The 56423-nt window shown below is 60.7% G+C and carries 57 protein-coding genes and 1 pseudogene; 15 read left to right on the top strand and 43 right to left on the bottom strand.

Going from position 1 to position 56423, the window contains the following annotated elements; genetic code table 11:
• Positions 1 to 520 precede the first annotated feature (520 nt).
• Positions 521 to 679 (top strand): hypothetical protein, encoded by a 159-nt coding sequence (locus N2A41_RS24455; RefSeq protein WP_260111454.1) that lies wholly within the window; start codon positions 521 to 523, stop codon positions 677 to 679.
• Here the strand turns inward: N2A41_RS24455 and N2A41_RS24450 are convergent.
• The 14 genes and pseudogenes from N2A41_RS24450 to N2A41_RS24380 all read right to left on the bottom strand — a co-directional run bounded on the left by N2A41_RS24450 (position 676) and on the right by N2A41_RS24380 (position 10293).
• Positions 676 to 1401, bottom strand: a complete 726-nt coding sequence (locus N2A41_RS24450; RefSeq protein ID WP_260111305.1) for an amino acid ABC transporter ATP-binding protein — start codon at positions 1399 to 1401, stop codon at positions 676 to 678. The genes N2A41_RS24455 and N2A41_RS24450 overlap by 4 nt on opposite strands.
• Positions 1379 to 2038 (bottom strand): amino acid ABC transporter permease, encoded by a 660-nt coding sequence (locus N2A41_RS24445; protein ID WP_017967316.1) that lies wholly within the window; start codon positions 2036 to 2038, stop codon positions 1379 to 1381. Before N2A41_RS24445 ends, N2A41_RS24450 begins: the two co-directional genes overlap by 23 nt.
• Positions 2035 to 2706 (bottom strand): amino acid ABC transporter permease, encoded by a 672-nt coding sequence (locus N2A41_RS24440; RefSeq protein ID WP_017967317.1) that lies wholly within the window; start codon positions 2704 to 2706, stop codon positions 2035 to 2037. Before N2A41_RS24440 ends, N2A41_RS24445 begins: the two co-directional genes overlap by 4 nt.
• An 81-nt stretch (positions 2707 to 2787) precedes the next feature.
• Positions 2788 to 3573: a transporter substrate-binding domain-containing protein gene (locus N2A41_RS24435; protein ID WP_017967318.1), complete on the bottom strand. Its 786-nt coding sequence runs from the start codon at positions 3571 to 3573 to the stop codon at positions 2788 to 2790.
• Positions 3567 to 4319 carry a GntR family transcriptional regulator gene (locus N2A41_RS24430; protein ID WP_157386376.1) on the bottom strand — a complete coding sequence of 251 codons (753 nt, stop codon included), beginning with the start codon at positions 4317 to 4319 and terminating at the stop codon, positions 3567 to 3569. Before N2A41_RS24430 ends, N2A41_RS24435 begins: the two co-directional genes overlap by 7 nt.
• A 193-nt stretch (positions 4320 to 4512) precedes the next feature.
• Positions 4513 to 4938, bottom strand: coding sequence for a type II toxin-antitoxin system VapC family toxin (locus tag N2A41_RS24425; protein ID WP_017967319.1), 426 nt, complete (start codon positions 4936 to 4938; stop codon positions 4513 to 4515).
• The gene (locus N2A41_RS24420; RefSeq protein WP_017967320.1) at positions 4935 to 5189 is read right to left on the bottom strand and encodes a FitA-like ribbon-helix-helix domain-containing protein; all 255 of its coding nucleotides are present in this window, start codon (positions 5187 to 5189) and stop codon (positions 4935 to 4937) included. The genes N2A41_RS24425 and N2A41_RS24420 overlap by 4 nt, the downstream gene beginning before the upstream one ends.
• A 154-nt stretch (positions 5190 to 5343) precedes the next feature.
• Complete coding sequence (locus N2A41_RS24415) at positions 5344 to 6114, bottom strand: amino acid ABC transporter ATP-binding protein (RefSeq protein ID WP_017967321.1); 771 nt, start codon at positions 6112 to 6114, stop codon at positions 5344 to 5346.
• 11 nt (positions 6115 to 6125) lie between these two features.
• Entirely contained in the window at positions 6126 to 6785 is a 660-nt protein-coding gene (locus tag N2A41_RS24410) for an amino acid ABC transporter permease (protein WP_017967322.1), read from the bottom strand.
• 5 nt (positions 6786 to 6790) lie between these two features.
• Positions 6791 to 7453, bottom strand: a complete 663-nt coding sequence (locus N2A41_RS24405) for an amino acid ABC transporter permease (RefSeq protein WP_260111304.1) — start codon at positions 7451 to 7453, stop codon at positions 6791 to 6793.
• 116 nt (positions 7454 to 7569) lie between these two features.
• On the bottom strand, positions 7570 to 8409 hold the full coding sequence (locus tag N2A41_RS24400) for a transporter substrate-binding domain-containing protein (protein WP_260111303.1): 840 nt from the start codon (positions 8407 to 8409) through the stop codon (positions 7570 to 7572).
• A 445-nt stretch (positions 8410 to 8854) separates the two neighbouring features.
• Positions 8855 to 9052, bottom strand: a pseudogene (locus N2A41_RS24395) (DUF1217 domain-containing protein); the annotation flags it as partial.
• 36 nt (positions 9053 to 9088) lie between these two features.
• Positions 9089 to 9733 (bottom strand): TetR/AcrR family transcriptional regulator, encoded by a 645-nt coding sequence (locus tag N2A41_RS24390; RefSeq protein ID WP_017967326.1) that lies wholly within the window; start codon positions 9731 to 9733, stop codon positions 9089 to 9091.
• A 311-nt stretch (positions 9734 to 10044) separates the two neighbouring features.
• Positions 10045 to 10293 (bottom strand): type II toxin-antitoxin system VapB family antitoxin, encoded by a 249-nt coding sequence (locus tag N2A41_RS24380; protein ID WP_170279719.1) that lies wholly within the window; start codon positions 10291 to 10293, stop codon positions 10045 to 10047.
• Between the two features lie 202 nt (positions 10294 to 10495).
• Between N2A41_RS24380 and N2A41_RS24375 the strand changes: the two genes are divergently transcribed.
• Positions 10496 to 12313: a methyl-accepting chemotaxis protein gene (locus N2A41_RS24375; protein WP_260111302.1), complete on the top strand. Its 1818-nt coding sequence runs from the start codon at positions 10496 to 10498 to the stop codon at positions 12311 to 12313.
• A 44-nt stretch (positions 12314 to 12357) separates the two neighbouring features.
• On the opposite strand, the gene doeB is transcribed toward N2A41_RS24375, so the two are convergent.
• From doeB to N2A41_RS24325, 10 genes are all read right to left on the bottom strand, one after another.
• On the bottom strand, positions 12358 to 13365 hold the full coding sequence (gene doeB / locus N2A41_RS24370) for a N(2)-acetyl-L-2,4-diaminobutanoate deacetylase DoeB (protein WP_003550198.1): 1008 nt from the start codon (positions 13363 to 13365) through the stop codon (positions 12358 to 12360).
• A gap of 7 nt (positions 13366 to 13372) precedes the next feature.
• Entirely contained in the window at positions 13373 to 14554 is a 1182-nt protein-coding gene (gene doeA / locus N2A41_RS24365; RefSeq protein ID WP_003550197.1) for an ectoine hydrolase DoeA, read from the bottom strand.
• Between the two features lie 32 nt (positions 14555 to 14586).
• A complete protein-coding gene (eutC, locus tag N2A41_RS24360; protein ID WP_260111301.1) occupies positions 14587 to 15579 on the bottom strand; it encodes an ectoine utilization protein EutC in 993 nt (330 codons plus the stop codon).
• The gene (gene eutB / locus N2A41_RS24355) at positions 15576 to 16577 is read right to left on the bottom strand and encodes a hydroxyectoine utilization dehydratase EutB (RefSeq protein WP_260111300.1); all 1002 of its coding nucleotides are present in this window, start codon (positions 16575 to 16577) and stop codon (positions 15576 to 15578) included. Before eutB ends, eutC begins: the two co-directional genes overlap by 4 nt.
• 4 nt (positions 16578 to 16581) lie before the next feature.
• Positions 16582 to 17361: an ectoine utilization protein EutA gene (gene eutA, locus N2A41_RS24350; RefSeq protein WP_260111299.1), complete on the bottom strand. Its 780-nt coding sequence runs from the start codon at positions 17359 to 17361 to the stop codon at positions 16582 to 16584.
• Between the two features lie 2 nt (positions 17362 to 17363).
• On the bottom strand, positions 17364 to 18023 hold the full coding sequence (gene ehuD, locus N2A41_RS24345) for an ectoine/hydroxyectoine ABC transporter permease subunit EhuD (RefSeq protein ID WP_260111298.1): 660 nt from the start codon (positions 18021 to 18023) through the stop codon (positions 17364 to 17366).
• Between the two features lie 4 nt (positions 18024 to 18027).
• On the bottom strand, positions 18028 to 18687 hold the full coding sequence (gene ehuC / locus N2A41_RS24340) for an ectoine/hydroxyectoine ABC transporter permease subunit EhuC (RefSeq protein ID WP_260111297.1): 660 nt from the start codon (positions 18685 to 18687) through the stop codon (positions 18028 to 18030).
• A gap of 180 nt (positions 18688 to 18867) precedes the next feature.
• Positions 18868 to 19716 carry an ectoine/hydroxyectoine ABC transporter substrate-binding protein EhuB gene (gene ehuB / locus N2A41_RS24335; protein WP_003550190.1) on the bottom strand — a complete coding sequence of 283 codons (849 nt, stop codon included), beginning with the start codon at positions 19714 to 19716 and terminating at the stop codon, positions 18868 to 18870.
• 56 nt (positions 19717 to 19772) lie between these two features.
• On the bottom strand, positions 19773 to 20558 hold the full coding sequence (gene ehuA, locus N2A41_RS24330) for an ectoine/hydroxyectoine ABC transporter ATP-binding protein EhuA (RefSeq protein WP_003550189.1): 786 nt from the start codon (positions 20556 to 20558) through the stop codon (positions 19773 to 19775).
• A 122-nt stretch (positions 20559 to 20680) separates the two neighbouring features.
• Positions 20681 to 22066 carry a MocR-like ectoine utilization transcription factor EhuR gene (locus N2A41_RS24325; RefSeq protein WP_017991304.1) on the bottom strand — a complete coding sequence of 462 codons (1386 nt, stop codon included), beginning with the start codon at positions 22064 to 22066 and terminating at the stop codon, positions 20681 to 20683.
• A gap of 101 nt (positions 22067 to 22167) precedes the next feature.
• Here N2A41_RS24325 and N2A41_RS24320 point away from each other — a divergent pair, with 101 nt between their 5' ends.
• The 7 genes from N2A41_RS24320 to N2A41_RS24290 all read left to right on the top strand — a co-directional run bounded on the left by N2A41_RS24320 (position 22168) and on the right by N2A41_RS24290 (position 30219).
• Positions 22168 to 22665 carry an Lrp/AsnC family transcriptional regulator gene (locus N2A41_RS24320; protein WP_017991305.1) on the top strand — a complete coding sequence of 166 codons (498 nt, stop codon included), beginning with the start codon at positions 22168 to 22170 and terminating at the stop codon, positions 22663 to 22665.
• Positions 22666 to 22785: 120 nt separating this feature from the next.
• A complete protein-coding gene (locus N2A41_RS24315; protein WP_260111296.1) occupies positions 22786 to 24282 on the top strand; it encodes an NAD-dependent succinate-semialdehyde dehydrogenase in 1497 nt (498 codons plus the stop codon).
• 43 nt (positions 24283 to 24325) lie between these two features.
• The gene (locus tag N2A41_RS24310) at positions 24326 to 25705 is read left to right on the top strand and encodes an aspartate aminotransferase family protein (RefSeq protein ID WP_003550184.1); all 1380 of its coding nucleotides are present in this window, start codon (positions 24326 to 24328) and stop codon (positions 25703 to 25705) included.
• A gap of 14 nt (positions 25706 to 25719) precedes the next feature.
• Positions 25720 to 26793, top strand: coding sequence for an alcohol dehydrogenase family protein (locus N2A41_RS24305; RefSeq protein ID WP_260111295.1), 1074 nt, complete (start codon positions 25720 to 25722; stop codon positions 26791 to 26793).
• Positions 26794 to 26959: 166 nt separating this feature from the next.
• Positions 26960 to 27352 carry a DUF4112 domain-containing protein gene (locus tag N2A41_RS24300; protein WP_170275913.1) on the top strand — a complete coding sequence of 131 codons (393 nt, stop codon included), beginning with the start codon at positions 26960 to 26962 and terminating at the stop codon, positions 27350 to 27352.
• Between the two features lie 148 nt (positions 27353 to 27500).
• Positions 27501 to 28607 (top strand): HlyD family secretion protein, encoded by a 1107-nt coding sequence (locus N2A41_RS24295; protein ID WP_260111294.1) that lies wholly within the window; start codon positions 27501 to 27503, stop codon positions 28605 to 28607.
• A gap of 1 nt (position 28608) precedes the next feature.
• On the top strand, positions 28609 to 30219 hold the full coding sequence (locus N2A41_RS24290; protein WP_260111293.1) for a DHA2 family efflux MFS transporter permease subunit: 1611 nt from the start codon (positions 28609 to 28611) through the stop codon (positions 30217 to 30219).
• A 49-nt stretch (positions 30220 to 30268) separates the two neighbouring features.
• Here N2A41_RS24290 and N2A41_RS24285 read toward each other — a convergent pair whose 3' ends face one another.
• The 8 genes from N2A41_RS24285 to N2A41_RS24250 form a co-directional block, all read right to left on the bottom strand.
• Complete coding sequence (locus N2A41_RS24285) at positions 30269 to 31234, bottom strand: ROK family protein (protein ID WP_260111452.1); 966 nt, start codon at positions 31232 to 31234, stop codon at positions 30269 to 30271.
• A gap of 14 nt (positions 31235 to 31248) precedes the next feature.
• Positions 31249 to 31950 (bottom strand): ribulose-phosphate 3-epimerase, encoded by a 702-nt coding sequence (locus tag N2A41_RS24280; RefSeq protein WP_260111292.1) that lies wholly within the window; start codon positions 31948 to 31950, stop codon positions 31249 to 31251.
• Positions 31951 to 31955: 5 nt separating this feature from the next.
• Positions 31956 to 32765, bottom strand: coding sequence for an alpha/beta fold hydrolase (locus N2A41_RS24275; RefSeq protein WP_260111291.1), 810 nt, complete (start codon positions 32763 to 32765; stop codon positions 31956 to 31958).
• The gene (locus N2A41_RS24270; protein ID WP_260111290.1) at positions 32762 to 33607 is read right to left on the bottom strand and encodes a sugar phosphate isomerase/epimerase family protein; all 846 of its coding nucleotides are present in this window, start codon (positions 33605 to 33607) and stop codon (positions 32762 to 32764) included. The genes N2A41_RS24275 and N2A41_RS24270 overlap by 4 nt, the downstream gene beginning before the upstream one ends.
• The gene (locus tag N2A41_RS24265) at positions 33607 to 34683 is read right to left on the bottom strand and encodes a Gfo/Idh/MocA family protein (RefSeq protein ID WP_162115652.1); all 1077 of its coding nucleotides are present in this window, start codon (positions 34681 to 34683) and stop codon (positions 33607 to 33609) included. Before N2A41_RS24265 ends, N2A41_RS24270 begins: the two co-directional genes overlap by 1 nt.
• Before the next feature lie 133 nt (positions 34684 to 34816).
• Positions 34817 to 35962, bottom strand: a complete 1146-nt coding sequence (locus N2A41_RS24260) for an ABC transporter ATP-binding protein (protein WP_017967352.1) — start codon at positions 35960 to 35962, stop codon at positions 34817 to 34819.
• A 227-nt stretch (positions 35963 to 36189) separates the two neighbouring features.
• Positions 36190 to 37125 carry a PfkB family carbohydrate kinase gene (locus N2A41_RS24255; protein WP_260111289.1) on the bottom strand — a complete coding sequence of 312 codons (936 nt, stop codon included), beginning with the start codon at positions 37123 to 37125 and terminating at the stop codon, positions 36190 to 36192.
• A 3-nt stretch (positions 37126 to 37128) separates the two neighbouring features.
• A complete protein-coding gene (locus N2A41_RS24250; RefSeq protein WP_260059461.1) occupies positions 37129 to 37929 on the bottom strand; it encodes a class I fructose-bisphosphate aldolase in 801 nt (266 codons plus the stop codon).
• 247 nt (positions 37930 to 38176) lie between these two features.
• On the opposite strand from N2A41_RS24250, the gene N2A41_RS24245 reads away from it, so the two are divergent.
• A complete protein-coding gene (locus N2A41_RS24245) occupies positions 38177 to 38938 on the top strand; it encodes a DeoR/GlpR family DNA-binding transcription regulator (protein WP_003550157.1) in 762 nt (253 codons plus the stop codon).
• A 92-nt stretch (positions 38939 to 39030) separates the two neighbouring features.
• On the opposite strand, the gene N2A41_RS24240 is transcribed toward N2A41_RS24245, so the two are convergent.
• Entirely contained in the window at positions 39031 to 39849 is an 819-nt protein-coding gene (locus tag N2A41_RS24240; protein WP_260111288.1) for a sugar phosphate isomerase/epimerase family protein, read from the bottom strand.
• 247 nt (positions 39850 to 40096) lie between these two features.
• Here N2A41_RS24240 and N2A41_RS24235 point away from each other — a divergent pair, with 247 nt between their 5' ends.
• Together N2A41_RS24235 and N2A41_RS24230 are read left to right on the top strand one after the other, a co-directional pair.
• Positions 40097 to 41245: a Gfo/Idh/MocA family protein gene (locus N2A41_RS24235; protein ID WP_222280672.1), complete on the top strand. Its 1149-nt coding sequence runs from the start codon at positions 40097 to 40099 to the stop codon at positions 41243 to 41245.
• Entirely contained in the window at positions 41242 to 42177 is a 936-nt protein-coding gene (locus N2A41_RS24230) for an alpha/beta hydrolase (RefSeq protein ID WP_222280673.1), read from the top strand. The genes N2A41_RS24235 and N2A41_RS24230 overlap by 4 nt, the downstream gene beginning before the upstream one ends.
• A 19-nt stretch (positions 42178 to 42196) precedes the next feature.
• Here N2A41_RS24230 and N2A41_RS24225 read toward each other — a convergent pair whose 3' ends face one another.
• Positions 42197 to 43231, bottom strand: coding sequence for a LacI family DNA-binding transcriptional regulator (locus N2A41_RS24225; protein ID WP_222280674.1), 1035 nt, complete (start codon positions 43229 to 43231; stop codon positions 42197 to 42199).
• Between the two features lie 572 nt (positions 43232 to 43803).
• On the opposite strand from N2A41_RS24225, the gene N2A41_RS24220 reads away from it, so the two are divergent.
• The 3 genes from N2A41_RS24220 (at position 43804) to N2A41_RS24210 (ending at position 46929) form a co-directional block, all read left to right on the top strand.
• Complete coding sequence (locus N2A41_RS24220; protein WP_162115646.1) at positions 43804 to 45051, top strand: ABC transporter substrate-binding protein; 1248 nt, start codon at positions 43804 to 43806, stop codon at positions 45049 to 45051.
• A gap of 88 nt (positions 45052 to 45139) precedes the next feature.
• Complete coding sequence (locus N2A41_RS24215; protein WP_222280675.1) at positions 45140 to 46078, top strand: carbohydrate ABC transporter permease; 939 nt, start codon at positions 45140 to 45142, stop codon at positions 46076 to 46078.
• A 5-nt stretch (positions 46079 to 46083) separates the two neighbouring features.
• A complete protein-coding gene (locus tag N2A41_RS24210) occupies positions 46084 to 46929 on the top strand; it encodes a carbohydrate ABC transporter permease (RefSeq protein WP_017967361.1) in 846 nt (281 codons plus the stop codon).
• Positions 46930 to 46954: 25 nt separating this feature from the next.
• On the opposite strand, the gene N2A41_RS24205 is transcribed toward N2A41_RS24210, so the two are convergent.
• The 9 genes from N2A41_RS24205 to repA all read right to left on the bottom strand — a co-directional run bounded on the left by N2A41_RS24205 (position 46955) and on the right by repA (position 56423).
• Positions 46955 to 47935, bottom strand: a complete 981-nt coding sequence (locus tag N2A41_RS24205) for a sugar kinase (RefSeq protein WP_260111287.1) — start codon at positions 47933 to 47935, stop codon at positions 46955 to 46957.
• Between the two features lie 18 nt (positions 47936 to 47953).
• Entirely contained in the window at positions 47954 to 48769 is an 816-nt protein-coding gene (locus N2A41_RS24200; protein WP_222280677.1) for a carbohydrate ABC transporter permease, read from the bottom strand.
• The gene (locus N2A41_RS24195; RefSeq protein ID WP_222280678.1) at positions 48769 to 49707 is read right to left on the bottom strand and encodes a carbohydrate ABC transporter permease; all 939 of its coding nucleotides are present in this window, start codon (positions 49705 to 49707) and stop codon (positions 48769 to 48771) included. Before N2A41_RS24195 ends, N2A41_RS24200 begins: the two co-directional genes overlap by 1 nt.
• Positions 49707 to 51035, bottom strand: coding sequence for an ABC transporter substrate-binding protein (locus N2A41_RS24190; protein ID WP_260111286.1), 1329 nt, complete (start codon positions 51033 to 51035; stop codon positions 49707 to 49709). The genes N2A41_RS24195 and N2A41_RS24190 overlap by 1 nt, the downstream gene beginning before the upstream one ends.
• A gap of 55 nt (positions 51036 to 51090) precedes the next feature.
• Positions 51091 to 51768 (bottom strand): GntR family transcriptional regulator, encoded by a 678-nt coding sequence (locus tag N2A41_RS24185; RefSeq protein ID WP_017967366.1) that lies wholly within the window; start codon positions 51766 to 51768, stop codon positions 51091 to 51093.
• 7 nt (positions 51769 to 51775) lie between these two features.
• Positions 51776 to 52660, bottom strand: a complete 885-nt coding sequence (locus N2A41_RS24180; RefSeq protein WP_260111285.1) for a dihydrodipicolinate synthase family protein — start codon at positions 52658 to 52660, stop codon at positions 51776 to 51778.
• Positions 52661 to 52774: 114 nt separating this feature from the next.
• Complete coding sequence (repC, locus tag N2A41_RS24175; protein ID WP_260111284.1) at positions 52775 to 54070, bottom strand: plasmid replication protein RepC; 1296 nt, start codon at positions 54068 to 54070, stop codon at positions 52775 to 52777.
• A 154-nt stretch (positions 54071 to 54224) separates the two neighbouring features.
• On the bottom strand, positions 54225 to 55226 hold the full coding sequence (repB, locus tag N2A41_RS24170) for a plasmid partitioning protein RepB (RefSeq protein WP_260111283.1): 1002 nt from the start codon (positions 55224 to 55226) through the stop codon (positions 54225 to 54227).
• 3 nt (positions 55227 to 55229) lie between these two features.
• Entirely contained in the window at positions 55230 to 56423 is a 1194-nt protein-coding gene (gene repA / locus N2A41_RS24165) for a plasmid partitioning protein RepA (protein WP_170279700.1), read from the bottom strand.

Raw genomic sequence — 56423 nt, 5'->3', positions numbered from 1 at the left:
TTACATATCGAGGCTTACTTGAACGTCGGATTTCGCGCGGCTGCAACCTGCTGCAAGCGAGGAGGGAGGCGCTTGCCGATAATCGCGAACTCATCGCTGAGGCTGCAAGGGGTCATCTCTGCCCCGCGCATGGAGATACGTGACGGATCGGGGCAATTATTGGCGACGCTCCGTTTCTCCAATGCCCTAATCTGCGAAGACCGCTGATAAGGGCATAGAGCTCGCCGAAGTGAGTGCAAACCGGACAAAATTGGTCTTCCCTTGATGTGACGGGAAACCAGCGTCCGTCAACGGCCCCCGACGCTGTGCACTACGCGACTTGTGAACCTTCCGCAAACGGTTCGAGTGGAGGCAGCCGTATGCGTCGGTGTCGACACTATGAGGCTCCGCGCCGGCACAGTTCCATAAACTAGGTTATGCCACATGTAAGGGCTATTTAGTAATGCGACAGTTGGGCCAGTTAGAGATGCGACAGTCTCGCCTCTCGACGCACTGGTCAACGCCAACGTTGGGAGCAAGGATGACGATCTTCAGCCTGGTCGAGACCATGAGCGGTCGGAGTCGTCATATCCTTTATGATACCATGTCGCAGAAAGAGTTGCATCGCCTCGAAGTCATCCAGAAGATCCGTGACGAACGCCTGAGCGTTGTCCAGATGGAAAACGCACGGATATTCTAGCTGACGCCGAGAAACTGCTTCAGCTCCGCAGTATGAGGATTGGCGAAGACTTCCTCCGGCGGGCCTATTTCGTGAACGCGGCCCTGGTGCATGAAGACGACACGGCTGCAGACATCGCGGGCGAACTTCATCTCGTGCGTTACCATCAGGAGCGTCATTCCCTCGGCCGCAAGCTCGCGCACGACGGCGAGAACTTCGGCGACCAGTTCCGGATCGAGCGCCGAGGTGATCTCGTCGCAGAGAAGTGCTGTCGGCTGCATGGCCAGCGCGCGGGCGATAGCGACGCGCTGCTGCTGGCCGCCCGAGAGCTCGTCGGGATAGGCGTCGAACCTGTGGCCCAGCCCTACCCGCTCCAGCATCTTGCGGGCGGTAGCCTCGGCTTCGGCTTTCGGGGTCTTTCTGACCACGGTCTGCGACAGCATGACGTTGCCGCCGACGGTCAGGTGCGGGAAGAGGTTGAACTGCTGAAAGATCATGCCGACCTTGAGGCGCAGTGCCTTCAGATGCACTTCGTCATCAAGGAGCTGCGCGCCGGCCACGGAGATGGAGCCATCGGTGATGGTCTCCAGGCCGTTGATGCAGCGAAGCAGGGTCGATTTGCCTGAACCGCTCTTGCCGATAATAGCGATGACTTCACCAGCCTTCACGTCGAGATTGATGCCTTTCAGCACCTCGGTGGTGCCGAAGCTCTTGCGGACTTCAGTGATTTCGATGAGCGACATTGAGCTTCCTTTCCAGGATCTGGCTGCTTTTCGACAAAGGCCAGCAAAGGGCGAAGTAGATGAGGGCGACGAGCCCGTAGACGGTGAAGGGCTGGAAGGTGGCATTGGTGACCACCGTGCCGGCTTTCGACAATTCAACGAAACCGATGATCGAGGTCAGCGCCGTACCCTTGACGATTTGAACGGAGAAGCCGACCGTGGGTGGTATCGCGACCCTCAGCGCCTGCGGAAGGATGACATAGCGCATCTGCTGCAACCGGCCCATGCCGAGGCTGGCGGAAGCTTCCCATTGACCCCTCACGACCGCTTCGACGCAGCCTCGCCATATTTCGGCGAGGAAGGCGGCGCTCCACAGGGTGAGCGCCAATCCCGCAGCAAGCCAGGCCGGCACATCTATCCCGAAGAGGCCGAGACCGAAAAACGCAATGAAGAGCTGCATCAGCAGCGGTGTGCCTTGGAAGAGCTCGATATAGTATTTTGCGACCGTCCTGAATGACTTGCGCTTGCTGATGCGCAAGAAGAGCAACCCCAGTCCGACCGCGCCGCCGCCGATGAAGGAGACGAGCGAAAGCAGGATCGTCCAGCGGGTGGCGAGCAGCAGGTTGCGCAGGATGTCCCAGAGTGTGAACTCGATCATCGCGCCGCTCTCCTTGGGAAAATGAACCCGCCGACTACCGCCAGCACCTGCCGGAGCAGGATCGCCAGCACGAGATAGATTGATGTCGAGACGATGTAGGCCTCGAAGGCGCGGAAGGTTCGCGATTGTATGAAGTTCGCAGCAAAGGTCAGATCCTCTGCGGCGATCTGCGACACCACCGATGAGCCGAGCATGACGATGACGACTTGCGACGACAGCGCCGGCCAGATGCGCTGCAGCGACGGCACGAGAACGACATGCCGGAAGGTTTCGAAGCGCGTCATGGCAAGGCTCTCGCCCGCTTCGAACTGACCCTTCGGAGTTGCCTGGATGCCGGCGCGGATAATCTCGCAGCTATAGGCGCCGAGGTTGACGACCATCGCGAGGTTAGCGGCCGTCAGTTCGGAAAGCTTGAGACCGAGCGACGGCAGACCGAAAAAGATGAAAAAGAGCTGGATCAGGAACGGCGTGTTGCGGATCAGCTCGACATAAGTCGCAATGACAGGCTTCAGCCAGGCCGGGCCGAGTGCACGCACCCAGGCACAGAAGATGCCGAGCGAAATGCCGAGCACTCCGCCGATAGCGATAAGCTCCAGGGTGATCAGTATGCCCTTGACGATCTCAGGATAATATTCAAGCAGCCAGCCGAATTCGAAATGGTAACTCAAGGAATTGTCCCCTCTTGCGGTGACGGATCGTCACGTCATCCCGCGCGCAGGCGCGGGATGACGTCCGTGAGACCGAGTCCCTTAGAGATCCGACGGGAGACCGGCGCCAAGCCACTTCTGTGATATGGCGTCCAGCGCGCCATCGGTTTTGGCCGCAGCGATAATGCCGTTCACCTTCTCCAGAAGAGCTGCCTGTTCCTTGTTGAGACCGATATAGCAGGGCGAGTTCTTGATGAGGAACTTCATCTCAGGCCGCTTCGGGGGATTTTTGGCGAGGATCGCAGCAGCCACAACGTTGCCGGTCGCGATGGTGTCGACCTGGCCGGAGAGGAAGGCCGAGATGGTGCCGTTGTTGTCCTCGTAGCGCTTGATCGTCGCGTCGGCCGGCGCGATCTTCGTCAACTCGAGATCTTCGACAGCGCCGCGCGTAACGCCGATGCTCTTTCCCGCGAGATCTTCCACCTTGGCGATCGAAAGATCGGCGGGCGCGAACACGCCATTGAAGAAGGGGGCATAGGCCGTGGTGAAATCGATCACCTTTTCGCGATCCGCATTCTTGCCGAGGCTTGATATGACCAGATCGACCTTATTCGTCTGCAGATAAGGAACGCGGTTGGCGCTGGTGACCGGCACGAGTTCGGTCTTGACGCCCAGTTTTTCGGCAATGAGATTGGCCACATCGATATCGTAACCCATAGGCGCCATATCGGTACCGACGCTGCCAAAGGGCGGGAAATCCTGCGGGACGGCGACACGCAGAGTGCCGCGCGCCGTGATGTCGGCGAGAGCATCGGCGTAAGACGCGGAGCTGAAACCGAAGGTTGCAGCCAGGGTCGCGATGGCGAAGATGACTCGTCTTGTCAGCATGTTTTAATTGCTCCTTTGAAGTTGTGGTTTTTTGGGTCCGGGGGTTGGGGCACGGTCTTGGGAGGAAGTGACAGGGAACTGCGCAGTTCCGAGAGCGGGTCCGGGCGTGTGGTGAGGTCGAGCCCCGTTTCCACTTCGTCCAGATGTTCGACAGAGAGCTCCGCAGCCCTGACGAAATCGCCCGCTTGCATGGCCTCGAAGATGCGGCAATGCCCGTCATGAGACTGTGCTGCATGAAATTCAGACTGATAGAGCATCGAGATGAGGATCGTCCTCGCGGTGAGATCGCGGAGGATATCGACGATGATGGCGTTCCCACTCGATTCGGCGATGCGGATGTGGAAATCACCCATCAAATAGGTCAGGCGCTGTCGATCGCCCGCAGCCATTGCGCTTTTCTCCTCGTTCAAATGCAGGTCGAGAGCTTTGCGCCCCTCGTCTGTCAGAGCCCGCATGCTGCGCAGCAATCCGGCCTCGATGACGCGCCGTGCCTCATAGACCGCGATCGCCTCTTCTGCGGACGGCTCGACAACAAACCAGCCTCGTCTTGGACTGACATGCACGATGCCGCGTGTTTCCAGGCGCATCATGGCTTCACGAACGCGGGTTCGAGACACGCTGAAGAGCGTTGCCAACTGGTTTTCACCAAGACGCGTCCCAGGCCGAATTTTGGCTGAAAGAATCCCGGAGACGATCGTCTCCTCAATGGTCTTCTGCGTGCTCTCAGATGTGTGGCTATCTTGCATACAAGACAGGAAAGCAAAGCGCGTGCCAAAATTCTGCGTTCAGGATTTCCAAGATGTCTCGGATCCCTCCCCTTGGAATTTGCACGCTGCGAATGCAGACTGAGCGTAAATTGAGCGCGTGCCTGCAACGCCTTGCAAACGCAGACCAGCGTCGAACCACTCGTGGCGGCTTGTTCTTACTGGCCGAACGACCTTATGCGGTCGAAGCCGCCCAGGGATTGATCACTTCAACACCTGCAGCGTCGAAAGCACTTGTATCGCGCGTGGCTACGGCGAACCCTTTCGATGCCGCGATAGCGGCGATATAGCCGTCCGGAGTGGGAAATCCTCTGCCAGCAGCTCGGGCCTTGACCGCGAGATCGGCATAGCGCCGTGCCGCTGTAATGTCGAAAGCCAAAATACGGCGTTCGAAGAGTTCCATCAGACCGTCCAACGCGTCGGAGAGCCTTTCCTTGCGTTTGCCAGCCGGGAGGGCGCCGATTCCAAACATCAGCTCGGCGATCGTGACGCTAGAAAGGAAGAGGGTTTCGGCTGCCTGCTCATCGAGCCAGAATTTCACGGTTTCGTCGGGCGCGGGTTTCATCGCCTCGGAAACGACGTTCGTATCAAGGATAATCATTCAAAGCTCAACGGCTTTGCAGGCAACGCGTCGCGAGCTTGGTCCAGAACGGCAAGGTCCTCATTTGTCAACCCGAGGCGACGACTCCGTTCGGCGAGCGCGCTGCCAAGATGCAGCCGCGTTTCCGGACGGACGGCAGCCTCGAGGATTTCGCGCATTTCCGCTTCGGCGCTGCGCCCGTGATGAGCCGCACGCACCTTGAGAGCACGGTGCGTCGCCTCGGACAGGTTTCTGATTGTGACTGCGGGCATGATGGCAACCTTGTGGAACATGATAGCGATGCTAGCAATATAATGGATTTGCCATCACATTCAATGTGCGCTTGCCATGCGATCGTAAGCCAAACAGTGGTTAGGGGAGCTGCGCCCACCGTAACTTGTGATCGTCATGGATTTCTTTTTTCGCCTAATTGAAACTCGAGGTTTTGAGGAATTCCGCCAGCCGCTCGGTCTTCGGATGCACGAACATGTCCTTCGGATCGCCCTCTTCGCAGATGACGCCTTGGTTCATGAAGATGACTCGTGACGAAACGTCGTAGGCAAATCGCATCTCGTGCGTAACCAGCAGCATGGTCATGCCGTCGGCCGCAAGCCCCTTGATGACCTGGAGCACTTCGCCCACCAGTTCCGGGTCGAGCGCAGAGGTCACTTCGTCGAACAGCATCAGCCTCGGCGACATGGCGATGGCGCGGGCAATCGCGACGCGCTGCTGCTGGCCGCCGGAAAGCTGTCCTGGATAATGGTTCGAGCGGGCGGAAAGGCCGACACGATCGAGCCATTTTTCCGCAATGGCGCGGGCGTCCGGCTTGGTCATCTTCTTCACCTTGACGAGGCCGAGCATGACGTTTTCAGCGGCACTCATATGCGGAAAAAGATTGAACTGCTGAAACGCCATGCCGGTCAACGCGCGTTGGCGTGCAATCTCTTTCTCGCTCTTGCGGCGCCGCGCTGTCCCTTCGACGCGATAGCCGATCTCCTCGCCGTCAAGGCTGATCGTGCCGCCCTGGAATTCCTCAAGCATGTTGATGCAGCGCAGCAAGGTGGTCTTCCCGGAACCGGACGAGCCGATGATGGAAATGACTTCGCCTTCCTGCACGGCGCAATCGACGCCCTTGAGGACTTCGTGAATGCCGTAAGTCTTGCGCAGACCCTGGATGTCGAGAATGGTCTTGGCCATTGGATGTCTCCTCAGGACGGCAGGGCGGTCTTGCGCTCGACATATTTGCCGAAGTGCTCGATGCCGTAGTTGACGATGAAGTAGAGACCGCCGGCCAAGAAATAGAACTGGAGGCTCATGAAATTGCGGGAGATGATTTCTTGCGTGCGCAGGAGAAGCTCCGCGACGCCGATAACGGAGAGCAGCGTCGAGGCTTTGACCATCTCGGCCGCCGTATTCACCCAGGCCGGCAGGCACTGGCGCATGGCCTGTGGCCACAGCACCGAGGTGAAGGTCTGGGTAAAGGTCAGGCCGATCGCCTTGGCGGCTTCGGTCTGCCCCTTCGGGATCGCCTGAAGTGCTCCGCGCACGATTTCGCCGACATGGGAAGAGCAGAAGATGGCAAGGGCAAGCACGCCGGCCGAGAACGGCCCGAGATTAAGGCCGACGGCGGCGGAGACGTAGTAGCTCGCCAGCACCAGCACGAGCACCGGCGTGCCGCGGATGATATCGGTGTAGGCGCGCACGGCCAGACGCAAAACAGCGCCGCCATAGACGAGCGCCAGGCCGACGAAAACGCCGAGTATGGAACCCGCGAGGATGGCGAGCAGAGAGATCGACACGGTCACGCCGATGCCGTTCATGATGACGTATCGGGCGATCCAGAGTTGTTCGAGAAAAGTGTGGGACATCAGGTCTATCTCGGCAGGGCCAGGCGGCGCTCGACGAAGCGCATCACGGCGGCGATGAGGAAACAGGTCGCGACATAGAGGGCTGATGTGACCATCCAGGTTTCTATAACGCGGAAGCTCTCGACATTGATCTTGCGAGCCGCGAAGGTCAGTTCCGGCACCGCGATGGCGGCGGCGAGCGAGGTGTCCTTGAAGAGCGAAATGATCGTCGAAGACAGCGACGGCAGCACGTTGCGCAGCATCAGCGGAGCGATGATGGAACTGCGGATCTGCATCCCCGTCAGGCCGATGGCAAGACCCGCTTCCGTCAGCCCTCTCGGAATTGACAGCAGCCCGGCGCGGAACACCTCGGCCAGATAGGCGCCGGAGTAAAGGGATAGAACCAGGACGAAGCTTTTTATCTTGTCGAGCCGCAAGCCCATCTGCGGCAACGCGAAAAAGGCAAAAAGCACCAGAACGAGAATTGGCAGGTTGCGAATGACAGTGACATAGACCCGCGCCGGCACGATCGCAAAGCGGCTTTTGGACGTCAGCGCGAAGGCGACGGCAAGGCCGATCGCCGCCCCGATCAGGATCGAGATCACCGCCAGGCCGAGGCTGAGCGCGAGCCCGCTCAAAAGAGAATCGAAATTGCGCCAGACGGCAGCGAAATTCAACGTGTAACCCATGCGGGCCGCCTTTCAGACCAGAGCATGATACCGAAAACTGTGAGCGGTTTCCGGACGGCATCATGCTCTCACTCTTTAAATGTGGAGCGGGAAACATGTCCCGCTCCACATGGCTGTTACTTGAACTCGACCGGGAAGCCGATCTGCGGCGGCGTCAGATCTTTGCCGAACCAGGTTTTGAAGGACTTGGCGTAGAAGTCGAACTCAACGCCGGTCATGGCCTCGTGCAGAGCGGTGTCGACGAAGTTCAGCCAATCCTGATCGCCGCGCTTGACGGCGCAGGCGTAAGTCTGCGGATTCCAGCCATAGCCGGCGTCTTTGTAACGGCCGGGATTCTGCGTCATGTACCAGGCGAGCGACGACTGGTCCGTGGCGACAGCATCGGCGCGTCCCGATTCTAGCGCCTGATAGATCAGGTCGACGGAATCGTACTGGTCGACGGTCGCCTCCGGCAGCGCCGCATGCACCATCGCCTCGGCATAGACGTTCTGGAGAACCGAGATGGTGACGGAGGAACCGACCGCCTTCAGGGCGGCGTAGTCGGCATATTTTCCGTCCGCCTTGAGCATCAGGCCGACACCCTCGCGATAATAGGGAATGGTGAAGGCAACCTGCTGGGCGCGCTCGCCGGTAACGGTCATGAACTGGCAGGTGATGTCGACTTTGTCGGTGGTAATGTTCGGGATGCGGGCATCGGAGGACTGGTTCACATATTCGATCTTCTCAGGGTCGCCGAAGAGCGCCTTGGCGATGATATGGCCCATGTCGACGTCGAATCCCTGAAGCTTGTCGTCGGCGCTCTTGAAGTGCCAAGGCGCATTGGTGCTGCCCGTGCCGAGGACGAGATGGCCGCGGGCCAACACTTCATCGAGCTTGCTGCCTTCGGCCAGCACAGGCGTGGACAACAGAGCGGCGGCGACCAACGACATCACGCCGGTGCGAAAGGAAATGGTCATGGCGTTCCCCTTATGGATTGTTCCTATATTCCAGTATAATGGACGCATGTCTGTTTTACTGGAATAACGTTATCAAGTGCCATCAAGGATGAATTGTCAATGGGGTATGCCGAAAAAACGCGCAGTGGCGCGCGTGGCGATTTTTTCGGCAGCGCAGCATTTTCATCCCACTTCCGGACCGCCCGGCTGCGCTAGCCTTGGTAAATGGAATATGCAAGCGAGGCGTTGGCGCAGGCGGCGAATTAGGATCTCGGGAAACTGCCAACCTCAAGCCAACGGCCAACTTTCGCCAACCGGAAGCTTCCCGCTTCGTCCAGAGCATTTCAGCAAAAATGCGCGGTGGATTTGCAGGGAATGTGTGAAAACGAAAATACAGCGCATTTCGGTAAGAGAAATCTAGGTATGCGCTGGGGGAGGCTTGTAGACTTCATGGATTCTAATGAACTTCCCGCTGCACGTCCGATCGCGCCGTCTTCGTCTCGCCGGCGAATTTGAAGGCGGCAGCCAACTCTGCATAGCGGGTGTCGCTCAAGCTGTGGGCGAAGCGCACTCTCCAGCACCTTCTTCATGAAGGCCTTGGCATAGCCATGTCTTCACGCCCGCAGGCCTGCATGGCATAAGATTAGAGCTTGTAATCGCTCATCGACGTCAAAAGCCGAGGGATCGCCGTCTTTCGGGGTCACGCGGCGCCGACGCCTGCGGCAAAGACTGCAATGCAGCGCTGGAGATGGGCAAGCAGTGTTGCCCGATTAGGCCAAGCCTTTGCTCGTCCTTCCGGCGGACCCATGGCGCCAAAGATCATATCCATCAGCATCCGGGCCCCGCTGTCCGGATCATCAAGCGACAACTTGCCTTCCACCCTGCGGTCCCTCAGCCAGTCTGCCAGATGCTGCCGGCTGGCAAGCATGCCTTCACGCTGCAGTATGTCGATAAGTTCGGGAAACTGCCCCGCTTCGCGAAAGACGAGCTGCAGGAAACCGGCACGATCCGCATCCTTGTCGTCATCCATATCGATCATGAAGATGCGTTCGAGGCTCTCGGCGATCGAGAGATCTTCAGCAGGCCGCGGAAGGTCGAGCATCAGGCGCCGATGTGCTCCGACCACCGCGGCAAACAGCTCTTCCTTGCTCTGAAACAGCTTGTAAAGCGTCTGTTTTGAAACACTCGCCTCGGTAGCGACGACTGCGGTCGTGCTGCCAGCATAACCGTATTTTACAAAAACGCGGCGGGCGATTTCAACGATATGCGCCCGCTTGTCATCGTCACTGGAGACTTTCGGCCGGCCGCGCTTGCGCGGCTCATCTGCGGGCTCGACAACATCCATTATGGCCTAGACCCCCATCGAGGCACAAGCCGAAGGCCGCAGAAAGGAGACAAGGACTTCTGAGAGGCGATTCTTCAGCTGTGGCATTGGCAATTTCAATTTAGAGAACTCATCAGCTCTGCAATGCGTTGCATCTCTCACCGTCTACCGATGGAGCGCCTGTGACCGCCATTTCCGCCGCAACCTCTATCTTTTCCTATTCCTATTCCTATAGCAAGAGTTCGACCGCAGCATCCCAGGGTATCCCATCCTCTAACGCAGTTTCGGCAACAAAATCAACCGCAAGCCTGTTTTTACTGGAACGAGAAAGATCAAAGTTCGATGCCCTTGTGTGCCTGTCTGTCCTCTTTGAGGACTGACTCAAGGTCGATATCCGTGCCACTTTGTTGCGAAAGCTGAGCATAAAAGGTCGTGGCCGCCTCGCGGCCGGTCTCCCGTATTTCATACGATTCGAGGGCCCGCTCAACGATGTCAGCTATTGATCGATTTTCGCGCCGAGCAAGCCGATGTGCAAGATCGCGTGCCTTCGCACTGCGCACGGAAAGTTGAGGTTCGGCCATGTCGGTCTCCTTTCATCTGCATGTAGCAGCAGTCGCTAACATCAAGATTGCAGATGATGGCTGGATACTTCAAGTAGTCTCGGTCCTGATTTTGTTCCGATGTCAAAAAGAATTAACCATATTTCAGTGTTCTATCGACATAGTACTTCACGAGGGATCAGGCATCTCAAGCAGAGAAGCCATATCATGTGGGAGACAGTCCTTGGCATTCACCATTGCCCGCAGTCTGGTTGCGTTCGGTGTCGCCGTTTCGGCCGGCCTTTTCATGTCGATCGGTTTGCAGCAATCGGCGCTCGAACGGCTGAAAGTCAACGGGCCGGTTTATGAGCAGGTCGTCTACGGCAAAGATTTGATTGCCGATATTCTGCCGCCGCCACTGTTTGTGGTCGAATCCTACATGCTCTCCTTCGAGGCAAGCAAATTTCCCGAACTCACAGAAACCAATCTTGCCAAGATCGCAAATCTAAAGGCCGCTTACGATGACCGCCGCGCCTATTGGAAAACCACCCGGCTGCCGCAAGCCTTAAAAGACGAGCTTGAAAGCGATGTCATCGCCAAGGGCGACGCATTCTGGCGGGTGATGAACCGTGAGATCATCCCGGCCCTGAATGCCAGGGATGAAGACAAGGCGCATGGTGCGATCGAGCAGCTGCGCGTCGCCTTTCATTCGCACCAGGATGCGGTCGAGAAACTCGTTGCCAATTCCGACGCCTTCCTGAAGGGCGAGGAGCGCAATGCAGCCTCGGAGATCGTCACCTGGACGATCTATGCGGGTGCTGCGGGTCTCGGTTCGTTCGGGCTGTTGCTGGTGGGGCTCTATCTCCTGCGCCGCCGAGCAATCGTGCCGCTCGATGGCATGAAGGCCTATATGGGCAACCTTGCCGAAGGCGACTTTTCGACCGACGTTCCCTATGCCAACCGGTCCGACGAGATCGGAGCCATGTCCAAGGCCGTGGCGATATTCCGCCGCAACGCGCTTGAGCGGCAGGACGCGCAGAAGCGCGAGACCGCACTACGCGATGCGGAATTCGAGCGCGAACGCAGCCAGCTGGCCGAAAGGGCCGCCGAGGAGCAGATCCGCGAAACGGTGATCGATCGGCTGACATACGGCCTGGAACAACTGTCGACCGGCAATCTCGATTGCCGGATCAAGACACCCTTCGCCGCCGCCTACGAGACTTTGCGCGCGAAGTTCAACGACAGTATGGACGCGCTTTGCGCTTCGATGGCGGAGATCGCCCAGACCTCCAAGCAAGTGGGCAGCTCCTCGGCCGGCATCACCGATGCAGCCGACAGTCTTGCGTCGCGCACGGAACAGCAGGCCGCAATGCTCGAAGAGGCGACAGCCGCGCTCGATGAAATGAATATCAAAGCCAAAGATGCCTCCGACCATGCCGGCAGAGCGACAGGCATGATGGCTCAGACCCGCACCAGCGCCGAACATTCGGCGGCCGTCGTTCGCGAAGCAATCGCCGCCATGGAAAGGATCGAAGGTTCGTCCTCCCAGATCGGCGAGATCGTCAATGTCATCGATGAAATCGCCTTCCAGACCAATCTTCTGGCGCTCAATGCCGGGGTTGAAGCAGCGCGGGCGGGCGAAGCAGGCAAGGGTTTTGCCGTCGTGGCGCAGGAAGTGCGTGAACTTGCCATGCGCTCGGCCAACGCCGCCAAGGAGATCAGAGCTCTGATCTCCACCTCCTCGGCCCAGGTCTCCACCGGTGTGGAGCTCGTCAACCGAACCGGCAAGGCGCTCCTGGAAATCGAAGGGCAAGTCGAGCAGGTTGCCGGCCTGATCGCCCGCATCGTTTCGGTGTCCTCCGAACAGGCGGTGGCGATCGGCGAGATCAACGCCTCCGTCAACGCGCTCGATCAGGTAACGCAACGCAACGCAGCCATGGCCGTCGAAACCGCCTCAGCCTGCCGGGCGCTCGGCAGCCAGACACAGACGCTGGAGGGGGTCGTCAACCGCTTTCAGGTCGATGCGGGAGCCAGCACGTCCAGACCACAGAAAGCTGCTTGAGGTGTGATCAGCAGTTTGATCCCGCCTCTGCCTGTCCGACCACCTCAGCCCGTAACGATCGCCACAACGGCAACGCAGTCTCCAGCCTTGACCAGCCCCAAGAAATGCCGGGCGCAAAGAATGCCGTTCATGCTGGCGCGGATCTCGCGGGGCGCCACCCCGGTCCGCCCAGTCGGGTAGATGCGAGCGATGACGGCATCGGCTGTGACGGCTTCACCGAGATCAATGACAGGTTCGATCAGCCCGCCCTCCTCTGCGAAGGAGAAGCAGCGGCCGTCCGGCATGTCGAGCCAGGTCGTCGGACCGGTATCGACGGCACCTGCGACGATCCCTGCGTGGCGCAGCACGTTCATGGTGCCGCGCTTGGCAATCGCCGCACTTTTGGCCGTGGCGGTGCCGCCGCCGCCGAGTTCCGTGGTGATGAAGATCTTGCCCATCTCCTCGGCCGCGGTGTCGTACATGCCGACCGCATCGATCTCCAGCATCTTCATCGAATAGGGAGCGGCAAAGGCCGTCACGAATTCGAAGGCTTTTTCCTGCTGTTGCTTATTCGGCAGGATGTGGGCCGCGCAGAATGGCAGAAAATCGAGCGTCTTGCCGCCGGAATGGAAGTCGAGGACGAGATCGGCCATCGGCAGAAGCACACGGCTGAAATAGTCGGCGATCTTCTCCGTCACCGTGCCGTCCGGCCGGCCCGGAAAGCTGCGGTTCATGTTGCCCCTGTCGATCGGCGAGGTCCTGGTTCCTGCCAGGAATGCCGGATAATTCATGGCCGGCACGATGATGACAGTGCCCCTCACCTCTTCGGCCTTCAGCGAACGGGCAAGTTCGAAAAGCGCGATCGGTCCCTCATACTCGTCGCCGTGATTGCCGCCGGTCAAAAGGGCCGTTGGCCCCTTGCCGTTCCGGACGACCGTCATCGGCACCATCACCGATCCCCAAGCAGAATCGTCGCGGCTGTAAGGCAGGCGCAGAAAGCCGTGCTGGACGCCCTCGGCGGCAAAATTGACCGTCGCGCTGATCGGCGACGGCCGCAAGCCAATCTCTGTCATGACAGCCTCAATCCTTGACCATCAGTCTGCGCGGCACGTTCGCGAAGCACTCGACACCGCTGTCGGTGATGAGGATGCTCTCGGTCGTCTCGAAGCCCATGTCTTCGAGCCAGAGGCCGGTCATGAAGTGGAAGGTCATGCCGGGCTTCAGCTCCGTCCGGTCGCCCGGCCGCAGGCTCATGGTGCGCTCGCCCCAGTCCGGCGGATAGGAAAGGCCGATCGGGTAACCCGTGCGGTTGTCCTTGACGATGCCGTATTTCTTCAGCACCGCGAAGAAAGCGTTGGCGATATCCTCACAGCTATTGCCGGGTCTGGCGACCGCAAGACCGGCTTCCATGCCCTCCAGCGTCGCTTTTTCGGCATCGAGAAAGGCCTGCGTCGGCTTGCCGAGGAAGACGGTTCGCGACAGCGGCAGGTGATAGCGGTTGTAGCAGCCGGCGATCTCGAAGAAGGTGCCCTCGCCCTTCTTCATCGGCCGGTCGTCCCAGGTCAGATGCGGTGCGGACGCTTCGACGCCGGACGGCAGCAGCGGCACGATCGCCGGATAATCGCCGCCGATGCCGTCGACGCCGCGGGTGCCGGCATCGTAAATTTCCGCGACCAGATCGCACTTGCGCATGCCGACCTCGATCTTGTCGAAGATGCGGGCGTGCATCGCCTCGACGATACGGGCGGCATTGCGCATGTAGCCGATCTCGGTCTCGCTCTTGACGGCTCGCTGCCAGTTGACGAGCGCGGTCGCGTCGACGAAACGCGCATTCGGCAAGTGCTTCTGCAGCGCCGCAAAGGCCGCCGCCGAAAACCAGTAATTGTCCATCTCGACGCCGATCGTCAGCTTGCCGAAGCCGCGCTCGGTCAGGATGCCCGAGAGGTAGTCCATGGGGTGGCGCTCGGTCGACTGCACATAGTGATCGGGATAGCCGACGATGTTGTCGTGTTTCAGATAGGCGGTGAACTTGGCGCCATTGGCATCCTGGCCGCGGCCGAACCAGATCGGCTCGCCCTGCGGCGGCACGATCACCGCCTGGTGCACATAGAAGGACCAGCCGTCATAGCCGGTCAGCCAGGCCATGTTCGACGGGTCGCTGACAACAAGCAGGTCAACACCCTTCGTCTCCATGGCACGCCGTGTCTTTTCCAGCCGCGCGGCATATTCGCCGAGCGAGAATTTGAGCTTGGACTGGGTCATGTTTCTTCCCTTCTCTTCCGGCGCCGCGCCGGTCAGCTTTCGAACGTGGTCCCGGCTTTCGCCGCGCCGGCGCGGGCAAAGGCGAGCGTGGCTATGGCGGTGTCCTGGATGCCGGTTCCAGTCAGGTCCGCGATGGTGATCTGGTCGTTGCGCGTCCGCCCTGGCGTCCGGCCGGCGACGATCTGGCCGAGCTCGGCAAAGACCGCATCGCCTGCGACCAGGCCGGCGTCGATTGCGTGATGCAACTCGCCGAGACGCCGCGTCTGCTTCAAGCTGTCGGCGACGTAGAGGTCGGCAGCTGCGATGGCGGCCGGGTCGATCTCGTTCTTGTGTTCGGCATCCGAGCCCATGGCCGTCAGATGCTGTCCGGGTTCGAGCCACCCGGCCTCGATGATCGGGATTTCCGACGGCGTGGTGGTGACGATGAGATCAGCGCCGATCACCGCACCTCTGGCGTCCGATGTGGCGGTGATGGGAAACCCGAGCTTTCCGGCCAATTCCGCTGCCACGCTTTGCGCCTTGGCAGCATCGCGCGCCCATATCCTCGCTTCGCGGATCGGCCGGACCAGCGTCAGTGCTTCAAGCTGTAGCCGCGCCTGCATGCCGGCGCCGAAGACCGCAGCCACGGATGCACTTTCTCGCGACAAATGTTTTGCCGCGACGGCGCCCGCTGCTGCGGTGCGCACGTCGGTGAGATAGCCATTGTCCAGCAATAAGGCCTGCACCAGTCCGGTTCGGCTCGACAGCAGCACCATCATGCCGTTGGTGCTCGGCAGGCCGATTTTGGGATTGTCGAAGAAGCCGGGGCTGATCTTGATTGCGAAGCCCTCGATGCCGGGCACATAGGCCGTCTTCACATCGACTTCGCCCCGATATTCCGCAATGTCGAGCCGCAAGATCGGCGGCATCACGACGGCATTGGTTGCAAGGGCTGCGAAAGCCTCCTCGATGCAGGCGACCGTATCTCGGTCAAGCCCGATGACTTTCCTCAGTTCCGCTTCCGTCAGAATGAGCATCCGGCTCATGGTCTCTCCTCGCCGTAGAGCGGCTGCGTAGCGCTGATCACCCGCCGGTGCTGCTCCATGTCGACATTCGCCCCGGACAGGATCGCGACGATGGGACCTCCGCCCCTGATTTTTCCAGCAAGCAGTGCGGCGATGCCGACCGCGCCAGCGCCTTCGACGACCTGGCGTTCGCAGGCATAGGCATGGCGCATGCCGGCGGCGATTTCCGCTTCCGTCAGCAGGATGACCTCGTCGAGAAGGTCGCGGCACATGGAAAACGTCACGCGATTGTCGAGGCCGATGCCGCCGCCGAGCGAGTCGGCAAGGCTCGATACCTCCTCGACCTGCACCGGCCGCCCGGCATCGAGGCTTGCCTTCATCGCAGCACCCTTCTCCATCGTCAGGCCGATCACCTTGGAGTTCGGACTGATGCCTTTGACAGCGGCGGCAACGCCGGCCGCAAGGCCGCCGCCCGAGAGCGGCACCAGCACGATTGCCGCCTCCGGCACGGTGTCGATGATTTCGAGCCCCAGCGTCCCCTGCCCGGCCACGACATCAGGATGGTCGAAGGGCGGGACCATCACCAGCCCCTCCTCGCGAACCAGCCGGTCGACCTCCTGCTGCGCCTCGTCCTGCGATACGCCGACGATCCGGACATGGGCCCCGAGGCGGCGGATCTCCGAAACCTTGTTCTCCGGCACCAGCCGCGACATGCAGATGGTCGCGACGGCGCCTTCCGCCTTTGCCGTATAGGCAAGCGCACGGCCGTGATTTCCGGTCGAGGCCGCGACGACACCACGCGAGCGCTCGGCCGGCGACAAGGAGAGCACCGCATTGGTCGCGCCGCGCAGCTTGAAGCTGCCGGTCGTCTGCTGATGCTCGAGCTTGAGATGGACAGGCACGCCGGCCAATTCGCCGAGGGAAGCGGACTGCACCATCGGCGTGCCGATCACGCGGCCGGCAATCCGGCGCGCCGCGGCGCGGATATCCTCCAGCGAAACGGGCAAGGCGCTCACCATGATCTCAGCCTTCCCGATAGGGCTTGGTCATCAATTGACCGAGTTCGGGCCGCGCCCGATCATCGCCGCAAAGCCGCAGGCAAGCCCAGGCGGTCGCGAGATTGCTGGTGACGACCGGCTTGCCAATTTCAGCCTCGATCCGGGCCGCGACCTCTGCTGCCCGCACCGCCGTACAGGAGATAAACAGCGCGTCCGACTGCGGCGCCAGCGCCTGGTGCGCGAAGGCAAGGATCTCGTCCGGCGCGATCCGCGCCATCTCGCGGTCATCGGTCAGGCCGAGACAGGTGAAGCGGTCGATCGCAAAACCAAGCTCCGCGAAATAGTCCGCCATCGGCCGGCTGGTCTCGATCGTATAGGGCGTCAGCACCGAAATCCGTCTGGCGCCCAGCGCCTTCAGGCCGGTCACGGCGGCAGCCGTTGGCGTCACGACGGGCACGCCGGGCTTGGCCGCATGGATCGCCGCCTCGATGTTGCGGTCGCCGATCACCACTGAGGCGGAGGTGCAGGAATAGACGATGGCATCGAGCGTCTCGCCCGGCAGGATCAGTGCCGCGCCTTCGGTCAACGACGGCTGCATCTTCAGGAGATTTTCCGGGGTGACCGGATTGGCATAATGGATGCGGCTGACATAGACGCCGAGGCGATCGCTGGCGACCATGCGCTGGAAGTCGACTTCCGTCGTGTGGTCGGTCGCGAGGATGACCAGGCCGATGCGCTTTTCCAGCGGCCGGTCCTCCAGCCGCGGCGGCCGGCCGGCAGCGATGATCTCGATCTCTACGGTCATGGTCAGTCATCCATCCTGGCGTAGCGTTCCTCGAGCCAGCGTAATCCCACCACCGAGATCAGGCTGATGACGAGGAAGAAGACGCCGACCAGCGTCATCGGCTCGATGTAGCGGTAATTGCTGTTGGCGATGCTCTTTGCCTGGTTCATGAGTTCGAGCACGGTGATCGCCGAAAGCAGCGGCGTCTCCTTGAACATGGCGATGAAATAATTGGCGAGCGCCGGGATCATCGGCGGGATCGCCTGCGGCAGGACCACATGGATCCAGGCCTGGCGCGTCGACAGATTGGTGGCCTTGGCCGCCTCCCATTGTCCGCGCGGCACGTTCTCGATGCCGGCGCGATAGACTTCGGCGGTATAGGTCGCATAGTGAATGCCCATGCCGATGACGCCGGCGACCAGCGGCGCCAGCCGGATGCCGATATCCGGCAGCACGTAGAAGATAAAGTAGAGCTGCACCAGCAATGGCGTGCCGCGGATGAATTCCGAGACGAAAGCGACGGTCCTGGAAATGCCGGCGACCGGTGATCGCCGCGCAATGGCGAGCCCCAGGCCGACGATCATGGCGACGGCAGCGCCGAGGATGGTCGCGAGAAGAGTGATCTTGAACCCTTCGAGAAGGGTCGGCATGATCTGCCAGACGAAGTCCCAATCCCATTCCATCCGATCAGGTCCTTATGCCGTCGAGGCTGCGCGCCATCCGCCGCTCCAGCCAGCGCATCGTCGCGGAGATCGCCGAGGCCATGAGAAAATAGAGGATGAGGATCGTCGCGAAGGGCACCAGCGTATTGCCGGTCTGAGCCCGCACCACCTGCGCCTGGAAGGTCATATCCGTCAGCGAGATCAGCGACACGACAGCCGTGCCCTTCAGGAGTTCGATCGCATTGTTGCAGAAGGTCGGCAGCATCAGCGGCAGCGCCTGCGGCAGGATGACGTGGCGCATGCGCTGGTATCGCGAAAGGTTGAGGGCGATGCAGGCTTCCGACTGTTCGCGCCCGACGGCCTTCACGGCGCCGCGCACCACTTCCGCCGCATAGGCTCCGACATTCAGCCCGAGCGCCAGCACGCCTGCCTGCAGCGGCGTCAGGGTCAAGCCCGCAAACGGCAACACGAAATAGACCCAGAAGAGCTGGACGAAGATCGAGGTGCCGCGGAAGAACTCGATATAGGCCGTCGCCAGAGCGCGCACGGCGAAGAAGCGCGACAGACGGCCGAGGCCGGCCAGGAAGGCCATCACCAGCGCCAGTGCAGACCCCATGATCGTCAATTCGAGCGTCACCAGGGCGCCCTCAAGGATCAGTGTCAGATAGCCGGACCATGCCGACATCGGCAGCTCACTTCCTAGAGCATGTCGCGCAAAACTGTGCAGCGGTTTTGCGATAACGACATGCGTAAAAACAAGGACCTAAAGCGCGAGGAGCGAATCTGAAATATCGCGACGCGCTTTAGAAGATCGTTCGAGGACGATCCGGCCATGCCTGGGGCATGGCCGGCTGCTTACCCTTTGTTACTTCGCCGCAGCGCAGAGCTTTTCGCGGCTCGTCGACATCGCCGCCTTGGCCGAGAAGCCGTAGGGCTCGATGATCTTGGCGAATTCGCCGGATTCCTTCAGCTTCTTCAGCTCGACGTCGAAGGCGTCGCGGAGCGCAACGTCCTGCTTGCGGAAGGCAGCGCCATCGCAATAGACCGGCGCATTGACGACGGGAGCGACGGTTTCGAGGTTCGGGTCGTTTGCCTTGGCCATCAGATCATGGATCGAAAGGACCGGCAGCGAGTAGACGTCGATGCGACCGTCCTGCAGCATCTTGATGCCGCTCTGGCCATCCGGAACGACGATGACGCGGTCGCGCGGCACGCCCGCCTCGAGCGCCAGCTTCTCCTCGGTGCCGCCGCCCGGCGCGCCGATCTTGGCGTCCGGATTGTCGGCGATGTCTTTGTAGCTCGTCAGCTTCAGCGGGTTGCCCTTCTTGAGAGCGAAAGCTTCGGCGTCGCAAAGGATCGGTTCAGAATAGGCAACGGCGTTGCAGCGCTCGGGCTTCATGAAGAGGCCTGCGGTGATCGCGTCGTGGCGGCCGGCCTGCAGGCCGGGGATCATTGCGCCATATTCCGAGATCGAGGCGACCACTTCCTTGATGCCCAGCTTTTCGAAGATTGCGCGGGCCACATCGGGTGCAGCGCCGGACACCTTGCCGTCGGCGCCGACGGCGGTGAACGGCGGCTCGTTGGCGATGGCGATACGCGCAAAGCCTTGCTCCTTCAGCTGCTCGAGCTTGTCATCGGCGGCAGAGGCCGGGGCGGCCGCTGTGATCAGAAGCACCGACAGGCTGGCGGCGCTCAAAAGATATCCTGTTTTCATCGTTCCCAACTCCTCTGATTTTCCTTGAGTTTTGTTCTTGCAGGCAATGTCTGAGGTCAGACGCGGTGCCCCGCCGCAATGATCTTGCGCAGGAAGGTCTGCGTCCTCTCCTGCGTTGGATTGCGGAAGATGTCGCCCGGCTTGCCTTCCTCGACGATCTTGCCGCGGTCGAAGAACAGCACACGGTCGGCGAAATCATGCGCAAAGCCCATTTCATGCGTGACGAGAAGCATGGTCATGTCGGTCTCGGAGGCGAGCCGCCGCATGACGTTCAGCACCTCCTCGACCAGTTCCGGGTCAAGCGCCGAGGTCACCTCGTCGAACAGCATGATCTTCGGCGACAGCGCCAGCGCCCTAGCAATGGCGACGCGCTGCTTCTGCCCGCCGGAAAGCTGCGCCGGGACACTTTTAGCCTTGTCGGCCAGGCCGACCATATCGAGAAGCTCCATCGCCCGCTTTTCGGCCACGGGCCTCTTGATGCCCTTGGTCAGCATCGGCGCCAGCGTCACGTTGTCGAGCACGCATTTATGCGGGAACAGATTGAAATGCTGAAAGACCATGCCGATCTTTTCGCGCATGCGATGCAGATGCCGTTCATCGGCCGGCACCAGCCCGCCGCCATTTGGCATATGGTAGAGCTGTTCGCCGTCGACCTCGATATGGCCGCCGCTGATCGTCTCCAGAGTCATCAGAATGCGCAGGATCGTCGTCTTGCCGGAGCCGGACGGCCCGATCAGCGCCAGCTTCTCGCCTGGCATGACATTCATCGACAAGCCGTCGAGCACGGTCAGCGGGCCGTATTTCTTGACGATGTTGTCGATGCGGATGATGGGCGGAAGCATTCATGTCTCTCCCTGTTGAGACAAGTAATGTCCTAACGATGACGGTCCATCAAAATCATGTCAATTCGTAAAATAATATCATGACAATTATTCTGACTATGCTCAAACGCAAGGCAGCGGCATCAAATCGCAAGCAGCAGCTCTTCCGGATTTCCTTGCGCCAATGAGGCGACGATGCCGAGCCCGGTCCGCAGCTCGCCTTCGGTTGTCGAACCAAGCGAGATGCGCACGGCCGGCGTCCAGCCCTGATCGGTGGTGTGGAACGATTTGCCTGGCGCGATCGCCACGCCGCGCAGCCTTGCCTGCGATACGAAACCGTCCTCCGTATGGTTGCCTGAGAGCGGCAGCCAGACGTGCAGGCTTTGCGGGTGCGCCCGGTACGGCAGGCCGGCCAGCATCTCCGCCGCGATCGCGTGCCGGCTCAAAAGCGCACGGCGCTGCCAGTGGACGAGTTCCATCGCCGTGCCGTCGCTGACCCAGCGGGTGGCGATCTCGGCCATGGCAGGCGTCGCCATCCAGTTGGAGACGAGATGCCGGTTGGCGACGGCGGCGACATAGCGGTCAGGCGCGGTGAGATAGCCGATCCGCAAACCAGGAGCGGTAATCTTCGTGAAGCTCGTCACGTAGAGTGTCCGCTCCGGCGCAAACGCGGCCATCGGCGGCGCACGACCCTCGACCATCGGGCCGAGAATATCGTTTTCGATGATCGCGATATCATGTTTCGCAGCGACGCTGGCAAGCGCCTGCCTGCGCTCCGCGCTCATCAGCGCCGCCATCGGATTGATCACCGAGGGCTGCAGGAAAATGGCCCGGATCGGTCCCTTTCGGCAGGCTTCGTCCAGCGCTTCGGGGATCATGCCCTCCTCGTCGATCGCCAGCCCTTCCAGATGCAGACCGAGATAGGTCGAGAGCGGCACCAGCGTATGATGGCTGATCGCTTCGGTCGCAACCGTCGAACCGGGCGGGGCAACGCTCATCAACGCCACCGTCATGCCCGATGTCGCACCGTTCGTCACGCTGATGTTCAGCGGCGATACCTCCAGCCCGCAGCGCGCCAGCCATTCAGTGGCGACGGCGCGGTGGCGCGGAAACACCATGTTCGGCCTGAACGAAAGCGCCGAGCTGGAAGGCAGGTTTTCCGAAAGCCAGCCGAAGGCCTGCCGCAGCCTTTCCAAATGGATCTGCTCGCAGACCGGCTTCAGGATCGACAGATCGATCACCTCGCCCAGCCTTTCCGGCAGATAGGGTGGCTCCGGCTCGCGCGGCCTGGTCTGGACAAAGCTGCCGCGTCCGATCTCGCCTGATATCAGCCCCCGGCGGATCAGCTCGTCATAGGCGCGGCTGACCGTTTGCACGGAAAGATGCAGATCATCCGCCATCTTGCGATGCGGCGGCAATTGTGTGCCGTCGGAGAGCTTGCCATCCGTGATCGCGCTTGCGATCTGTTCGGCAAGCGAGAGATAGGCCGGCCGGCGGAGTTGAGAGGGATCGGGGCGCCACTTTGTCATGATTTTAACACTGCTGAAAATCAGTTCAATTGACAATGCCAAAATGCGCTCCCATTGTCTTTTCCCTGCGTTTGAAATGATTTCTTTCTAAAGAAAGCACCATGAAGCTCGACGCCATCGACCTGCGCATTCTCGACGCCGTCCAGCGCGACGGCCGCATCACCAAACTGGCGCTGGCCGAAAAGGCTGGGCTGTCGCCGACGCCGTGCTGGATGCGGCTACGCAAGCTCGAAAAGGCCGGGATCATCACCGGTTACCACGCGCGTATCGCGCCGCGGCGCATCGCGCCGGTCGCCAGCGTGATGATGGAAGTGACACTCGCCAATCATCGCCAGGCGGATTTCGAACGCTTCGAGCGCGCCGTGACCGCAATCCCGGAGATTGTCGCCTGCTGGTCGGTCGGCGGCGGCGTCGATTACATTCTGAAGATCATCGCGCCCGATATCGACGCCTATCAGCGGCTGGTCGACGGGCTTCTCGACCGTGAACTCGGCATCGACCGTTACTTCACCTACATCGTCACCAAGACGGTCAAGGAGGACACAGTCCTTCCGGTCTCTTCCTTCACTGCCATCGGTGAAGAACAGAGTGCGTCGTAGACAATCTCTCTGCCAGGCCGCCGTTCTTTAGACCATCTCTCTCTTTTCGCATCCGCCAACAGACAATCTCTCGCCCGCTCCCGTGGAAGACTGACGTCAACCGCCACGAGGAGACTGGATATGACCGCCGTTTTTGCCCGCCCCGCCTATCATGACGCGCTGTCGCGGCTCGCCGACCGGCATCTCCTGCGCGATCTGGCCTATGTCGGCGGCCGGTGGATCGCCGGCAAATCAGGGAAAAGTTTCGAGGTCACCGATCCCGCCTCTTCGGCGACGCTGGCCTGGGTTGCTAGCCTTGGCGCGGATGAGACGGCAGTGGCGATCGATGCTGCGTCGGAGGCTTTTGCCGGCTGGCGCGCAATGCTGCCGCAGAGCCGCGCGGCGATCCTGCGCAAATGGTTTGAGCTGATGCTTGCGGCCAAAGAGGATCTGGCGCTGATCATGACGCTCGAACAGGGCAAGCCGCTGGCGGAATCGCGTGGCGAGATCGATTATGCCGCCTCCTTCGTCGAATGGTATGCCGAGGAAGGCAAGCGGCTGAACGCAGAAAGCGTCACCAGCCATCTGCCCGGCGCGGAAATGATCGTTCGGCGCGAGGCGCTCGGCGTCGTCGGCATCGTCACGCCCTGGAATTTCCCTTCTGCAATGCTCACCCGAAAGGTTGCCGCAGCGCTGGCCGCCGGCTGCACGGTCGTTGCCCACCCCTCCTCCGAGACGCCGCTTTCGGCACTTGCCCTTGCCGAGCTCGGCGAGCGTGCCGGCATTCCCGCCGGCGTCTTCAACGTTGTCACTGGCAACGCCGCAACGATCGTCGGACGGATGTGCGCCGACAATCGCGTGCGCGCCATGAGCTTTACCGGCTCCACCGGGATCGGACGGCTGATCGCCGCCCAATGCGCTCCGACACTGAAGCGGCTGGTGATGGAACTCGGCGGCCACGCTCCGCTGATCATCTTCGACGACGCCGATATCGAAAAGGCGGTCGAAATCGCCGTCAACGCCAAGTTTGCCACGTCAGGCCAGGATTGCCTCGCCGCCAATCGCATTTTCGTCCAGTGCCGGATCGCCGATGCCTTTGCCAAGGCCTTCGCAGACCGCATTGCCGAACTGAAGGTCGGCCCGGGGCTCGAGGATGGCGCCGAGATCGGGCCGCTGATGCACGAACGCGCCGTCAGCAAGGTCGAGGAGCACGTCTCCGACGCGCTGGCGCGTGGCGCGCGGCTCGTTACCGGCGGCAAGCGCCACAGGGCCGGCCGGCTTTTCTACGAGCCGACGCTGCTGACCGATGTGCCGGCGGATGCGCTGATCATGCGTGAGGAGACCTTCGGGCCCGTTGCGGCGGTTACCACTTTCGACACCGAAGACGAGGTCATCGCCCGCGCCAACGATACCGAATACGGCCTCGTCGCCTATATCGTCACGGAGAACGGCGCCCGCCAGATGCGGCTTGGCCGTGCGCTGGAATACGGCATGGTGGCCGTCAACCGGGTGAAGATCACCGGCGCTCCCATTCCCTTCGGCGGCTGGAAGCAATCCGGTCTCGGCCGCGAGGGGTCGCGCCATGGGCTCGAGGCCTTCACCGAGCTCAAATATCTCTGCATCGACACGGCCGCCTGACCCATTTCAAGTGAGACCCCATTTTCAAGAAAGAGGCTACGACATGCTCGACAGAAGCAACGAACTCACCGCCTGGGACCGTGATCACTTCTTCCACCCCTCGACCCATATGGGCGGGCATGCCCGCGGCGAGACGCCGACCCGTGTCGTCGCCGGCGGCGAAGGTGTCTACATCACCGACACGACAGGCCGCAAAAGCCTCGACGCCTTTGCCGGCCTCTATTGCGTCAATGTCGGCTACGGCCGCCAGAAGATCGCCGACGCGATCGCCGAGCAGGCAAAGAACCTCGCCTATTACCACGCCTATGTCGGCCACGGCACGGAAGCCTCGATTACGCTGTCGAAGATGATCATCGACCGCGCCCCCACCGGCATGAGCCGCGTCTATTTCGGCCTCTCCGGCTCGGATGCCAACGAGACCAACATCAAGCTCATCTGGTATTACAACAACATCCTCGGCCGTCCGGAAAAGAAGAAGATCATCTCCCGCTGGCGGGGTTATCACGGCTCCGGCGTCATGACCGGCAGCCTCACCGGCCTTGCCCTCTTTCACAACGCTTTCGATCTGCCGCGGGCGCCGGTGCTGCACACCGAAGCACCCTATTATTTCCGCCGCCCCGACCGGTCGATGAGTGAGGAGCAGTTCTCGCAATATTGCGCCGACAAGCTCGAGGAGATGATCATCGCCGAAGGCCCGGAAACGGTCGCCGCCTTCATCGGCGAACCCATCCTCGGCACCGGCGGCATCGTGCCGCCGCCGAAAACCTACTGGCAGAAGATCCAGGCCGTGCTCGACAAATATGACATCCTGCTCGTGGCCGATGAAGTCGTCACCGGCTTCGGCCGCCTCGGCACGATGTTCGGCTCGGATCATTACGGCATGAAACCGGACCTGATCACCATCGCCAAGGGACTGACCTCGGCCTACGCTCCCCTTTCCGGCACAATCGTTTCGAACAAGATGTGGCAAGTCCTGGTGCAGGGTTCCGATCAGATGGGAGCGATCGGTCACGGCTGGACCTATTCCGCCCATCCGATCTGTGCTGCCGCAGGCATTGCCAATCTCGAACTGATCGATGAACTCGGCATTGTCGAGAATGCCGGCGCGACTGGCGCCTATTTCCGCTCGGAACTCGCAAAGGCCGTCGGCGGCCACCGAAACGTCGGCGAAGTTCGCGGCGACGGGCTGATGGCGGCCGTCGAATTCGTCGAGGACAAGGACGACCGAAGGTTCTTCGATGCCGGCCGCAAGATCGGCCCGCAGGTCGCCTCTGCCCTCCTCGAACGCGGCGTCATCGGCCGCGCCATGCCGCAGGGCGACATCCTCGGCTTCGCCCCACCGCTCTGCCTGACACGCGAGGAGGCCGACATCGTGGTCAAGGCCGCGGCGGATGCGATCGAAACCGTCTTCAAGAACATCTGAGGGAGAAGAGCGGCATGACGATCCCGGAAAAGATGGCGGCCGTATTGCTCACCGGCCATGGCGGTCTGGACAAGCTCGTCTATGACAGCGACGTGCCCGTCCCGAGACCCGCGGACGGCGAGGTTCTGATCCGCGTCACGGCCTGCGGCATGAACAATACCGACGTCTGGGTCCGCCAAGGCGCCTATGGCACCGAGGACGATCCGTCGGCTGTCTCCACATGGCGCAGGCAAGGCAATACGCTGACATTCCCGCGCATTCAGGGCACCGATACGGTCGGCCATATTGTCGGCGTCGGCCCCGGCGTTGATCCGGCACGCATCGGCGAACGTGTCATGGTCGACTTCTCGATCTATAACCGCGACGACGACAGCCTCGCCGACATCGATTACATGGGCCATGGCCGCGACGGCGGTTATGCAGAATATATGGCACTGCCGGCCGAGAATGCCCATGTCGTCGCAACCGATCTGACCGACGTCGAACTCGCCACCTTCTGCTGTGCCTATCTGACCGGCGAGCGCATGCTGGAACGGGCAAGGCTTGTCGCCGGTGAACGCGTCCTGGTGACCGGCGCCTCGGGTGGCGTCGGTTCGGCGATCATCCAGCTCGCGCGGGCCCGCGGCGCCATCCCGATCGCGGTCGCCGGCCCCGGAAAGGAGGCGGCGATGCTCGACATCGGCGCCGAGGCGGTAGTAACCCGCGGCAAGGGCGATCTGGTCGAAGCCGTCCATGCCGCCAGCCGTGGCCAGCCGATCGATGTCGTCGCGGATCTCGTCGGCGGACCGCTGTTCAACGATCTCCTGAAGATCCTGCGCCCCGAAGGCCGCTACACGACAGCCGGCGCCATCGCCGGCCCGGTCGTCCAGCTCGATTTGCGAACCCTGTACCTGAAGCAGTTGGAACTGCACGGCTCGAGCCAGGGAAGCCGCGCCGACTTTCGTCGGATCGTCGGCTATATCGAAAGCCGGAAAATCCGGCCTCTCGTCGGCGGCATCTATCCGCTGTCGGAATTCCACCGCGCGCAGACCGACTTCATGGCGAAGAACTTCGTGGGCAAATTGGTCGTGGTTCCCGGCCAACGATAAGACCCGATCGCTGATCACGCCGCAGGCGAACTTTATGAGCCTTGCGGCGTTTCACGGCCATGGAAAATCATTGCAATGACATCGAGCGTTCGCTGCTGCGGAAGATCCAAGGCTTCCTTCTATCCATGAAGGAGACCGAACTGTCGTTCGCGCCACGCGGCCGCTGATGCCAACCGGCAGCACGACATACCTCACCCCTGCCGAACTCGCAAGAATTCGGCGCGCCGTCGGCCTAGCGCGCCTGATGGACACCGCGGTCAGATTGCCCGTCATCGGCGTGCGGATCGGCGCGGACTCGGTTCTCGGCCTCATCCCGGCGGTCGGCGACATTGCCGGATCCCTCATCGGTCTTTTCATCATCGATGAGGCAAGACGTCTCGGCATTCCCACCCACAAGCTCGCCCGCATGGCTGTCAATCTCGGGATCGACGCCGCCGGCGGAACGGTTCCCCTCCTCGGCGATCTTTTCGACGTCTATTTCAAATCTCATCGCCGAAACGTCGGCATCATCCTCGACCACTTTGGGATCAACGAAGACGAGCTGAACCGGCGCATTTGACGAAGCCGATTGTTTCGCTCAGCGATCACAATCCTTTGCAGTTCTTCCACATCAGGAACCTATGCGGGGTTTTGGCGTTCGCCCTGTTTCAATCACCAAGTGCGAGACCGGCCCGTTGGATCAGAGCTCTCCCCCCAAAAGCGATGAAATGAAACGCCTGCAGGATCAATCCGCGGAAGATGATGCACGGCAGAATGACGGTAAGGAGGAAAAGCGCCCTTCGCTGCTTCGCCGTCATCCATTCATGGTCCTCTCCGGCATCGCTGCCCTGTTGCTGCTGGCTGTCGCCGGCTATTTCATCTGGCTGGTCTATTTCCACCCCTACGAGACGACGGACGATGCCTTCGTCGATTCCCGCAGCTTCTCGGTTGCCGCAAAGGTTTCAGGTTATGTGTCGGACGTATCCGTGACGGATAATCAGCACGTGACGTCGGGCGATCCGATCCTGAGGATCGATCCTCGCGATTATCAGATTGCGCTTGATGCGGCGAAAGGCCAGGTTGGGGTCGCCGAGGCGGCCATTTCAAGCGCCGAGGCGCAGATCGCAGCGGGCGATGCCGCTATCGACGAAGCCAAGGCGCAGCAGAATTCGGCAGCAGCCGCACTTCAGTACGCGCAGGACGAGGCCGATCGGCAGCAGCAGCTGGTCAAATCGGGCGCCGGTTCCGAACAGGCTGCGCAGCAGGCGACCTCCACGCTCAGGCAAAGCCAGGCAAGCCTGGCGCAGGCGCAGGCAAGTGTCACCTCGGCGCTGAAGAACAAGACAGCCGCCGAAGCGCAGAAGGCGAGCGCGATTGCCAGCCTGCGTCAGGCCCAAGCCCAGGTCGAGGCCGCCGAACAGAACCTCGCCGACACGACCATCACCGCAGCGCAGCCCGGTCGCATCGTCCGCCTTTCCGGTTCCAGAGGGCAATATATCCAAGCGGGCCAGGCCGTGTCGATGTTCGTTCCCGACGAGATCTGGGTGACTGCCAATTTCAAGGAGACGCAACTGACGGATATGCGCCCCGGCCAGCCGGTCGAGCTGACGATCGACGCCTATCCGAACAGACCGCTGAAGGGCCACGTCGATTCGGTCCAGCCGGGATCGGGCACCGCCTTTTCGCTGCTTCCCGCCGAGAACGCGACCGGCAACTACGTCAAGGTCATCCAGCGCGTTCCCGTCAAGATCGCCGTCGACGACTGGCCTCAGGACGTGGCGATCGGACCTGGAATGTCGGTGGTTCCGACGGTAACGGTCCGCCCGAGGGATTGACGTGAGCGGCGCTGCGACCACCGCTGGCAGCCAGGCATCGCCGACACAAGCGGCAAACCCGTGGCTGATCGCTCTCGTCGTCTCGCTCGCCACCTTCATGGAGGTGCTCGACACGACGATCGCCAACGTTGCTCTTCGCTATATATCTGGTGGCCTCGCCGTAAGCGCCGACGAAGCCTCATGGGTCGTCACCACCTATCTCGTCTCGAATGCCATCATCCTCGTCGCCAGCAGCTTCATCGCGAAACGCTACGGCCGGCGGCGCTTCTATCTGCTTTGTCTTGCGACCTTCACCATTGCCTCGATCCTTTGCGGCATGGCCTGGAACCTGGAATCGCTGCTGATCTTCCGGATGATCCAGGGGTTTGCCGGCGGCGGCATGGTGCCAATCTCGCAATCGATCCTCGCCGATTCATTCCCACCCGAAAAGCGCGGGCAGGGATTTGCGCTGTTCGGCGTTGCCGTCGTGGTTGCGCCGGTGATCGGCCCGACGCTCGGCGGTTATCTCTCCGACAATTTCTCATGGCACTGGTGCTTCCTGATCAATGGCCCTGTCGGGCTCTTCGCCTTCGCGCTCGTCTATATGCTGGTGAAGGAGCCGGACTCGCTGAAGCGGGAGCGGGCGGAAATGCGCCGCACCGGTATTCGCATCGACATCGTCGGGTTCCTGCTCGTCGCCACCTTTCTCGGCGCCCTGGAAGTGGTGCTCGACCGGGGACAGATCGAGGATTGGCTCGATTCGAATTTCATCGTCGTCACGATTGCAATCTGCATCCTCGCCCTTGCGGCCGCCATTCCCTGGCTGATGACGAAATCGAATCCGATCATCGACATCCACCTGCTGGCAAGCCGGCAGTTCGGATCGTGCTTCATCGTCATGCTGGCAACGGGCGCGATCCTGATCGCAACGACACAATTCGTCCCTGAGGTTCTGCAGCAGAACTTCGGCTACACGGCCACCTGGGCCGGCCTCGCGCTATCGCCCGGCGGCCTCATGGCGATGGTCATGATGTTCGTGTCGGGCCGGCTCTCCGCCCGCATCCAGCCGAAATATCTGATCGCCATCGGTACGGCGATCATCGCGGCGGCCATGTGGGACATGACGAGGATCCATGCCGATCTCAACTTCGGCTTCTTCGTCTGGTCGCGCATCTTTCTCGGCCTCGGTCTGCCGCTGATCTTCATTCCGATCACCTCGGCATCCTATGACGGCCTGCGCCCCGACCAGACTGACCAGGCATCGGCGCTGATCAATGCCTCCCGCAACACCGGCGGCTCGATCGGCGTGTCGATCGCCTCGAACGTACTTGCCCATCGCGAGCAATGGCACCAGAGCCGGCTCGTCGAAAGCGTGGTGCCGCCCGATCCCGCCTACCAACAGACACTGCAAACCGCCACGCAGCATTTCATCGACAGGGGTTTGCCGATGGCGGACGCCCAAACGCAGGCAACTGCCTGGATCGCAGAACAGGTTCAAACGCAGGCGAGCTATCTTGCCTATATCGACGTCTTCCACACGCTCATGCTGATCTCGCTCTGCCTCATCCCCCTCGCCCTGATCCTGCGAAATATCGATCTGAAACAGGGAGGCGGCGGCTCCGGTCATGGTTGATAGCCAGATCGGAGCATCTGTTCCATTAGCCGACATGGGCACCCCGATTTTATTGATGATCGACCGCAGGGACCTTGTCGGTCAGAAACGCCAGAGCCGCTGCGCCGACGAGGCCCGAGTTCTGGTCCAATGCCGCCAGTACCACTTTGACATCCTTGAATGCCGGCATTGCCCATTGCGTGATGTAGCCTCGAATGCCGGGTTGCAGCCGATCGAACTCGTGGGAAAGCCCGCCTCCCATCACGACGATATCGGGGCTGAAGATATGGATCAGGCTGGTGAAGCCACGACCGAGAATTTCCGCTTCCTCGTCGATCAGTTGATTTGCGAGAGGATCGCCATTTCTTGCCGCCGCAAAAACGCTGCGGCTGTCGATGGCGCCGCCATCGTTGCCTATTATCGTCCCGCTGGATTCCATCGACCTCATCTGGGCGCGGCGCGCAAAAGCCGTTCCGGATCCGTAGGCCTCGAAACAGCCTCTGTTGCCGCAGGGGCAAAGCTCTCCATTCGGCGCGACCGACATGTGGCCGACATGGGCTGCCATGCCTTTGCGACCGCGCACGACGCGGCCATCCGACACAACGCCACCGCCGATACCGGTGCTCACGGTGACATAGACCAGATTATCGAGCCCCTTGCCGGCTCCGAACTGCCACTCGCCGATGGCAGCGGCAATCGCGTCGTTCTCGAGGTCTACCGGAAACGGAAACCGCTTCTGCAATTCCGCCTTCAGTGGAAAATCGACAAAGCCGGAGAGGGTCGGGATATTCGAGGCGACCCCCGCGACCGTATCGAGCGGGCCCGGAGCAGATACGCCGACGCCCACCACCGAAGCAGGGTTCAATGCTGCAAGCAGTCCATCGGTCAGGCCGCAGATTTGGGCGAGCACGCGGTCGGGGCCTGCCAGCGCATCCGTTGGTTCGGCTGCGCGCGCCAGGATCCTGCCCTGCTCGTCGACGAGGGCAGCGCGCACCTGCGTCCCGCCGAGGTCGATTCCAATGGCAACCTGCTGCATGTGAAGACCATGAGTTAGAGTGCGCGCAGCCATGCCATCCGCCCGTCGAGCGATGGCGCATTGAAAGCCAGGGAACCGAGAACGACGGTTTCCGCGCCCGACTGGCGCAGAAGCGGCACGGTGTGCTCGCGAATGCCGCCGTCGGCCGCCAGCACGATCCGATGCGCCGCGCCGCAGCCGGCAATGATTTGCTTTGCCTGCTGAAGCCGCGCTCCGGCCTTCTCATCGAGACCCTGGCCCTTCACGCCGATCGCCGTACCGAGCAGCGTCACAAAGCGCAGCCGGGAAACATATTTCTCGACGCGTTCGACAGGCGTCTCGACCTTCAGCACCATGCCGGCTGCGACACCGCGGCGATCGAGAAGATCGAGAGCCTGGTCGGCGACGCTGTCGTTTTCGACGTGAAGACTGATCAGATCGCTGCCCGCATCGGCGAACTGCTCGATTTGCGACAGGAGGATGCTGTCGGCGACCATCAGGTGAACGTGGATCGGGCGCGAGGACGCTTTGCGCACGCCGGCAACAAGATCAGGGAAAAACAACATGGCCGGCGCGAAATGGCCATCGGCGACATCGATGTGGAGCATGTCGACGTGAGGATCGACACGCGCCAGATCATCCGCCAGACGGACGAGATCGGCCGACCAGACCGAGAATTCGGCAATCAGGCGATCCTTCGGGAGATCGGCGATCCAGGTCTTGGAGGGGGTCGTCATTGCTTTCAGAGCTCCTTCAGAAAATTGCCCATGGCAAGCCGGAAGTCGGCGACGTATTGCCGGCGGCTCTCAGTCTTCGATGTGATCTGCACCAAACACGCGCCGGCAATCCGCTCGGCAAGAGCACGCGCAAGGCTGAGAGGATGAATGCTGTCCCGATCATGGCCGATGATGAGCGTCGGCACGGTGAGATTGCGGACCTCCTCGTCGGTCACACCAGGACCGTCATTGGAAATCCTGGTGAGCAGTTCGGCGGTCACATCCAGAGGCGTGCGGGAGAAAAAACCAACAAGCGAGGCCAGATTGTCCGGCGCCTCGGCGGCGAGCCGCACACCCACCGGCCCGGCAAGGAATGCGGTCTTTGCCTCGCCCTGCGGCAGAGTTTTCAAAAGATGCCCGACTTCGGCGTTGGGTGACATATTCTCCGGCGCGGATGCCGTCAGCCAGGCCGGCCTTGCGATGATCAGAGCCTTGACAAGATCGGGCCGCTTGACCGCGAGACGCAAGGCGATCACAGCACCCATCGAGATGCCGCCGATCACGATCGGCGGCATAAGGTTCTTTTCCATATAGGCGGCGATATCATCGCAGAAGGTCGCGATCGACAACTGCTCCAGATTGCCGGCTTGGGAATGGCCGTGGCCGCGCGCTTCGATCGTTACCCGGCGAAAACCCGCGTCGAGCGGAAAGACTTCGTCGGTCTGCGCCGCGTCGCCGCATAGGCCATGCTGGAAGATTATGGACGCGCCCTCGCCCGCCACATCGACATTGAGAATGGTCCCGTCGCTGGTTTCGAACGGTTGCGCTCGTCTCATCTTCCTGCCCCCGCAGAATTACCGTCGAGGCTATTCTTCAGGAAGGCCGCCGCATCGGCCGCCTCCGAAGCCGAAAGGCCATGTGTGACGAGACTGCCGTTGAAGCCAATCGCCTTGAGACGGCCGAGATAATGCGCGTAGTCGAGCACACCCTTGCCGGCGGTCGCGAAACTGCCGTCCGGATTGCGATCTTTCGCATGCGCCATGACGATCCGATCGGCCAGAATATCGATGGCGGAAGAGACAATGCTCCGCTGCTTATCAAGCGTCGCGACCTCGAAGAGATTGGCCGGATCGAGCACGATCTTAATGCGGGGGCTCTTCAGTGCCGCGATCAGCCGACGGGCTTTCTCAGCCGAGTTGACGACATTGGCAAGCTCGGGCTCGATGCCGAGATCCACATCGTAGCGCTCGGCGGTCTCGATGGCCGCGCCCATGGCCTTGAGGAGATCCCGCCAGGCCTCCGGCGTGTCGTTGTCGGCATGCGCCTTCCACTGATCGATGGGGTCGCGTGTGCCGGTGCAGAGCGTGATCAGCGCCGTCGACATGCCGGCGCAGCGTTCGGCCAGTGTCGCCAGTCTGCGAAGGCCGGCCTCGCGTATGGCGGGATCCGGATGGATCATGTTGAAGGTGCCGGAAACAGCAACGATTTCGACGCCGCTGCTACGCGCCGCTTCGCCGACTGCGCGGGCCTGGGCTTCCGTAATCGTCTCCGGCATCGGCGCGAGGCCCGAACAGGCCATATTGTATTGTGCGCAGGTGAACCCGGCTGCGGCGACCGCATTGAGAACTGTTGCGGGTTCCGTTCCCTCGAAGGTCTTTGCGAAGATACCGAGCTTCATCACACGCCACCTGTGACGTCGGACAGCGCAACCGCCTTGCCGCTTTCGGCGGAACGCGCGACGGCGACCATGGCCCGAACGGATGCCAGGCCATCATCGATGTCGGCGCCTTCCGTCGCGGTGCCGTCCAGAATGGTGCGGGCGAAGCCCTCGACCTGACGGCGATAGAAATGGCCGTCGGCACCGAGCACGCGATGGGTGGCACCGTCCGCTTCCCGGAAAATGTCCACCTCGCTGGTCTTGTAGTACCACGGGTTATAGGTCTTGCCCAAAATGCTGCCGTTCTCGCCGTAGATCTGAAAGCCTTCGTGCCAGTCCATGCGCACCTGGACGGTAAGATCGAGATGGCCGAGCGTGCCGGAGGCAAATTCCACGTCCACGAACCAGCACCAGATGCCGGCGCGCTCGGACAGACGAGCGTTGACGGAGACGATGTCGCCGGCGAAATACCGTGCCGTGTCGATCAGATGGCAACCGTGGGCAAGCATGTAGTAGCGCCGCAGGTCGGCCTTCGGATTGGTGGAGGGTTTCTTCGCATTGGCGCTGGTGACGATCAGCGGCTGGACCGCATCGGTCATCGGATAGCGATGCGTGCTGTCGCAATACCATGCTTTCAGAGCAACCATTTCGCCCATTTCATCGCGGATGAAGGACTTGGCGGCCTGGAGCCCCGCGTCGAAACGCTTCATATGCCCGACCTGAAACACCTTTCCCGACGTGTCGACTGCAGCCTTCAGTTCAAGGCATTCCTCGATGGTGACACCGACGGGTTTTTCGCAGAGGACATGCTTGCCTGCCTGAAGGGCGCGAATGGAAGCCGGGACGTGAAAGGCATCGGCGGTCGCGATGATCACCGCATCGAGGTCGGGATCGGCCAGCATCCTGTCGAAGTCGCCATAGGTTTTTTCCGCCTGGTGGGTGATGGCCATCCGTTCGCGGAGATCCTCGGCAACGTCGCAAATCGCATAGAGGTCGGCATTGGCTGCCTTGGTGCAGCTCTCGAAATGCGCGGCCTGGGCAATCTGGCCCGCTCCCAATACGCCGATGCGGAGACGTCTTTCCTGTTTTGCTGGCATCGATAAGCCCTTCGGGTCGGGTAGTGAAAATGAACGCTGGTTTCGGCGTCGGGTGGAATGATTTCAAGACATCGAACGTTGCCGACGTCTTCTGGCCGGACCGCCACCGGCGTGTCGGCTCTCCCTCCTCACTTCATAGCGCCATATGTGTTTGAGGATTGAAAAAGTGCAGTTTCGCCGGGTCGATGGCCAGATCGATCGATTGGCCCGTCTCGACCGCGCTGACCGCTTCGAACCGCGCGACGGCATTGGCGGCCCCGCTCAGGTCTTCGACGGCATCGGGGTCGCCCGAATCGATCCGGACCGCATCGATCTTCAAATGCACGATCAACTCGGAGCCGAGCTCCTCGATCGACTTCACGACAACCGGGATCGTCGGATGGGAGGCGCCTGACGGCAACCGGCTGTCGTAGAGGTCCTCGGGCCTGACCCCAAAGATCACGTCCTTTCCCTCAAAGGCGGACAGGCCGGGAGCGCGCTCGGTGGCGCCGTCGGACAAGGGAATGGAGAAGCCCGGCAGATGGATCCGCCCGCCCGCCAGACGCCCTTCGAAAAGGTTCATCGACGGCGAGCCGATAAAGCCGGCGACAAACGCATTGACCGGCCGGTGATAGAGAGCCCTGGGCGTATCCACCTGCTGAAGCACGCCGCCCTTCAGCACCGCGACCCGATCGCCCATGGTCAGCGCTTCGGTCTGGTCGTGCGTCACGTAGATCGTCGTCACGCCCAGCTGTCTCTGCAGGCTTGCGATCTCTGCCCGCATCTGAACCCGCAGCTTCGCATCGAGGTTCGAGAGCGGTTCGTCCATGAGGAATGCCGCGGGCTCGCGGACCATGGCGCGGCCCATCGCGACACGCTGGCGCTGGCCGCCGGAAAGCTGTGCGGGCTTATTGCCCAGCAAGGGCTCCAGCTGCAGGATCTTGGCGATCTCATGCACGCGCTTGGTGCGTTCCGCCTTGTTCTTTCCGGCCAGCTTCATCGAAAAGGCAATGTTGTCGAAGACGGTCATGTGCGGATAAAGCGCATAGCTTTGAAAGACCATGGCAATGTCCCGGTCCTTAGGCGCGAGATCCACGACGTCCTGACCGCCGATGCTCAACGTTCCGCTGCTGATTTCCTCGAGCCCGGCAATCATGCGCAGAGCGGTCGACTTTCCGCATCCGGACGGCCCGACTAGAATCAGAAACTCGCCATCATGGATCGTCAGGCTCAGATCCTTGATCGCATGGTAGCTGTTTCCATAGGTCTTGCAGATTTTGTCGAGTACAACCACAGCCACGTCTCGTCCTCCCGTACCGGTCCGGATCGCACCTTCAGACAGCGCTCCCTGCCATCTCCGATCGTTTCGACAAGAAGGCTCAGGACTGAGCTTCAAAGTCAACAAAAGAATCGAGGAAAACTCGCCGTAATCGGTCAGACGATCTGCATATCTCTTTGAAAGAAAGAGATATTTTACAGAAAATTAAAAATTATTTGCGGAACTATATTTTTTATCGCGCGTAACTTTTATGATTGGCGCATCGGGAGCGGCATGGGCGCATTCTCCGCCGCCATCCATGCCAGACACGTCCGGTGATCCGGCAGGCCTCTGCGCCCTCCCCGTGCGGTCACGGAAATGGCGGCCGCCGCCGTGGCATAGGCAGTGCAATCAAGCGGGCTTTTACCCCTAGCAAGGGCAAGGGCGTAGGCACCGTGAAAACAATCACCGGCGCCGGTCGTATCGACCGCCTGAACCTGATAGGCCGGCACATGCCACCAGGTGGCATCGCTTTTCTGGCGGAGGTAGGTCCCTCGTTCGCCATCGGTGAGGACAACCGCGGACCGATCCTTTGACCAAAGCTTGTCCAGGATCATCGTTGGATCATCCTCGCCGGTGTACTCCCGCCCGAAGGCAAGCGGCAGCACTAGGTGATCGGCAAAAGCCAGGATTCGGTCGGTCGCGGCACCGACCGTCCATTCGATATCGGCAATCACGGCCAGGCCCAAGGCGCGTGCGCGCGCCACGACCCGTTCCGAGTGCGTGGCGTAGCCATCGATCAGCAGCACCGGAGCCTGCATCAGAACATCGTCGGGCAGCGTATCCGACGTGCCGTGCAGCACATCGTCGTCATAAGCGATGAACCGGTCGCCGTCGGGACCGACGGTGATCACCGAGCGGATCGGCGCGGCATCAGCGTGGCGGGGAGCCAGCGATATGTCGACGCCGTCGCGCTCGAGCTCGCTGGCCGCCACATCGGCCGCCCGCTCATCGCCGAGCCAGCCGATGAAGCCGGCGCGCCCGCCAAGCCGGGCGACGGCAACAAGGGCCGTCGCCACGTTGCCGCCATGGTCCGTGGCACGCTTCGTCACCTTCCCCTTGCCGGCCGTCAGCCCCCGATCGACATAGATGATGTCATCGATGGCCAGGGCGCCGAAGCCCAGAACCTGGAAAGGGCGCGACACGTCTCAAGCACCGGCCGCCGCCAGCGCATCCTCCGGCGTCATCCCCTTATGAATGACGAGCTTGAAGGCGCGTGCGGCCATGGTCGTATCGCCGTGACCCCAGAGGTTGCGACCGACGACCGCGCCTTTGGCCCCGGCGCGCAATGCTTCCGACGTTTGGACGAGCGCTCCAAGCAGCGTATCGGTCTTCGGGCCGCCGGCGATGACGACCGGAATCGGGCAGGTCGCAACGGTCTCGCGGAAGGACTCGAAATCGCCGGTGTAGCCGACCTTGATCACATCGACGCCGGCCTCGAAGCCGATGCGCACCGCATAGGCAATCTCATCCGGGGTGAACACGATCTTGCCGCCGTCGGAAAAATCGCGGGGATAGACATGGGCGACAACCGGCATCTCGAAGCGGGCGGCGGCGTTGACCGTATCGGTGAGCCAGCGGATATACTCTCCTTCGGTGGCGCCGCGCACGGGAATGGCGACAGCCAGAGCGTCCGCACCATAACGCACCGCGTCTTCCGGGGTCGCAATGAGCTGGCGAATGCGGTCGTCGGCGGTGAAGCAACCGCCCTGAATGACGAGCGCTGCCTTTCCGGCATATTCCGACCAGAGGTGGCGCGCCGCGCCGGGCTGGATACTGATATAGTCGGGGCCTCCCGCCATGACGCGTCTCAGCGCACCCGGCAGGTCGGCAAGCCCGCCCTCACGCACATTGCCATAACCGACAAAATGATCGACGGCGCCTCCGAACAGATGACCCGATGGGTTCGAGAACAGGCGTGCAAGGCGGACTTTGGTTCCGAGCCCCATGGCGATACTTCCTTTGTGATTGCCGGCTTTACGATTGCTGGCGCCGATGCTGAGAAAACTCTAACTCGAAAACAAACAAATATTCAATATTTCGATTTCTTTCGTTTTTACATGGATGATGAATATTTGACGTGCATTTTCGTCGTCATGCGGCTATTTTTGTAGCACGAGCCGTAGGATAAGGCGGGGCGAACTTTCGTTTTTCAAAAGTCATATGGTCACAAAACGCGACAGGTCGGGATCACATATGCTTGCAGAACAGAGGCGGCAGCAGATCATGCTGGAACTTCAACGGGTGGGTCAGGCACGCACCCGCCAGCTCGCGGAATTTTTCGAGGTCTCGGAAGTGACGATCCGCTCCGATCTTGAAATCATGGACGCTAAGAAGCAGCTGATCAAAACGCATGGCGGGGCAATCGCCCTGCCGTCCGACTCGCCGGCAGCGGCCTTCGAGGAACGCATGCAACGCAATTTCGATGCGAAGCGACGCATCGCCCAGATGGCTGCGCGACAGATCATCGATAACCAGTCGATCGTCTTCGACAGCGGTTCGACGCTGCTGCAGGTGGCCATGCAGATGCCACCGGTCAACAACGTCGTGGTTGCGACAACGGCAATGAACATCGCCCAGCATCTGATGTACCGGCCAGGGCTCGACGTGCACATGATCGGCGGCCGCGTGTTTCCCAGCACCGTGAGCACGATCGTACAGGACTCCGACAAAGCGGTCGGCGGCCTCGTCGCCCACCAGGCTTTTGTCGGCGCCCACGCGATCGATCAGGCCTTCGATGTCGTCGATGTCTCCGAGGACGTGGCGCGGACCAAGCGTAACCTGGTTCGCATGGCCCGGCGTGTCGTCCTCGTGGCGGATTCGAGCAAATTCGACATCGGCGCTTCCTCCAAAGCCTTCTCGCTATCGCGCGTCGATCTGATCATCACGGACAGCAACATGCCGCACAGCATTCGCCATAGGCTGGACAAGCTGGGCGTGGAGGTTCGCTACGCGTGACCTGCAGTCCACTTCTCCAATTTACAAGAGAGACAGGAGAGGCTTTGGCGTCGACGGATGGCTTTGGCCGACGCCACGGACTACGAGATGGGCTAAAACCCCAGACGTCGAAGCGTCTCGCGGTTCGCGCGAACGGCGCCGGCGGGATCGGTTCCGGCATGGTCCGATTCTTCTTCCACCACGATCCAGCCGATAAAGTTCGGCGCATCCCGAACGGCCGAAATCACCGTAGGCACGTCGCAGACGCCTTCGCCGAGCATCGCCCAGGTCCCGTCGGCGTCCACATCCTTCAGATGCACGTAGCGGATCCGGTCCCGGTGGGCCGCCAGCGTATCGCCGATCTGCTGGCCGCCACGCAGGATATGGCCTGTGTCCGGCACCCAACCCACTTGTGGATCCAAGAGAGCAAACAGCTGATCATAGTCGTTCCGCGTGAACAGCAGCGTGTTGTGGTGCGAGGAAGGGTGGACAGCTATAGCGACGCCAGCCGACTGTCCAATCTCAGTCACACGATTGTAGCACTCGGCCGCAATGGCGAATTTCTCATCGCGCGGGCCGTCCGAGACGACCGTCGCCGATCCCATCGATATCATCGCGCCGGGAAAATTCGCCGCGAAATCGACCCATCGCCGCGCCGTGTCGAGATCGGAGGCAATCTTTTCCGCCATCGTGAAGCCGCTGGCGGAGCCGAAAGCAAAGGAAACCAGCGCCAAGCCGGCATCCGTCAGGATGCGGGCAAAGTCGGCAGGCTTGAGCGCGTAGTGACCGATCATCGTGTCGGTGATTTCGATACCGGCATATCCGCCGTCGGCAATGGCGCGCACCAGATCGTCCGGACCGCCGCCCCAACCGGTACCCAGCATCTCCCAGGTGAATGTCTGGCAGCCGATCTGCAGCTCAGCATTTTTCATATCTCGGTCCTGAACTATTCGTTGATGACAGCCGATGCCGAAGGCCTCGCCAGCCTTGCCGAAATCCCCTTCCGCCGGGAGCGGCGACTGAACAAACGGCGGGCTCTTCAGCGGGGATTGCGACGCCAGCGTCTTGCCATTACGTACGGTCAAATGTTATCGTACGTCAATATATTTTATTCCTTGCGATTAAAATGTAGTGCACCCCTCGACTCTTCGCACCACAACGACAAAATCAGGTTCTTAGATGGCACAGACCAATGGTATGAAACTCAGGATCGGCGTTGTGGGATGCGGCAATATTTCGCTCGCCTATATGCGCAACGCACCGCTGTTTTCCGGCGTCGAAATCATCGCCTGTGCAGATCTCAACGCAGACGCCGCCAAGCGCCGCGCGGCGGAGTTCGATCTGCGGGCGGCTGACGTCGATAGCCTCATTGACGATAAGAGCATCGACCTCATCCTCAATCTGACGATCCCGGCTGCGCATTTTGACGTTTCGATGCGGGCGCTGTCGGCAGGCAAGCATGTCTTCACGGAGAAGCCGCTCGGTGTCACGGCCGCCGAAGGACGTAGCTTGGTGGATGCCGCCGCCGTAAAGGGCCTCATGCTCGGCTCGGCGCCAGACACGTTCCTCGGGGCGGCCGGACGCCATGCCCGGCGGCAGATGGAAGCCGGCGCCATCGGCAAGCCGGTGACTGGAACAGCCTTCATGATGGGGCGCGGTATGGAGCACTGGCATCCGGATCCCAGCTTTTATTACCAGGCCGGCGCAGGCCCGCTGATGGATATGGGGCCTTATTATCTGACGATGATGGTCAATCTGATGGGGCCGATCCGCCGTGTGCAGGCCGTCGCCACAAGCGGGCAGGTAGAGCGGCTCATCACGGCGGAGGGACCGAAGCAGGGCACCACGTTCAAGGTCGGCACGCCGACCAGCGTGCTATCGCTGCTGGAATTCGATTGCGGTGCCACGATCACCTTCGGCACCTCCTGGGACGTCTTCCGCCACTCCAACCATCCCATCGAGCTCCACGGAACCGAAGGCTCGTTACGCCTGCCCGACCCGGATAATTTCGGCGGCTCCGTCGCGCTCTCCAGCCGCGGCGCGCCGTGGCAGGAAACGGATACATCCGGCGAACTTTTCGGCGCCGTCAATTGGCCGATCGCAGCACCGGATCGCGCCAACTACCGCATGCTGGGTCTTGCCGATCTCGCGCGCGCAATCATCGAAGGCCGTGCGCCACGCGCTTCGGGCGATCTCGCACTCCATGTGCTCGAAGTCATGGAAGCGATCCTGCGTGCAGGTGAAACCGGTACGGCGCAGACCATTTCGGGTATCGTCGCGCAGCCAAAAGAATTGCGGGAAGACGAAGCGAGGAGTTTGCTGGCATGACAGAACTGGACGAATCCGCCAAACGCGCCCTAGCGTGGCCTGGCGACCCGCAAACGCCGGTCGAAAGCTGCACCCCGGCGCTGGCGCGGCAGCAGTATCTCGATAGTTTCGCAGACATCCAGCGGCCGCTCGAAGACGTGGCCGAGATCCTGGAAAGGCATGTAGGCGCCATCCGGTTGAAGATATGGCGCGGCCGCGCTGCGCCGCGCCAGGGCGCACCGGCCTTGCTTTATCTCCATGGCGGCGGCTTTGTCATCGGCGCGCCCGAAACTCATGAGGATATCTGCCGGACGCTGGCCAATATGGCGGGTGCCGTCGTGGTTTCGCCCGACTATCGCCTGGCTCCGGAACATCCTTTTCCGGCTGCCATCGACGACTGCGCCGCCGCACTCGTCTGGATGACGGAGCATGCGGATGCGCTCGGCATCGATCCCTTGCGGATTATCGTTGCCGGCGATAGCGCCGGCGGCAATTTGGCCGCCGTCGTCGCCCTGCTGGCGCGGGACGGACAGGTGCCTGATATCATCGGACAGGTGTTGATCTATCCAGTGACCGACCAGTTGCAGACAAGCGACAGCTACTCACGTTACGAAGAGGGTTTCGGCTTGACGGCCGCAGCGATGAAATGGTTCCGAGACCACTACTTGCCGGACGCCGAAAGCCGGTCGGATTGGCGCGCCTCGCCGCTGAGCGTGGCGTCGCTGACGGGCGTGGCGCCGGCCCTGGTGATCCTTGCCGGATATGACGTGCTGTTCGACGAAGGGGCCGCTTATGCCGAGCGGCTCAGCTCGGAAGCGCAGGCCACAAGCCGCACCTGGCCCGGACAGATCCATGGATTCGTGTCGAAGCGAGGGGCCATTCCGGAAGGGCAGGAGGCCCTCGAAGCCATTGCAATGGCATGGCGCACCATGGACCCTGGGCTTGCCCGTTGAAACGGGAACCCGCCCAGTCTCAAGCCGAATCGCGCATAATAAGCGTTGCCTCGAGGATCACCCTGTTCGTCACAGGGGTCGTTCCATCATCTTCGCTTTCGATGTGTGCCAACAAAAGCTCCACGGATTTCGCGGCGATCTCCGGCGCGTTCTGGGCCATGGTCGTCAGCGACGGACAGGTATATCGGCTTAGCGGGTGATCGTCGTGTCCGGCGATGCGCACGTCGCAGGTGTCGCTACGGCCTATTTTTAGCCCCGACGCAAAGGCGGCTGCCATCGCGCCGAAAGCGAAGCGGTCGTTGGCGCATAGCAGCGTTTTGCCGGGAAGACCGCCAGTGCCAAGAATTCTCTGCATCTGCTCGTATCCGAGACGCTCGAATTCCCAGGAAGGTGGCGCGTCGCAATCGATGACCAGCGGGGAATGCCCTTCCCTTGCCATGGTCGCGCGGTAGCTCTCCTGCCGCTCGCCGGCATTTTCGGTCATATGCGGAATTTCCAGGAAGATCGGCGGCTCACCGGACCGGCAGAGATATTGCACAATGGCTGCCATGCTTTGCGCGTTATCGTTGCCGACATAGGGAAGGTCGGCATCGGCAGGATTGTCGAAGCAGACGACGGGTATGGCATCCCTCAGCCTTTCCAGCGCGGAACGGCGCGAACCAGCTCCGAGCGGCGCCACGATCGCACCCGCGACCTTCAGCGAGAGTAAGGTCCGCACGGCCTCCGCCTCCAGCTCCGGCCGCGTGTGCGAAGAGATTTGGACGGGCCAGAATCCTCTTTCACGCAACTCCAACTCAATCAGCGACACCACCTGCACATAAAAGGGATCCGACATGGTCGGGACCAGAATGCCGATATTCCTGGTCCGCTTGCGATTGAGATGCCGCGCGAAAAGGTTCGGCTCGAAATGCGACTTCTTCAGAGCCGCCTCGATCCGCTTGCGGGTCACCTCCTTGATCTGCGAGGGGTCATCGAAATATTTCGACAAGGTCGGACGCGAAACGCCGGCGGCGCTCGCGAAGTCGTCCATCGATTTATAGTTTTTCTTGGCCATTCAATTCCTTACTGGCGGGACGACGACAACCAATCGGCAATGATTCACGCAACGGCCGATCCTCTGGCGCGCCAAATCACGCATTGGCAATTTGTACAGGTGATCTTCGGATCCTGAATCGTCGAAAATCACCGCGTAAGCCGGCGTGATCCGTCGTTTTTGGTGCAGGCTCTGCCCTCCCTTTCGAAAATCGAAATATTCCCTTCACTGCGAATTGCACCGTCTGCGCCGCGTGGTTGCAAAAAGTGCTTGTTTCAGCACCCCAAATTCCCAAATTTGCCGTGAAGACGCCAGGTTCCACGCTTTTCATTCTGTTGGGTAAACTTTCATTTGTTTACGAAAGTAAAGAAAAAATGCATCACAAGCAACACAAATGCTGTAGAAAATTACTGCCGATGTCAATCACCTTTATTATTTCTTATCAATGATTTAACTCAACACGCACCGTGCATGCCGGCCTCCCATCTTTTCCCGATCGCAGTTCTTCATTGACAGCAAGGGGCTCCAGGGAACCTACTTTGCCTACGATCTTGAGGAGGATCGATTAACGGGACAATCTTTGGGAGGCACAGATGAATATCAGAAAATTCGGCGTGACCATGCGGGCGGCCGTAGCGGTATGGGCGCTCTGCGCCACATCCGCGTTTGCCGACACCACCATCGAGTTCATTCAATGGTGGGAACCCGAAATGCCGTCCGGTGCCCTGCGCGGCATTATGAACGATTTCGAGGCCAAAAATCCCGGCATTAAGGTGACGCTGGTTAGCGGTCCCTATGCCACGACGCGTGACCAGATCGTCGTCGGCGCAGCCTCCGGAACGCTGAGCGACGTGGTAGGGCTGGATGGTGCCTGGGTAAACGGGCTCTCCAAGCAGGGCGCGATCGCCTCGATGGACGAACTGATGGAGAAGGCGAAATACGACAAGAGCCAGATCACCGATATCGTCAAGGTCGATGGCAAGAGCGTGATGTTCCCGCTGGCATCCTTCGTCTACCCGGTCTTCGTCAATCTGGATATCTCCAAGGCAGCCGGCGTCGACAAGCTGCCGACCACGCGCACGGAATTCGCCGAAGCCGCGAAGAAGATGACCGACGCCTCGAAGAACCAGTACGGCTGGGTTCTGCCGCTGTCGCTGCAGTCTCCGAGTGGAATCCAGAACGACGTGATGTCCTGGGTCTGGGCCTCCGGCGCCTCGATGATGAAGGACGGCAAGCCTGACCTCGAAAATGCCGCCGTCGTCGGCACGCTCGACTATATCGCCTCCCTCAACAAGGAAGGCGTTATTTCTCCCGGCATCTTCGCCAAGAAGGAACAGGACAAGGTCGAGGAATTCGTCAACGGCCGCGTCGGCATGATGGTGGATTCCCTCGCCCATGTGAACCTCATCCGCGAGCGCAATCCGAAGCTCAATTTCGGCATCTCCGCCTTGCCGGCCACTGACGGCTACACAGGCAAGCGCGGCATGCCCTATGCGTCCTGGGGCATCGGCATCAGCGAGGGCAGCCAGCACAAGGAAGAGGCCTGGAAGCTCGTCGAATACCTGATGAGCCCTGACGTCAACGGCCGTCTGGTCTCGATTGCCAACGCCTTCCCCGGCAACGTCCATGCCAAGCCGGACTTCGTGGCCTCGGACCCGATCTTCGCGGAAGCCTTCAAAATCTTCCAGAGCGGTTATCCGGCGAACGAATTCGTCGGCCTTCCGGTTGCCGAAGAGCTGATGCGCGACATGAATGTCGAAGTTCAGAAGATGTTCGACGGCGGGCAGTCAGCCAAGGAGGCAGCTGCCAACACCGAGAAGGCTTGGCTGGCGAAGTTCTAAGCACGTCGCTTTCACGGATCACCGGCAGCGCAAACAGGCGCTGCCGGTGCAAGTCGTCAAATTTCGGCAGAATAGAAAGTCACAGCTCATGAACCATTCGGCTACGGCTCTGGTCGTTGCGCAATCCAAAGCGCGGAGAAAAGGATGGCTTCGTTACAGCACCTTGAGGAAGCTGGTGCCGTATTTCTACGTTTCGCCGGCGAGCCTGCTGCTTGTGCTGCTGATGCTGTTCCCCATGGTGATGGTCTTCAGATATTCGCTGATGGATGGCGCCATCATGAAAAAGGACGCTGCCTTCGCGGGCGTCCAGAATTATATGACCATCTTCGAAAATCCGGTCTTCTGGCAGTCGGTGGTACAGACGCTTTACTTCACGATCATGAGCGTCGTCTTCCACTTCATCATCGGCCTGGCATTCGCGCTGCTGTTGAACACCAACCGCGTCGATCCGCTTATTCGCAGCATCCTGCGTGTACTCTTCATCCTGCCCTGGCTGTTCACCGCCGTCATCATCGCCATCATCTGGCGCCTGCTGCTCGACCCGAACGGCGTCATCAACAGCGTGCTGATGGCGCTCCATATCATCAACTTCAAGGTCGAGTGGTTTTCGTCGACACGCACCGCCATTCACGCTTTGACCTTCGCAAACATCTGGGCAGGCTATCCGCTCTACATGGTCAGCCTGCTCGCCGGCCTCCAGGGCATTTCGAAGGAGCTTTACGAGGCAGCCGGTATCGACGGCGCGAACGAAGTGCAAAAGTTCTGGTACATCACCATTCCGCAGCTGATGCCGATCATCATCAGCATCGCGCTCCTCGATTTCATCTGGACGATGCAGGTTTTTCCGCTGGTGTGGATGACGACGGGCGGCGGCCCGATCTATTCGACGGAAGTGCTTTCCACCTTCACCTATAAGCTCGCCTTCTCCCAGTACGAATTCTCACTGGCTTCGGCGAGTGCGATGATCATCCTGATTATCTCGATGAGCGTTACCTATTTCTATATCAAACACCAGCAGCGCAGGTAACCGCCATGGCAAAGCGTTCCTTCAAGAGTTCGGCATTGCCGACCATCCTGACCTATCTCGGCCTGGCGATCGGTCTTGTCTTCTCCACCTTTCCGATCGTCTGGATGTTTTTCAGCTCACTGAAATCGAATACGGAAATCTTCGCGCTTCCGCCGCGGCTGTTGCCGGATGATTTTACGGTGGCCGCCTATCTGACGATCTTTAACGATCCGGTGAAAGTCCGGTTCTTCATTAACAGCTACTTTGTCGCCGGCGTCGTCACCTGCCTGACTCTGGTCGTCGCGATCGTGACCGCCTACGGCTTCAGCCGCTATCAGTTCCGGTTCAAGAACACCTTGAACATCTTCATCATCAGCACCCAGACCGTTCCGCCGATCACCCTTCTCATCCCCTATTTCGGAATGGTGGTCGCCTTCAGGATCTTCGATACCTATCTGGCGCTGATCCTCACCTACATGGTCTTCACCCTGCCTTACGCCGTCCTGTTGATGACAGGCTATCTCAACACGCTGCCGAAAGAACTGGACGAGGCCGTCCTTGTCGACGGCGGCTCAAGCTGGACGGCGCTTTGGCGCGTCATCGTTCCCGTCTCCATCCCCGGGATCGTCGCCACGGCGGTCTACACGTTTCTGCTAGCCTGGAACGAATTCCTCTTTGCGCTGACGCTGACGAAATCGATGAACCTCAGGACGGTTCCGATCGGCATCCAGCTTCTGATGGGCCAGCACGCCTTCGAATGGAACGAGATGATGGCGATGAGCGTGCTCGGTTCCCTGCCCCTCCTGGTCCTTTATCTCGTTGCTCAACGCTACTTCCTGGCGGGCATGACCGCCGGCTCAGTCAAAAGCTGATGGGGCGCTGATCGCGTTTCGAATTTCATAACGGGAGCAAAGCGCTGCGGCTAACGCCGACGTCCCAATCGCGCAGGGCATCGCCGACCTCGGCTCTGTTAGGTGCCCCGGTTCGACCGCCAAACACTTGGCACTTGAGCGCCGCCGCCATGGATGCAAAGCGCATCGTCTCTTCGATTGGCATGCCTTCAGCAGTAGCCAGCGCAAAAGCGCCATGGAAGATATCGCCGGCTGCGAGCGTATCGACGGCCCTCACCTTCGGAGCGGCAAAATGGAAGACTTCGCCGGTCAGGGTATCGAACCAGAAGCAGCCGTTTTCGCCAGCGGTGACGCTGATGAAAGCATGCTCGAACTTTCGTTTCAAAAGGCCGACGACCTTCACCAGCTCGGCTGCTCCAGAAAGCCGTTCGGCCGCCGGCTGCGAGAACACGATGTGGCTGGCTGCCGGCGCCAGCATCTCGATCACGCCATCGCTTGCGACATCGCCATCGAGAATGGCCGGCTTGCCTGCCTCTCGGGCCCCCAACAGCGTCCGCAGTGCGACCTTCGGCCACCGGACGTCAACCAGAACCGCGTCGAAAGAAGAAATGTCCTCTGCTGTGACCGGCTTGACCGTCTCGTGCAGGCCCGCATCGTAGAAAGGCACAATGAGGCGCTCGCCCTGATCATCGACAAGGATGGTAGAGATCGCCGAGCGGGCGCCTTCCACACGCAGCATGCCGCTCGTATCTATACCGCTCTCGCTGAGATCGGCAATGATGCGATCGCCGGTGGCGTCATTGCCGACAGCACCCCAGAGGCTGGCATGGCCGCCCAGCCGGGCGACCGCAAAGGCGGCGCTCGACGCCATGCCTTCGGCGATCTGCAGCATGTCGTAGGGCAGAATTTTGCCCTGGCCGGTGGGTAGCGAGCGGACGCGAAACAGGGTGTCCATAACCGCCGCGCCGACACACAAAACGCGGCGCGCCAGACCTGGAGGCTGCTCGAAGGCAGTAGAAGTCGTCAAAACCGTTGTCTCACCCGCTCACTTGACGGCTCCGGCCGTCAGGCCCGCCACGATCTGCCGTTGCGCAAACACCGTCAAGATCAGCACGGGCAAGGTGACGATCAACGCGGCAGCCGCGAGCGGTCCCCAACTGACCTGTTCGAACGAGAGCATGTTGTAAACCGCAACAGGAAGCGTGCGCGTCTCGCGGCTGGCAAGCACGATGCCGAAGACGAAGTTGTTCCACGAGAAGATGACCGACAGGATGAAGGCGACGACGATGCCCGGCCTGGCGATGGGCAAGGCGACCAGGCGGAAAACCTGCCAGGGTGTTGCGCCGTCGATGCTTGCAGCCTCTTCCAGCTCCATCGGCGTCGTCTCGAAATAGCCGATCATGATCCACACGACGATCGGCACGGTGACGACGAGATGGATGATGATCTGCGGCATGAGCGTGCCAAGCAGGTTCAGCCACTGGAACAGCAGGAAGAGCGGGATCAGGAAGGAAAGGCCGGGCGTCATGCGCGCTATCATGATGACCATAGCGGACTTCTCCGCCTTCAGCCGTGCGATGCCATATCCGGCCGGTACGCCTATCAGCAGCGCCAGAAGCGTGGCCGCACCCGTCACCAGCACCGAATTCCAGAGATAGAGGAAGAAGTTGTTCTCTTCGAAGACCTTCAGATAATTCGACCAGGCCAAGCGCTCCGGAATGAAGATCGGCGGATAGGCGCCGCTGTCGATCTCATATTTCAGCGACAGCGAGATCATCCAGAGGAAGAACAGGACGACCGGCGAGATCATCACCAGGGCAACAAACAGCAGTGCGATGCGATCGAGTGTTTTGCGCTTCATCAGCGTGCCTCCCCGTCGGACCAGTTCACGCGCTGCCGGAGCATCATAAGGACGAAGGAGAGCAGGACGATCAGGATGAAGAAGACAACCGCCATCGCCGAGCCATAGCCGATATCGTAATAGGCGAAAGCGGTGTTGTAGAGATAGATGTTGATCGTCTCCGACGCCGTGCCGGGACCGCCTTGGGTCATGGCATAGATGATGTCGAAACTTTTCACCGCATCGATGCTGCGGATGATCACGGCAATCATCAGGAACGGCGCGATCATCGGCAGCGTCAGATAGCGGAATTTCTGCCAGACATTGGCGCCGTCGATTTCAGCACTTTCATAGGGCTCGCGCGGAACCGCCGCCAGACCGCCGAGCACGATTAGCATGATAAGCGGCGTCCACTGCCAGGTCTCGACCAGCACAAGCGACGGGATGACGCTGCTCTGATTATAGATCCACTCCTGCGGGCCGATGCCGATGAAGGAGAGGAGATAGTTGAGGACGCCGAGCTGCGGATGGAACATCATCGTCCAGACGAGTGCAATGGCGACGGGTGTGGCCATCATCGGCATCACGAATATGCCGCGTATAAGACCGCGCAACGGAAATTGAGCATCGAAGATCAGCGCCGCGAGCGTCCCCAGAAACAGGGGAACCACCACGGAGAGCGTCGTGTAAACCACCGTATGCCACAGCGACTCCCAAAAACGCACGTCGGTGGCGAGGCGTACGTAATTGTCCAGCCCCGCAAAGACCTGGGACTGACCGAGCGTCCAGCTGTTGACGCTCATCCATACCGTAAACACCCACGGAAAGACGATGACGGCGGCGATGACGATGAGCGCCGGGATGACGAAGGGCCAGTAGTTGGGAGCAAACCGATCCGGTTTGCTCCTTCCTTTCAACGTCTTGGCCACGGCAGCCGTTTCGATGCTTGTCGAGGCCATTATCCCTCGCTTTTTGCCAGGACGGGTTCGAACTGTGCCGTCGCTGCCTTCAGTTCTGTTTCGGGATCGGCGCCGCCGATCATGTTGGTGAGACCGACGCCATAGACGTCGCGGAACTCGGTGACCGGTATGATGACCGGCAGCGCGAGCTGCGAGATCTTGCCGGAACCGACGACGGCATCAAGCCATGCGCCCGGCATCTTGACGCCTTCGCGGACCTTCGCATCCTCGAGGACGGACTGGCGGAAAGGAACGCCGGCACCGGCCTGCAGCAGACGTGCGCCCATTTCATGCGAAATCGCCCATTGGCAGAAGAGATAGCCGGCTTCCTTTTTCTGGCTTGCCGCGACGACGCCAAGCCCGTCGCCGAAAGTGCCCGCGGCCTGTGCCTTCGGACCTTTCGGCATGATGCCGTAACCGACCTGGCCGACGACGCGCGACTTTTCCGGATTCTCGATCGGCGGCGCAAAACCAACGCCATCCAGCCACATGCCGATCTTGCCCTGCAGAAAGGCAGACTGCGCCTCGGCCCAGTTGAAGCCGGAGACGCCGGGAGGGGCTGTCTTGGTCATCAGCCTTTGATAGAGCTTGGCCGCATCGATCGCTTCCTGCGATGTCGTGCGCAGCTTGCCATCAGGGCCGAGCGGGCTCGAGCCATAGCCGAGCAGCAGCGACGTCCAGACCGGCGTATTGGCGTTCTTCAGGCCGCGGGCGACGAAGCCGTAGGTGTTGCTCGAAGGATCGGTGAGCGCCTCCGCAGCACTGGCGAGTTCTTCGAACGTCGTCGGGTAGGAAAGCCCCTTCTTCTCAAACAGCGCCTTGTTCCAATAGATGATCCAGTAATCGACCGAGAATGGAAGCGAACGCAGAACGCCGTCCGGATCTTTGGCAAAAGTCAGGCCGGCTTCGGCAAAGTCGGTTTCAACCAGAGACGGGCCGGTCAGAGAGGGGTCCTTGAGAAAACCGCCGATATCCGCAAGCCAGCCGCCCTTTTCGAACTGCCGCTTCTGGACATGATAGCTCATGTGCACGACGTCGAAGCTCGGCTTGCCGGAGCTCAGCTCGATGGTCGTCTTCTGACGCTGCTGTTGTTCGGGCGTCGCTTCGGCATTGACCTTGATGCCGGTAAGCTCCTCGAATTCGGACAGGTACTTCAGAAGTATTTCGCTGCGCGGGCTCTTGACCAGGTTCACTTCGAGCGTCGTGCCGGCAAAGCGCTTCCAATCGACAGCAGCCGACGCCAACCGCACTCCGAGCATGCTGCTGGCGCCAAAAGCGGCCGTACCCGCCAGAAAGCCGCGCCTCGTCGGGTTCAAAAACGATGACATGTGGTACCTCCTCCTTTTGCCGGCGATCTCCTCACCCCCGGCTGTTTATTTCCAATTATATCCTGAGCGCACGATCTCTTGCGTGATTGATGTGTGCGACAAGGCTGTTGACGGCGTCCTCCGCCGATCGTCTTTCGATCGCCTCGAGCACTTTCAGATGCTCGCCCATGACAGGTCCGACGTGACCATCGATGCGAAAACGGTCCTGACTGATCAGGCGCATCTTGATCGAGTTCACCCGGTAGGCATTCGAGATGATGGTATTTCCAAGCGCATCGATAAAGGCATCGTGCATGCCCCAATCGACAGCTTGCGCGTGCACCTCCAACTCGTGCGATCCATCGCCGTTTCGAATGGCGTCGGCGATATCTCGATGCTGCTTCAGCAGCCCGGCGATCGTCTCGTCCGACGCAGAGCGGGTGAAAAGCGCGACCGCCTCCTTCTCCAGGAACACGCGCAGCTGGAACGCCTCGCGAATAAGGTTCAGGTCGATATGCGCAATCTGCAACCCCCGCTGGGGCACCGTCTTGATCAGGCCTTCGGCTTCGAGCCTCGGGATGAGTTCGCGGATGGCGCCAAGCGTCAGCCCGGTCAGCTCGACGAGGCGGCGCTGCGAAACGAACTGGCCGGGGCGCACGTCACGCGCAAGAAGGTGGCGTGTGAAGCTCTCATACGCCTTTTCCCGCAGTGTCGGCTGCTCGTCCGTTCCGTCCATCGCCTCTCCCAGAAACATGTCCGCCCTATGCCGCTTTCGAGCGGAAAAGATTGTCGAACGCAAGAGCGAGTTGCGCCTGCCCTTCGCCGGATATTGAAACGAGTGGCGGGCGAACCGCAAGCCAGATTTCATCCGACGTGAGGTGAGCGACCATCGCTTTCACAGCAGCGGTCACCGGAAATTTCAGCAGTTCGTCAACGAAATCCTCGATGCGGGAATCGTCCTTGCCGTCTTCTGCCATCAGCTTGACTTCGTGGGGTACGAAATTCGCCATGCCGGAGATCGCACCCTGGCCGCCAAGCCGCACGCCCTTCGCCAGATGACGTTCGTCCCCCACCAGGATGACAAGATCGCCATGCGCCTTCAACAGCGCTTCCGTGAAAGGCCAGTCGCCGGAGGAATCCTTGACGCCCGTGACGATATTGGGAAAGGCGGTCCGCAGCCGGCCGATCAGCGATACGCTCAGCGGGACCATGGTGACCGAGGGAATGTTGTAGACGATAATATCTCGCGCCTTCTCGCCCAGGATAGCGAAAACAGCCGAAAACCACTGGAAGACGCCGTCGTCACTGACGTTTTTGAAGTAGGAAGGGGGAGCAAGAAGGATATTGCGGGCTCCCTCGGAAAGCGCATGCCCGGCCTGCATCGCCGCATCCTCGGCCGCGTCGACCAGCACGCCGACGATGATTTGCTTTGCTGCTATCCCATTATCAAGCATGGAAGTGAGAACACGTTCACGTTCCTTGGTTCCGATGGAAGAACCTTCACCCGTGGTCCCGAACAGCGTCACGCTCGAACATCCGGCCGCGAGGCTTCGCCGTGCCTGCTCGATCATCGCCTCGATCATGATGCCGCGGTGGCTGTCGAATGGTGTGGCGAGAGCGACTGAGAGCCCGAATTTTTGTGTCAAATATGCCTCCTCCCAATTACCGGCTCAGATGTAGCAGACTAACATGTTAGATGTAAAGAGGTGATTGCACACCGTCTCGTTACATGATTTGTCGCGGCCGCGGCTTCCCTCCGGTCAACTGGCACGCCTTGCTGTTGGCCCGTTCGCCCGCACGAGCGCCATCAGCATCGGGCCGATCGCAAACTCACCCCTCTCGGTCCTGCGGGTCAGATCTCTGAGATAGCCGCCGGGCGAGTTGATGTGGCCTCCCCTTTCCAGAATGCAGGCAATCACGGTGGCGGCATTTTCCGGCCCCATGCCGGAGCAGGCTTCCTCATAGGCCGAGGGACTGACGCCGAGCATCGAGCGCACGACGACAGCAGCCGACATCAAATCTCGCCAGTTGCCGATGGTTCCGCCAGGCCCGTAGTCGAGAATACCGGGGCAGGCTTGGAGGACGAGGCCGAGCGGGAAGGATTTCAGGTTATGCCCAGCCCCTGGATCGGCGGACCCCCCCGCCCTGTTGCCGGAAAGCTTCGGTTGTTTCAGTCTTTGCTCGTCCGGCGGTCCGGCATTCGGTTCAAGATCGGCAACTGCCCATTCGCCCTGCTTCGTTTCGAAGCTTGGTTCAAGTTCATGAGTGGAATTGGGATTTGAATTCTGTTTGTGATGCTCAATCTGAGACTCATTGGCGTCTATTTTTTGTGTTTTTATCTGCTTTTCCAGCAAGTTGACGATTTCAGCCCGAAGCAACCCCATCTCATCGAGTAGCGGGGTCAATTGCTCAGTGGTCGCCACGCGCGGAATCCGGGCGAGGAGCGTTCGAAACGTCACCGAAATGCCTTCCCAATCACCGGAGACCTCTTCTTCGAAGGCCGTCGCAATCAGCTTGGAGATGTCGCGCCGGCAAATGGTCAACCGTTCCCTGACTGCGCGCAGCAGTTCCCGGTCGGCAACCGCCTGGGCGGCCAGGTTTTCGATTTCGACTGCACGCGCCAGAAGCGGTGCTACGCTGAACCCGAAGGCCTCGCCGACGGTCCCTGCCCTGTCGCGTCGCGCATAGCGCTTTCCATTCGGGCTGTCCTTGCGCAGGATCAGGCCGGCCTCGACCAGAACGGCAAGATGCCGCCTGAGGGTCGCTGGCGTCATGCCGCGGGCGCGAAGCGAAAGCTGCGCATTCGACGGGAAGACAATCAGGCCCTTCTCCTCGGAGATCTCGTCGTCTGGGTAGAAGGTCAGAAGCGCGTCGAGCACCGTCAGCGCCCGATCGGTAACGCCGAGCGCCGGCCGCGCTTCGCAGATCGCCCTGAACAGCTTCCACTTGCTGCGCTTCATCCCCGGCTCGATGGTCTCGGCCAGTTGCTGGCTTGCCAGCATGCCAAGAGACATCGGCCGCCGCCCAAAGGGCGTCGTCACATATCCACTCTCCATTTGCCTTCACCTTCGTTCAGGCAAAAGAAAACCATCCACCAATTTGGTGCCTAAGACGCTTGACTGTGATTCGTGGAAATGCGATTCTCGATGTGCTTAAGATCTGAGAAGGGCTTCCACGACGGCGTCGTTGGGGGCCTTTTTCTTTTGCGCGCTACGCTCCTCTGTCCTTGTTGAACTCCTGAAACAGGCCCTTCAGCCTTTCCTGGACGAATTGATCGAAACCGGGGGCGGTCTTGGCGTCGAAAACGAAGGTTGCACCGGACGCTGTTTTTTTAATCATGACAGGCACGCCATTAACCTGGGTTTTGGCCACCGCCGGTTTCGGCGCAGCCGTCTTCTTCGTTGCCAGAACGAGTGCCCGCTGAAACCGCTCGTCGCTCGAAATTTTGCGCGCGTCGTCCGCGGACAACTCCACGATGATCTTGTCGACGTCGGCTTTCTCAAGCCGCTCGCCCAGTTCCAACCATCGGCGGCGGCCGATATCGGGTGCTGCGCCAATGGCGTTGACGAGGTCCAGGGGAACCTGCCGGATGACGATCAGCATTCTTGACAGCGCCGCCTTGTCCACGCCGAGAGCCGCCATGATGACATCGCGGCCAAAGCTGCGTTCCTCGAGCCGCGATGCGAAGAGCGCGCGCTCGATGTAGGAGAGATTGGTTCGAGCGCTGTTTTCCTGTCCCTGGCTGACGACCAGCTGACCGTCGGTGAGATCACGGACGACCGCGCGCACCCTGATGCCGATTTCTCGGGCGGCAGCCAGGCGCCGATGGCCGTAGGCGACCTGATAGCGTCCCCTGGTTTCGGGATGCGGGCGGACGAGGATCGGAACCTGCTGGCCATGCTCGCGGATCTGCTCGACAAGCTGCGCGAGTTCGGCCGCGTCGATCGCCAATCGATCGCTGACGAAGGAAGCATCGATCAGTCCGGGATCGAGTTCGACGATGGTCTGGCCGGCAGCGAGCTGCCGTTCCAGCTCACTTGCCCGCTCCATCTTCTCGGTAATGTTGCCGAGCGTCTTGGTGATACCGCCGACAGGCGCGGCACTGCGCTCCTGCGGCACGAATCCGGCGATCGGACGATTGTCACGCGGTGCGACTGCGTCCATCCTTTCCGGTTTCGGAGCGGAAATTTCGATGAGGTTCTTGCGCGCCATCTGCTATTTCCTCCCCCAGGTCGAGCGAATATGCGCCTCGATCTCGCCGTTCACGAGATTGAGGGACTCCAGAGCCCGATCGTAGGTTCCGCGTGTGAACTGCGACCGCTCGACCTCGTAGAGTGTCTGCTTGGTGACGCCGGCGTCAGCCACTGCCGTCGACTTCACCATGGCGTTGTGGAGCATTCGATTGCCGAAGATCGCCCGCATGAAGCCGGTCATCTGGCTTTGCGGTCCGTCGTTCGGCTCGAACCGCGTCACCAGATAGCGCATCCAGTCATAGCTGGTACGCCCTCCGGCCTTTTCGACGACCGACATCAACTCACTCGTCATCGTCAGAAACTGCGACATCGACATGACATCAAGCATCTGCGGGTGAACCGTGATCAACACCGAGGTGGCCGCGCAGAGCGCCGACATCGTCAGGAACCCCAGCTGCGGCGGGCAGTCGATGACCACCACATCGTAAAGGCTTTCGATCTCCGTCAGGACTTCGCCGATGCGGGCAAAGAACATCGTCTCCGCCGTACCCGACGCCATCGCCTTCGGCGTCTCGTGCTCGAATTCCATCAGCTCGAGATTGCCCGGAATGAGATGCAGATTGGGCGTGTAGGTGGCGCGGACGATGTCGGCGATGGGGCGCGGCTCCTCATATCGGATCGCACCGTAGATCGTTTCGCCCTCTCCGACGTCGAACTCCGGCTGATGACCGAACAAGGCGGACAAGGAGGCCTGCGGATCGAGGTCGACGGCGAGCACGCGGTAGCCCCTGAGCGCCATGAACTGCGCCAGATGAGCCGCAGTGGTGGTCTTGCCCGAGCCACCCTTGAAATTCATGACGGAGATGATCTGGAGTTTTTCCCCCGGCCGGCGGGCCGGCACATATTTCGGTGTTCCGTTTCGCTCGTCGAGGACCCGGCGAATGCGGTCCATATCCGTTGCACTGTAAAGCCGCCGTCCGTTTGCGAGCGGATCGGGCCCATGGCCGTCGGCGGCTATCTGGCGGAGATAACCTTCGCCGATGCCGATAAAGGCTGCAGCTTCCGCCGGCGAAAATGTTCTGATGGTCTTTTGCGAGAGCGGGGGAAAGATTTTTGCCTGATGCTGCTGAAGTTGATAGGATAACTCCTTCGCATCTGTTGCCAGAAGCGATGGGAGGTGCTCTTGATCGTCTTGAAAAGCAAGACTCGGCTGCAT

Source organism: Rhizobium sp. SRDI969 (assembly GCF_025152725.1).
GTDB lineage: Bacteria > Pseudomonadota > Alphaproteobacteria > Rhizobiales > Rhizobiaceae > Rhizobium > Rhizobium leguminosarum_I.
The sequence above is the reverse complement of the archived record's forward strand: the minus strand, read 5'-3'. Positions and strand labels throughout refer to the sequence as shown.

Bases quoted from the DNA above. Each gene is read 5' to 3' on its own strand.
- N2A41_RS24455 (WP_260111454.1), top strand. From the start codon at position 521: ATGACGATCTTCAGCCTGGTCGAGACCATGAGCGGTCGGAGTCGTCAT.
- N2A41_RS24450 (WP_260111305.1), bottom strand. From the start codon at position 1,401: ATGTCGCTCATCGAAATCACTGAAGTCCGCAAGAGCTTCGGCACCACC.
- N2A41_RS24445 (WP_017967316.1), bottom strand. From the start codon at position 2,038: ATGATCGAGTTCACACTCTGGGACATCCTGCGCAACCTGCTGCTCGCC.
- N2A41_RS24435 (WP_017967318.1), bottom strand. From the start codon at position 3,573: ATGCTGACAAGACGAGTCATCTTCGCCATCGCGACCCTGGCTGCAACC.
- N2A41_RS24430 (WP_157386376.1), bottom strand. From the start codon at position 4,319: ATGCAAGATAGCCACACATCTGAGAGCACGCAGAAGACCATTGAGGAG.
- N2A41_RS24425 (WP_017967319.1), bottom strand. From the start codon at position 4,938: ATGATTATCCTTGATACGAACGTCGTTTCCGAGGCGATGAAACCCGCG.
- N2A41_RS24420 (WP_017967320.1), bottom strand. From the start codon at position 5,189: ATGCCCGCAGTCACAATCAGAAACCTGTCCGAGGCGACGCACCGTGCT.
- N2A41_RS24415 (WP_017967321.1), bottom strand. From the start codon at position 6,114: ATGGCCAAGACCATTCTCGACATCCAGGGTCTGCGCAAGACTTACGGC.
- N2A41_RS24410 (WP_017967322.1), bottom strand. From the start codon at position 6,785: ATGTCCCACACTTTTCTCGAACAACTCTGGATCGCCCGATACGTCATC.
- N2A41_RS24405 (WP_260111304.1), bottom strand. From the start codon at position 7,453: ATGGGTTACACGTTGAATTTCGCTGCCGTCTGGCGCAATTTCGATTCT.
- N2A41_RS24400 (WP_260111303.1), bottom strand. From the start codon at position 8,409: ATGACCATTTCCTTTCGCACCGGCGTGATGTCGTTGGTCGCCGCCGCT.
- N2A41_RS24390 (WP_017967326.1), bottom strand. From the start codon at position 9,733: ATGGATGTTGTCGAGCCCGCAGATGAGCCGCGCAAGCGCGGCCGGCCG.
- N2A41_RS24380 (WP_170279719.1), bottom strand. From the start codon at position 10,293: ATGGCCGAACCTCAACTTTCCGTGCGCAGTGCGAAGGCACGCGATCTT.
- doeB (WP_003550198.1), bottom strand. From the start codon at position 13,365: ATGACAGAGATTGGCTTGCGGCCGTCGCCGATCAGCGCGACGGTCAAT.
- doeA (WP_003550197.1), bottom strand. From the start codon at position 14,554: ATGACCCAGTCCAAGCTCAAATTCTCGCTCGGCGAATATGCCGCGCGG.
- eutC (WP_260111301.1), bottom strand. From the start codon at position 15,579: ATGAGCCGGATGCTCATTCTGACGGAAGCGGAACTGAGGAAAGTCATC.
- eutB (WP_260111300.1), bottom strand. From the start codon at position 16,577: ATGGTGAGCGCCTTGCCCGTTTCGCTGGAGGATATCCGCGCCGCGGCG.
- eutA (WP_260111299.1), bottom strand. From the start codon at position 17,361: ATGACCGTAGAGATCGAGATCATCGCTGCCGGCCGGCCGCCGCGGCTG.
- ehuD (WP_260111298.1), bottom strand. From the start codon at position 18,023: ATGGAATGGGATTGGGACTTCGTCTGGCAGATCATGCCGACCCTTCTC.
- ehuC (WP_260111297.1), bottom strand. From the start codon at position 18,687: ATGTCGGCATGGTCCGGCTATCTGACACTGATCCTTGAGGGCGCCCTG.
- ehuB (WP_003550190.1), bottom strand. From the start codon at position 19,716: ATGAAAACAGGATATCTTTTGAGCGCCGCCAGCCTGTCGGTGCTTCTG.
- ehuA (WP_003550189.1), bottom strand. From the start codon at position 20,558: ATGCTTCCGCCCATCATCCGCATCGACAACATCGTCAAGAAATACGGC.
- N2A41_RS24325 (WP_017991304.1), bottom strand. From the start codon at position 22,066: ATGACAAAGTGGCGCCCCGATCCCTCTCAACTCCGCCGGCCGGCCTAT.
- N2A41_RS24320 (WP_017991305.1), top strand. From the start codon at position 22,168: ATGAAGCTCGACGCCATCGACCTGCGCATTCTCGACGCCGTCCAGCGC.
- N2A41_RS24315 (WP_260111296.1), top strand. From the start codon at position 22,786: ATGACCGCCGTTTTTGCCCGCCCCGCCTATCATGACGCGCTGTCGCGG.
- N2A41_RS24310 (WP_003550184.1), top strand. From the start codon at position 24,326: ATGCTCGACAGAAGCAACGAACTCACCGCCTGGGACCGTGATCACTTC.
- N2A41_RS24305 (WP_260111295.1), top strand. From the start codon at position 25,720: ATGACGATCCCGGAAAAGATGGCGGCCGTATTGCTCACCGGCCATGGC.
- N2A41_RS24300 (WP_170275913.1), top strand. From the start codon at position 26,960: ATGCCAACCGGCAGCACGACATACCTCACCCCTGCCGAACTCGCAAGA.
- N2A41_RS24295 (WP_260111294.1), top strand. From the start codon at position 27,501: ATGAAACGCCTGCAGGATCAATCCGCGGAAGATGATGCACGGCAGAAT.
- N2A41_RS24285 (WP_260111452.1), bottom strand. From the start codon at position 31,234: ATGCAGCAGGTTGCCATTGGAATCGACCTCGGCGGGACGCAGGTGCGC.
- N2A41_RS24280 (WP_260111292.1), bottom strand. From the start codon at position 31,950: ATGACGACCCCCTCCAAGACCTGGATCGCCGATCTCCCGAAGGATCGC.
- N2A41_RS24275 (WP_260111291.1), bottom strand. From the start codon at position 32,765: ATGAGACGAGCGCAACCGTTCGAAACCAGCGACGGGACCATTCTCAAT.
- N2A41_RS24270 (WP_260111290.1), bottom strand. From the start codon at position 33,607: ATGAAGCTCGGTATCTTCGCAAAGACCTTCGAGGGAACGGAACCCGCA.
- N2A41_RS24265 (WP_162115652.1), bottom strand. From the start codon at position 34,683: ATGCCAGCAAAACAGGAAAGACGTCTCCGCATCGGCGTATTGGGAGCG.
- N2A41_RS24250 (WP_260059461.1), bottom strand. From the start codon at position 37,929: ATGGGGCTCGGAACCAAAGTCCGCCTTGCACGCCTGTTCTCGAACCCA.
- N2A41_RS24245 (WP_003550157.1), top strand. From the start codon at position 38,177: ATGCTTGCAGAACAGAGGCGGCAGCAGATCATGCTGGAACTTCAACGG.
- N2A41_RS24240 (WP_260111288.1), bottom strand. From the start codon at position 39,849: ATGAAAAATGCTGAGCTGCAGATCGGCTGCCAGACATTCACCTGGGAG.
- N2A41_RS24235 (WP_222280672.1), top strand. From the start codon at position 40,097: ATGGCACAGACCAATGGTATGAAACTCAGGATCGGCGTTGTGGGATGC.
- N2A41_RS24230 (WP_222280673.1), top strand. From the start codon at position 41,242: ATGACAGAACTGGACGAATCCGCCAAACGCGCCCTAGCGTGGCCTGGC.
- N2A41_RS24225 (WP_222280674.1), bottom strand. From the start codon at position 43,231: ATGGCCAAGAAAAACTATAAATCGATGGACGACTTCGCGAGCGCCGCC.
- N2A41_RS24220 (WP_162115646.1), top strand. From the start codon at position 43,804: ATGAATATCAGAAAATTCGGCGTGACCATGCGGGCGGCCGTAGCGGTA.
- N2A41_RS24215 (WP_222280675.1), top strand. From the start codon at position 45,140: ATGAACCATTCGGCTACGGCTCTGGTCGTTGCGCAATCCAAAGCGCGG.
- N2A41_RS24210 (WP_017967361.1), top strand. From the start codon at position 46,084: ATGGCAAAGCGTTCCTTCAAGAGTTCGGCATTGCCGACCATCCTGACC.
- N2A41_RS24200 (WP_222280677.1), bottom strand. From the start codon at position 48,769: ATGAAGCGCAAAACACTCGATCGCATCGCACTGCTGTTTGTTGCCCTG.
- N2A41_RS24195 (WP_222280678.1), bottom strand. From the start codon at position 49,707: ATGGCCTCGACAAGCATCGAAACGGCTGCCGTGGCCAAGACGTTGAAA.
- N2A41_RS24190 (WP_260111286.1), bottom strand. From the start codon at position 51,035: ATGTCATCGTTTTTGAACCCGACGAGGCGCGGCTTTCTGGCGGGTACG.
- N2A41_RS24185 (WP_017967366.1), bottom strand. From the start codon at position 51,768: ATGTTTCTGGGAGAGGCGATGGACGGAACGGACGAGCAGCCGACACTG.
- repC (WP_260111284.1), bottom strand. From the start codon at position 54,070: ATGGAGAGTGGATATGTGACGACGCCCTTTGGGCGGCGGCCGATGTCT.
- repB (WP_260111283.1), bottom strand. From the start codon at position 55,226: ATGGCGCGCAAGAACCTCATCGAAATTTCCGCTCCGAAACCGGAAAGG.
- repA (WP_170279700.1), bottom strand. From the start codon at position 56,423: ATGCAGCCGAGTCTTGCTTTTCAAGACGATCAAGAGCACCTCCCATCG.